Annotated in this window: 53 protein-coding genes and 5 pseudogenes; 38 read left to right on the forward strand and 20 right to left on the reverse strand. The window is 58.5% G+C overall.

Translation table 11 applies throughout. The annotated features are described in order from the left end of the window. The first annotated feature begins 28 nt into the window (after positions 1 to 28). From BM348_RS15820 to BM348_RS15835, 4 genes are all read left to right on the forward strand, one after another. The gene (locus BM348_RS15820) at positions 29 to 943 is read left to right on the forward strand and encodes an ABC transporter ATP-binding protein (protein ID WP_092906213.1); all 915 of its coding nucleotides are present in this window, start codon (positions 29 to 31) and stop codon (positions 941 to 943) included. Further along, complete coding sequence (locus BM348_RS15825; protein ID WP_092906215.1) at positions 940 to 1,749, forward strand: ABC transporter permease subunit; 810 nt, start codon at positions 940 to 942, stop codon at positions 1,747 to 1,749. The genes BM348_RS15820 and BM348_RS15825 overlap by 4 nt, the downstream gene beginning before the upstream one ends. Next, positions 1,746 to 2,558: an ABC transporter permease gene (locus BM348_RS15830; RefSeq protein WP_092906217.1), complete on the forward strand. Its 813-nt coding sequence runs from the start codon at positions 1,746 to 1,748 to the stop codon at positions 2,556 to 2,558. The genes BM348_RS15825 and BM348_RS15830 overlap by 4 nt, the downstream gene beginning before the upstream one ends. Positions 2,559 to 2,673: 115 nt before the next feature. Further along, positions 2,674 to 4,329 carry a sensor histidine kinase gene (locus tag BM348_RS15835; protein ID WP_092906219.1) on the forward strand — a complete coding sequence of 552 codons (1,656 nt, stop codon included), beginning with the start codon at positions 2,674 to 2,676 and terminating at the stop codon, positions 4,327 to 4,329. Between the two features lie 128 nt (positions 4,330 to 4,457). Here BM348_RS15835 and BM348_RS15840 read toward each other — a convergent pair. Next, a pseudogene (locus BM348_RS15840) lies at positions 4,458 to 4,808 on the reverse strand (zinc ribbon domain-containing protein); the annotation flags it as partial. A gap of 208 nt (positions 4,809 to 5,016) precedes the next feature. Beyond that, positions 5,017 to 5,259 carry a hypothetical protein gene (locus BM348_RS15845; protein ID WP_092906221.1) on the reverse strand — a complete coding sequence of 81 codons (243 nt, stop codon included), beginning with the start codon at positions 5,257 to 5,259 and terminating at the stop codon, positions 5,017 to 5,019. 306 nt (positions 5,260 to 5,565) lie between these two features. Between BM348_RS15845 and BM348_RS15850 the strand changes: the two genes are divergently transcribed. The 4 genes and pseudogenes from BM348_RS15850 (at position 5,566) to BM348_RS15865 (ending at position 9,529) form a co-directional block, all read left to right on the forward strand. Further along, positions 5,566 to 6,138 carry a hypothetical protein gene (locus BM348_RS15850; RefSeq protein WP_245779492.1) on the forward strand — a complete coding sequence of 191 codons (573 nt, stop codon included), beginning with the start codon at positions 5,566 to 5,568 and terminating at the stop codon, positions 6,136 to 6,138. 40 nt (positions 6,139 to 6,178) lie between these two features. Continuing rightward, a pseudogene (locus tag BM348_RS21935) lies at positions 6,179 to 6,495 on the forward strand (IS6 family transposase); the annotation flags it as partial. 78 nt (positions 6,496 to 6,573) lie between these two features. Continuing rightward, positions 6,574 to 7,383, forward strand: coding sequence for a hypothetical protein (locus tag BM348_RS15855; protein WP_092906225.1), 810 nt, complete (start codon positions 6,574 to 6,576; stop codon positions 7,381 to 7,383). A 1,180-nt stretch (positions 7,384 to 8,563) separates the two neighbouring features. Next, a complete protein-coding gene (locus BM348_RS15865; protein WP_092906453.1) occupies positions 8,564 to 9,529 on the forward strand; it encodes a transcription initiation factor IIB in 966 nt (321 codons plus the stop codon). 15 nt (positions 9,530 to 9,544) lie between these two features. On the opposite strand, the gene BM348_RS15870 is transcribed toward BM348_RS15865, so the two are convergent. Further along, the gene (locus BM348_RS15870; protein ID WP_092906229.1) at positions 9,545 to 10,849 is read right to left on the reverse strand and encodes a dicarboxylate/amino acid:cation symporter; all 1,305 of its coding nucleotides are present in this window, start codon (positions 10,847 to 10,849) and stop codon (positions 9,545 to 9,547) included. Positions 10,850 to 11,233: 384 nt separating this feature from the next. Continuing rightward, positions 11,234 to 11,407 (reverse strand): hypothetical protein, encoded by a 174-nt coding sequence (locus BM348_RS21940; RefSeq protein WP_245779493.1) that lies wholly within the window; start codon positions 11,405 to 11,407, stop codon positions 11,234 to 11,236. 125 nt (positions 11,408 to 11,532) lie between these two features. On the opposite strand from BM348_RS21940, the gene BM348_RS21945 reads away from it, so the two are divergent. Continuing rightward, positions 11,533 to 11,691: a hypothetical protein gene (locus BM348_RS21945; RefSeq protein WP_245779494.1), complete on the forward strand. Its 159-nt coding sequence runs from the start codon at positions 11,533 to 11,535 to the stop codon at positions 11,689 to 11,691. Between the two features lie 487 nt (positions 11,692 to 12,178). Here BM348_RS21945 and BM348_RS15880 read toward each other — a convergent pair whose 3' ends face one another. From BM348_RS15880 to BM348_RS21950, 4 genes and pseudogenes are all read right to left on the reverse strand, one after another. Next, a complete protein-coding gene (locus BM348_RS15880) occupies positions 12,179 to 12,523 on the reverse strand; it encodes a DUF7521 family protein (protein ID WP_092906231.1) in 345 nt (114 codons plus the stop codon). Further along, positions 12,523 to 12,870: a winged helix-turn-helix domain-containing protein gene (locus BM348_RS15885; RefSeq protein WP_092906233.1), complete on the reverse strand. Its 348-nt coding sequence runs from the start codon at positions 12,868 to 12,870 to the stop codon at positions 12,523 to 12,525. The genes BM348_RS15880 and BM348_RS15885 overlap by 1 nt, the downstream gene beginning before the upstream one ends. A gap of 124 nt (positions 12,871 to 12,994) precedes the next feature. Next, the gene (locus BM348_RS15890) at positions 12,995 to 13,390 is read right to left on the reverse strand and encodes a hypothetical protein (protein ID WP_092906235.1); all 396 of its coding nucleotides are present in this window, start codon (positions 13,388 to 13,390) and stop codon (positions 12,995 to 12,997) included. A gap of 204 nt (positions 13,391 to 13,594) precedes the next feature. After that, positions 13,595 to 13,887, reverse strand: a pseudogene (locus BM348_RS21950) (hypothetical protein); the annotation flags it as partial. A gap of 335 nt (positions 13,888 to 14,222) precedes the next feature. On the opposite strand from BM348_RS21950, the gene BM348_RS15900 reads away from it, so the two are divergent. From BM348_RS15900 to BM348_RS15925, 6 genes are all read left to right on the forward strand, one after another. Next, a complete protein-coding gene (locus tag BM348_RS15900) occupies positions 14,223 to 16,136 on the forward strand; it encodes a glycoside hydrolase family 15 protein (protein ID WP_092906238.1) in 1,914 nt (637 codons plus the stop codon). Continuing rightward, positions 16,133 to 17,674 (forward strand): vitamin K epoxide reductase family protein, encoded by a 1,542-nt coding sequence (locus tag BM348_RS15905; protein WP_092906240.1) that lies wholly within the window; start codon positions 16,133 to 16,135, stop codon positions 17,672 to 17,674. Before BM348_RS15900 ends, BM348_RS15905 begins: the two co-directional genes overlap by 4 nt. A gap of 2 nt (positions 17,675 to 17,676) precedes the next feature. Then, entirely contained in the window at positions 17,677 to 18,711 is a 1,035-nt protein-coding gene (locus BM348_RS15910) for an SDR family oxidoreductase (RefSeq protein ID WP_092906242.1), read from the forward strand. Positions 18,712 to 19,006: 295 nt separating this feature from the next. Further along, positions 19,007 to 21,076 (forward strand): copper-translocating P-type ATPase, encoded by a 2,070-nt coding sequence (locus BM348_RS15915; RefSeq protein WP_394328108.1) that lies wholly within the window; start codon positions 19,007 to 19,009, stop codon positions 21,074 to 21,076. After that, the gene (locus BM348_RS15920; RefSeq protein WP_092906244.1) at positions 21,073 to 22,074 is read left to right on the forward strand and encodes a potassium channel family protein; all 1,002 of its coding nucleotides are present in this window, start codon (positions 21,073 to 21,075) and stop codon (positions 22,072 to 22,074) included. The genes BM348_RS15915 and BM348_RS15920 overlap by 4 nt, the downstream gene beginning before the upstream one ends. A 112-nt stretch (positions 22,075 to 22,186) precedes the next feature. Then, entirely contained in the window at positions 22,187 to 22,543 is a 357-nt protein-coding gene (locus tag BM348_RS15925) for an SHOCT domain-containing protein (RefSeq protein WP_092906246.1), read from the forward strand. A 234-nt stretch (positions 22,544 to 22,777) separates the two neighbouring features. On the opposite strand, the gene BM348_RS15930 is transcribed toward BM348_RS15925, so the two are convergent. Continuing rightward, positions 22,778 to 23,560: an SDR family NAD(P)-dependent oxidoreductase gene (locus BM348_RS15930; protein WP_092906248.1), complete on the reverse strand. Its 783-nt coding sequence runs from the start codon at positions 23,558 to 23,560 to the stop codon at positions 22,778 to 22,780. Positions 23,561 to 23,735: 175 nt separating this feature from the next. Here BM348_RS15930 and BM348_RS15935 point away from each other — a divergent pair, with 175 nt between their 5' ends. The 7 genes from BM348_RS15935 (at position 23,736) to BM348_RS20715 (ending at position 29,625) form a co-directional block, all read left to right on the forward strand. Beyond that, the gene (locus tag BM348_RS15935) at positions 23,736 to 23,936 is read left to right on the forward strand and encodes a hypothetical protein (RefSeq protein ID WP_139231205.1); all 201 of its coding nucleotides are present in this window, start codon (positions 23,736 to 23,738) and stop codon (positions 23,934 to 23,936) included. Positions 23,937 to 24,355: 419 nt separating this feature from the next. Then, positions 24,356 to 25,126, forward strand: coding sequence for an adenylate/guanylate cyclase domain-containing protein (locus BM348_RS15940; protein ID WP_092906252.1), 771 nt, complete (start codon positions 24,356 to 24,358; stop codon positions 25,124 to 25,126). Next, positions 25,127 to 25,615, forward strand: coding sequence for a Pycsar system effector family protein (locus tag BM348_RS20700; RefSeq protein WP_139231206.1), 489 nt, complete (start codon positions 25,127 to 25,129; stop codon positions 25,613 to 25,615). Positions 25,616 to 26,162: 547 nt separating this feature from the next. Further along, the gene (locus tag BM348_RS20705; RefSeq protein ID WP_139231207.1) at positions 26,163 to 26,993 is read left to right on the forward strand and encodes a hypothetical protein; all 831 of its coding nucleotides are present in this window, start codon (positions 26,163 to 26,165) and stop codon (positions 26,991 to 26,993) included. A gap of 638 nt (positions 26,994 to 27,631) precedes the next feature. Next, on the forward strand, positions 27,632 to 28,279 hold the full coding sequence (locus tag BM348_RS20710; RefSeq protein ID WP_139231208.1) for a hypothetical protein: 648 nt from the start codon (positions 27,632 to 27,634) through the stop codon (positions 28,277 to 28,279). Then, positions 28,276 to 28,713 carry a hypothetical protein gene (locus tag BM348_RS15955; RefSeq protein ID WP_139231209.1) on the forward strand — a complete coding sequence of 146 codons (438 nt, stop codon included), beginning with the start codon at positions 28,276 to 28,278 and terminating at the stop codon, positions 28,711 to 28,713. The genes BM348_RS20710 and BM348_RS15955 overlap by 4 nt, the downstream gene beginning before the upstream one ends. A gap of 12 nt (positions 28,714 to 28,725) precedes the next feature. Then, positions 28,726 to 29,625: a DUF7509 family protein gene (locus BM348_RS20715; RefSeq protein ID WP_139231210.1), complete on the forward strand. Its 900-nt coding sequence runs from the start codon at positions 28,726 to 28,728 to the stop codon at positions 29,623 to 29,625. Positions 29,626 to 30,021: 396 nt separating this feature from the next. Here the strand turns inward: BM348_RS20715 and BM348_RS15960 are convergent, their stop codons facing one another. Beyond that, the gene (locus tag BM348_RS15960) at positions 30,022 to 30,324 is read right to left on the reverse strand and encodes a hypothetical protein (protein ID WP_217642031.1); all 303 of its coding nucleotides are present in this window, start codon (positions 30,322 to 30,324) and stop codon (positions 30,022 to 30,024) included. A 464-nt stretch (positions 30,325 to 30,788) separates the two neighbouring features. Between BM348_RS15960 and BM348_RS15965 the strand changes: the two genes are divergently transcribed. The 3 genes from BM348_RS15965 (at position 30,789) to BM348_RS20725 (ending at position 32,489) form a co-directional block, all read left to right on the forward strand. After that, complete coding sequence (locus BM348_RS15965; protein ID WP_092906260.1) at positions 30,789 to 31,223, forward strand: hypothetical protein; 435 nt, start codon at positions 30,789 to 30,791, stop codon at positions 31,221 to 31,223. A 116-nt stretch (positions 31,224 to 31,339) separates the two neighbouring features. Beyond that, positions 31,340 to 32,257 carry a hypothetical protein gene (locus BM348_RS15970; protein WP_092906262.1) on the forward strand — a complete coding sequence of 306 codons (918 nt, stop codon included), beginning with the start codon at positions 31,340 to 31,342 and terminating at the stop codon, positions 32,255 to 32,257. Further along, entirely contained in the window at positions 32,244 to 32,489 is a 246-nt protein-coding gene (locus BM348_RS20725; RefSeq protein ID WP_139231212.1) for a hypothetical protein, read from the forward strand. The genes BM348_RS15970 and BM348_RS20725 overlap by 14 nt, the downstream gene beginning before the upstream one ends. Before the next feature lie 181 nt (positions 32,490 to 32,670). Here the strand turns inward: BM348_RS20725 and BM348_RS15975 are convergent, their stop codons facing one another. The 3 genes and pseudogenes from BM348_RS15975 to BM348_RS21460 all read right to left on the reverse strand — a co-directional run bounded on the left by BM348_RS15975 (position 32,671) and on the right by BM348_RS21460 (position 35,685). Then, positions 32,671 to 34,269, reverse strand: coding sequence for an alkaline phosphatase (locus BM348_RS15975; RefSeq protein ID WP_092906264.1), 1,599 nt, complete (start codon positions 34,267 to 34,269; stop codon positions 32,671 to 32,673). Positions 34,270 to 34,502: 233 nt separating this feature from the next. Next, positions 34,503 to 35,539 (reverse strand): annotated as a pseudogene (locus BM348_RS15980) (sulfite exporter TauE/SafE family protein). After that, positions 35,539 to 35,685 carry a DUF7512 family protein gene (locus tag BM348_RS21460; protein ID WP_175507216.1) on the reverse strand — a complete coding sequence of 49 codons (147 nt, stop codon included), beginning with the start codon at positions 35,683 to 35,685 and terminating at the stop codon, positions 35,539 to 35,541. The pseudogene BM348_RS15980 and the gene BM348_RS21460 overlap by 1 nt, the downstream one beginning before the upstream one ends. Positions 35,686 to 36,063: 378 nt before the next feature. On the opposite strand from BM348_RS21460, the pseudogene BM348_RS15985 reads away from it, so the two are divergent. From BM348_RS15985 to BM348_RS16025, 8 genes and pseudogenes are all read left to right on the forward strand, one after another. Then, positions 36,064 to 36,480, forward strand: a pseudogene (locus BM348_RS15985) (universal stress protein); the annotation flags it as partial. Between the two features lie 152 nt (positions 36,481 to 36,632). Then, entirely contained in the window at positions 36,633 to 37,673 is a 1,041-nt protein-coding gene (locus BM348_RS15990; protein ID WP_092906266.1) for a zinc-dependent alcohol dehydrogenase family protein, read from the forward strand. An 853-nt stretch (positions 37,674 to 38,526) separates the two neighbouring features. Beyond that, complete coding sequence (locus BM348_RS16000) at positions 38,527 to 40,500, forward strand: OPT family oligopeptide transporter (RefSeq protein WP_092906270.1); 1,974 nt, start codon at positions 38,527 to 38,529, stop codon at positions 40,498 to 40,500. Next, positions 40,497 to 40,856 carry a PqqD family protein gene (locus BM348_RS16005; protein ID WP_092906272.1) on the forward strand — a complete coding sequence of 120 codons (360 nt, stop codon included), beginning with the start codon at positions 40,497 to 40,499 and terminating at the stop codon, positions 40,854 to 40,856. Before BM348_RS16000 ends, BM348_RS16005 begins: the two co-directional genes overlap by 4 nt. A 139-nt stretch (positions 40,857 to 40,995) precedes the next feature. After that, a complete protein-coding gene (locus BM348_RS16010; protein WP_092906274.1) occupies positions 40,996 to 41,679 on the forward strand; it encodes a haloacid dehalogenase type II in 684 nt (227 codons plus the stop codon). A gap of 152 nt (positions 41,680 to 41,831) precedes the next feature. After that, positions 41,832 to 42,188 (forward strand): ArsR/SmtB family transcription factor, encoded by a 357-nt coding sequence (locus BM348_RS16015; RefSeq protein ID WP_092906276.1) that lies wholly within the window; start codon positions 41,832 to 41,834, stop codon positions 42,186 to 42,188. Continuing rightward, positions 42,166 to 42,675 carry an SRPBCC family protein gene (locus BM348_RS16020; protein WP_092906278.1) on the forward strand — a complete coding sequence of 170 codons (510 nt, stop codon included), beginning with the start codon at positions 42,166 to 42,168 and terminating at the stop codon, positions 42,673 to 42,675. Before BM348_RS16015 ends, BM348_RS16020 begins: the two co-directional genes overlap by 23 nt. Continuing rightward, positions 42,638 to 42,931, forward strand: coding sequence for a hypothetical protein (locus tag BM348_RS16025; protein WP_092906280.1), 294 nt, complete (start codon positions 42,638 to 42,640; stop codon positions 42,929 to 42,931). The genes BM348_RS16020 and BM348_RS16025 overlap by 38 nt, the downstream gene beginning before the upstream one ends. 239 nt (positions 42,932 to 43,170) lie before the next feature. Here BM348_RS16025 and BM348_RS16030 read toward each other — a convergent pair whose 3' ends face one another. After that, entirely contained in the window at positions 43,171 to 44,178 is a 1,008-nt protein-coding gene (locus BM348_RS16030) for an alpha/beta hydrolase (protein WP_245779496.1), read from the reverse strand. Positions 44,179 to 44,662: 484 nt separating this feature from the next. Here BM348_RS16030 and BM348_RS16035 point away from each other — a divergent pair, with 484 nt between their 5' ends. Beyond that, complete coding sequence (locus tag BM348_RS16035; protein ID WP_092906284.1) at positions 44,663 to 45,784, forward strand: CobW family GTP-binding protein; 1,122 nt, start codon at positions 44,663 to 44,665, stop codon at positions 45,782 to 45,784. Positions 45,785 to 45,792: 8 nt separating this feature from the next. Here the strand turns inward: BM348_RS16035 and BM348_RS21465 are convergent, their stop codons facing one another. Together BM348_RS21465 and BM348_RS16045 are read right to left on the reverse strand one after the other, a co-directional pair. Continuing rightward, positions 45,793 to 45,948, reverse strand: coding sequence for a hypothetical protein (locus BM348_RS21465; RefSeq protein WP_175507218.1), 156 nt, complete (start codon positions 45,946 to 45,948; stop codon positions 45,793 to 45,795). Between the two features lie 464 nt (positions 45,949 to 46,412). Beyond that, on the reverse strand, positions 46,413 to 47,573 hold the full coding sequence (locus BM348_RS16045; RefSeq protein WP_092906288.1) for a glutathione-independent formaldehyde dehydrogenase: 1,161 nt from the start codon (positions 47,571 to 47,573) through the stop codon (positions 46,413 to 46,415). 362 nt (positions 47,574 to 47,935) lie between these two features. Here BM348_RS16045 and BM348_RS16050 point away from each other — a divergent pair, with 362 nt between their 5' ends. Next, positions 47,936 to 48,124, forward strand: a complete 189-nt coding sequence (locus BM348_RS16050; RefSeq protein WP_092906290.1) for a multidrug transporter — start codon at positions 47,936 to 47,938, stop codon at positions 48,122 to 48,124. 62 nt (positions 48,125 to 48,186) lie between these two features. Here BM348_RS16050 and BM348_RS16055 read toward each other — a convergent pair whose 3' ends face one another. From BM348_RS16055 to BM348_RS16070, 4 genes are all read right to left on the reverse strand, one after another. Then, positions 48,187 to 49,410, reverse strand: a complete 1,224-nt coding sequence (locus tag BM348_RS16055; protein ID WP_092906292.1) for an outer membrane protein assembly factor BamB family protein — start codon at positions 49,408 to 49,410, stop codon at positions 48,187 to 48,189. A 1,242-nt stretch (positions 49,411 to 50,652) separates the two neighbouring features. Beyond that, the gene (locus BM348_RS16060; RefSeq protein WP_092906294.1) at positions 50,653 to 51,225 is read right to left on the reverse strand and encodes a VOC family protein; all 573 of its coding nucleotides are present in this window, start codon (positions 51,223 to 51,225) and stop codon (positions 50,653 to 50,655) included. Between the two features lie 75 nt (positions 51,226 to 51,300). Further along, the gene (locus BM348_RS16065; protein ID WP_092906296.1) at positions 51,301 to 52,182 is read right to left on the reverse strand and encodes a DMT family transporter; all 882 of its coding nucleotides are present in this window, start codon (positions 52,180 to 52,182) and stop codon (positions 51,301 to 51,303) included. A gap of 9 nt (positions 52,183 to 52,191) precedes the next feature. Next, a complete protein-coding gene (locus BM348_RS16070; protein ID WP_092906298.1) occupies positions 52,192 to 53,016 on the reverse strand; it encodes an aspartate dehydrogenase in 825 nt (274 codons plus the stop codon). 123 nt (positions 53,017 to 53,139) lie between these two features. Here BM348_RS16070 and BM348_RS16075 point away from each other — a divergent pair, with 123 nt between their 5' ends. The 3 genes from BM348_RS16075 (at position 53,140) to BM348_RS16085 (ending at position 57,016) form a co-directional block, all read left to right on the forward strand. Continuing rightward, positions 53,140 to 54,192, forward strand: a complete 1,053-nt coding sequence (locus tag BM348_RS16075) for a hypothetical protein (protein WP_245779497.1) — start codon at positions 53,140 to 53,142, stop codon at positions 54,190 to 54,192. A 165-nt stretch (positions 54,193 to 54,357) separates the two neighbouring features. Beyond that, on the forward strand, positions 54,358 to 56,019 hold the full coding sequence (locus BM348_RS16080) for a thiamine pyrophosphate-binding protein (protein ID WP_092906302.1): 1,662 nt from the start codon (positions 54,358 to 54,360) through the stop codon (positions 56,017 to 56,019). Between the two features lie 124 nt (positions 56,020 to 56,143). Next, the gene (locus tag BM348_RS16085) at positions 56,144 to 57,016 is read left to right on the forward strand and encodes an alpha/beta hydrolase family protein (protein WP_245779498.1); all 873 of its coding nucleotides are present in this window, start codon (positions 56,144 to 56,146) and stop codon (positions 57,014 to 57,016) included. Positions 57,017 to 57,069: the final 53 nt, after the last annotated feature.

Raw genomic sequence — 57,069 nt, forward strand, 5'->3', positions numbered from 1 at the left:
TTTTTGAACTGTATTCGAAGTCGCGGTTATGACAGCAATCACTGCTGACGAGCTGTCGAAGCGGTATACGACAGTCACAGCTCTAGATCGAGTATCCCTTTCAGTTAACGAGGGGGAGATATTCGGGTTTCTAGGGCCCAACGGCGCCGGGAAATCGACGTTCATCAATATCCTCCTCAACTTCGCGCGGCCGACCGCCGGTTCTGTGGAACTGTTCGGCCACGACTGTCAGGCGGAGGGCGTCGCGGCTCGAGACCGAATTGGCGTGCTGCCCGAGGGATATTCGGTGTTCGACCGGCTTACTGGTCGCCAGCATATCGAATACGCTGTTCGGTCGAAAGACGCCGACGACGATCCGGTCGAAATCCTCGACCGCGTCGGCGTTCGGGACGCCGCCGACCGGCCGGCGAGCGACTACTCCAAAGGAATGAAACAGCGCCTCGTACTGGGGATGTCACTCGTCGACGAGCCCGACCTGCTAGTCCTCGATGAGCCGACATCGGGCCTGGACCCGAACGGCGCCACCGAGATCAGGTCGATCCTCCGCAAGGAGCGTGAGCGCGGTGCAGCGATCTTCTTTTCGAGCCACATCCTCGAACAGGTCGAAGCGATCTGTGACCGGGTCGGTATCCTGCAAGACGGCGAACTCGTCGCCGTCGACACGATCGAGGGGCTCAGACAGTCGATCGGCGGCGGCACCAAACTTCTAATCGACGTCACGGAGGTCGCCGACGCGACAGTCGAGGCAATTCGTGGCGTCGACGGCGTCGAGACCGCAACGGTCCGCGACGGATCGACAATCGAGGTGACCTGTACGAACGACGCGAAAATGGATGTCATAGTCGAACTGCAGCGCCTCGGCGCGGACGTGGTGAATTTCCGGACCGAAGAGGCATCTCTCGAAGACATGTTCGTCGCATACACCGGGAGCGGTCAGCGATGAGCTGGCGAGTCATCGCTCGGACGGACGCCGGACTCGCTGCCGAGCCACGATCGACTCGCCTATTGCTCGGGCTCCCAGCCGCTACGATTCTCGTGGCTGCGTATCTCTATCCAGTGCTCGGAACCGACCCGATAACGACCGCCCGCTTCACCGGGTTCGTTGACGGTTGGCTCACGACCGTCATTCCCCTCGTCGGCGTCTTGCTGGGCCACAATGCGATCGTCAGCGAGCGTCAGTCGGGCGCCCTGTTGCTTTCACTATCGCTGCCCCACAGCCGGGACGATCTCGTCCTCGGAAAGGTACTCAGCCGCGTCGGGCTGTTGAGCGGTGCGATCCTCGCAGCAATGACCATCGGCGCGGGGCTCGTCGTTTACCCGTTTGGTAGTCTTGCTATCGGTCGATTCATCGGCTTCGCCGCGGCGATAATCGTGTTCGGAGCGATCTGGACTAACCTCGGAATCGCGGCGTCGCTCTCGACTGGGACCAAACAGCGTGCGGCCGTGTTCTCGCTCGGGCTGGTCGTCCTGTTCGTGATGGCATGGAACGGCATTGCAGGCGCCCTGCGCTTTGGACTGAACAGGACCGGTATCATCGACGGCACCCTGCCTACTCCTGTTCAGTTCGTCTTCGATCACGATCCCGGAACCGTCTTCCAGCGGGTAACTGTAGGCTTTTTCGATCCGAGCACCGGTCTCGACGGCCCCTGGTATCTCGGCAAGTGGATCGCACTTGCCGTGTTCTTGCTTTGGCTGGTTGTCCCGCTGGCGCTGAGCTACTCTCGCTTCACCAGCAGTGATCTCGCATGAGTTGGCGATCCGTCGCGCGCAAGGATGTGCGCGACGCCAGCCGATCCCGAACACTCTGGGTGCTGTTCGGGCTGTTTTCGGTGCTGTTCGTCGGTTATGCTGCGGCGTACACCTACGTCGGAGACGAGACGTTCACCGGGTTCGTCGCCGGCGTCTTTAGTCTCGTCAGCGGCCTCCTGCCGATCCTCGGGATTGTGCTCGGCTACCGGTCGATAGCCGACGACCGAGCGGATGGGAGCATCCTGCTTTCGATGTCGTTCCCACAGTCTCGCAGGGACCTGCTCGCCGGAACGGTGCTTGGCCGGGTGATCGTGTTACTGGCCCCGGTGCTCCTCTGGCTATCAGTCGCCGGGCTGTACGCGGCGCTGCGGTACGGAACCGACGGGGCGCTCGCATATCCGTGGTTCCTACTTGTCACCGCCCTCTACGGAGCGTCGTTCGTAGCAGTCGCCGTCGCGCTCTCAGCGTCGACGACGGTCGACCGCCGGATTGTCTACGGTGCCGTCGGAGCGTATCTGCTACTGGTGGTGCTCTGGCGATCACTCGTTTCGTTTGCCGTGGCGTTCCTCCACCGATTCAACCCCAGTGTGGGGACACCCGACTGGGAATTGTTGCTCCAGCTAGCCGAGCCCGGTGAAGCGTACGCACGACTCCTGCGCGCCGGATTCGATATTGACCGGGCAAGTCAGTACGTCGGGGAGAAAGCACCGGCGTTCGTCGACTGGTGGGCCGCATTGATCGTGATCGTCCTCTGGATCGTGGTGCCGCTGGCGATCGGCTACCGTCAGTTCGAGGCCAGTGACCTGTGATCGGTCACAGTCATCCGGGCAGTTCGGCGACTGTAGGAGATGCCACGTCTTCGGTGTCGGATCGGAGCTAGACCACCACGTTGATTACATGGATCGAGAAATTGATGGATAGAAAATGTCGATCGTCGGAACAGTAGCGGCCGTCACCCTTGACGCGATAGCGAGCGCGCTGCTGGGCTGGACAACTTGGCTCGCTCTCCAGTCACGGGATCGTCCCAGCGCACACCCCTTTATCGCCATACTGGCCCTCCTGACGACCATGGCCGTGCTTTCGGTGCTTGCAGAACTCCCTGGTACGGCGGCGATTCCGCTTCTGTCGTCACTCGTCGAATTTGGTCAGTTCGGAATCGGGATCGTCATCCCAGGCGTGTGGGTCATGTACGCGCTCAGTTACACTGGTCGGGGGACCGGGCTAACCCGGTGGCGCGTCGCCATGTTTCTGGGGATTGCGCTGCCCCTCGTCTTGAGCGCCGCAATCCTCTTTGTCGACCTGCCAAGGACCGTCCTTGAAGGGCTGCTTGCATCGTTCCTCGGGACGGAGATCATGTTGCTGTTCGGCCTGTTTATCTATGGAACGTACTTGCTTCTCGGTCACGGCTGGAATCACGCCCGCATCTCGAAGCTTCAGATCGCGGCCGTAATCTCGGCTGTTGCAGCACCGTATTACGCCGGCGGGGCCGGAAGTAGCGATCCCATCGCGGACGGTGTGACTGTCGGCCTCCTCGTCTCCGGTGGGCTGTTTGCGGTCGCGGTGCGGCGCTATCCAGTGATGACTGGCTTCCCGAAAGCCGATCACGTCGCACGAACGCACGTTGTCGAGGCGCTGCAAGAGGCGGTCATCGTCCTCGACTGGGAGGATCACGTGCTCGACGCCAACGCGACGACTGCCGAACTGTTCGACCGGTCGACAGCGTCGATGATCAGCGACCCGATCCACTCGGTTGTCGACGGTCTCGACGGCACCGACCTTTCGGCAGGCGCGACAGGAACGGTCACACTCCAGACAACCAAGGGACGCCGACGATTCCAGTACAGCGTCTCGGCCGTCAACGACGCCGAAGTCGACGGTGGGGCCGACGCAGTTGCCAGAACCGTGCTATTACGCGACGTAACAGACCGCCAGACACGCGAACAGCGCCTCTCGGTGCTCAACCGAGTTCTCCGGCACAATGTCAGGAATGAACTAGACGTCATTCTCGCCTATGCTGACCGCATCGACGACGAGACCGTTCGGGATGGGATCCGCGACAGCGCAACCGACCTCGTCGATCTTAGCGACAAGGCGCGGGAAGCGGAGGACGTGATGACTGCCAGTGCGGACTCACCGGAATCGGTCGATCTCGCGGCCGTCGCACGGGATGTCGTCGAACAGCACCGCACCGAAGATCAGCCGTGTGAGATCTTGTTGTCCTGTCCAGACGAACTGACCGTTTCGTCGCACCGAACTATCATCTGGCAGGTGTTGACCGAACTGGTCGGCAACGCCATCGAACACACCGATAGACCGACACACGTCGAGGTTACCGTTCGAGGAGGCCCCAACGGTGCCGCCGAACTCGTTGTCGCTGACGACGGGACGGGGATTCCCCACCGAGAAAGAAAGATTCTGGACGCCGGAACGGAAACCCAACTTGAGCATGGCAGCGGGATCGGGCTCTGGTTCGTCAACTGGGCCGTCACGCAACTGGGCGGCGAGCTCGCCTTTCGGGAAAATGACCCGTCGGGAAGTGTCGTAACAGTTCGTCTTTACGACGATGAATACGACTCGTAGCCTCCGGCGGGAATAGTGACGTCGTCAACACCTGCAGAGTTAACGTCGGGTAACTGTAGCACGTCAGCTAGCACGTTTCCGCGCCTGCCGTGAAGTAGTGAACCATCGCTGCCTACTCGCCGCCTTCGGCGGCTCCTTGAGGCAGGGGTTCCTGCTTCTGTGACGCGTTTTGCAGGAACAACCGCAGTCCCTGCAGGGAACGCAGTCTCCACAGACGTGCCTTCGGAGTGACCCACTCCTAGTTCGGTGAGTCCGCGAGAAAGGATATTCCACACTGCATTTGCGTCTCTGGCCGCCTCAAAGCTACACGCCGGACAGGAGGGTTCACGCGCCCACACCGGTTTGTCGGTTTCCACGCCACAATTGGACACTCTTTGGTTGTACTCTGGCTCAACGTCTACGAAGTGCGTCCCCTCACGGTTGCACTTGTATTCGAGCATCGAAGTGAGCGTGGCTCATACCGCTGACGCTGTGTTACGGAAAGTTCAATGCGAAAGCCTCGCCGTTTACAGTAGTTGTCGAATCTGTTTTAACCAGCTTATTTCGAAGTGAACTAATCCTGGCTGGCTGATATAAACCCATATATAGATGAGATCTACAAATCTGATACAATCAGGTCTTTTGATAACAGTTAGAGAGGGGTTCGGCAACTACTGTTTAGCGCGAGGAGTGTCAACACTCCTCGGTCTAGCCGCGCGCTTCTGCCTGAGCGTCGCTGATGATCTTGTAGACGTGGATCGGAACGATCACTATGCCCAACAGCAGGTAGTTGAGCGTGAGGAGATTGAGTATCGCTAGCCTCGTCCGGCCAACGTAGTAGTACGCCACCGGCGAGAGCACGATTGACAGCAGGATCGCCACTGGAAAGGATTTATCGGCGATCGCTTGTGCGTGAGCGCCGTCGTCAGCGGGGGAGCTATTCGTCGTCATGGGTGTTAGAGGGATTGATTGAGCGCCGCCGGTAGAGCGCGTATCCGAGTGCGGCCGCGACCGCAACGATGCTCGCAAACCTCGTCTTGCTCACCTCCATATCTGAACGAGGGGATGGTAGTCAAATAGGTCCAGACGCAGAGTCTCAGTTCACGAAACGCCCGTTTGCCGCATACTGGTGTGGGTGATGGCTCGCGTCGGTAGCACGACGGTTGGCCAGCAATCGCCACCTGGTGACAATGGTGTTCCGGACCGTGAAACACCACACCGGGGGCCTTGGCGCGACCCTGTCCGTCTCAGCTCCCGGTGTTTCGTACCGAGAGAATTTTCGTTACTGTTTATTTTCATCCGGCTTCAGTTCCAGATGAGCTACCAATGACTGCTCAGACACCCCGCGACGGAACCCCCCCCAGACGGACATTTATTGCTGCAAGCGGCACGGCGCTACTGGGATCGACAGCAGGCTGTACAGCCGTAGTCAACTTCATCGGGAGTCAGATCCTCGAGCAGGTTAACGTGTTCAACGAGACCAACCAACCGGTCACTGGCGCTATCACCATCGTCGATCCGGCCGGCGACACCGTGCTTGACGAAACCTTCGATCTCGCCGCCTCGGACTCGGAAGAGAGTGACAACGAGTCAAGTTCCAGTGATGAAAATCAATCACTCGCAGTGTACGACGACGTGTGGACCGAGTCGGGATCGTACGAAGTGGCGGTCGAGTTGGACAGTGAGATTGACGGCCAATCGCAAGCGAACGGGACAGTGACGATCGACACTCCCGACGAGCAGAAACTCGCTGCCGCGCTCGGCACCGATGATGCCGACAGACCGATCGACTTCCGCGTAGGCAAAAGTCTCTCGGAATTTGGAGATTGAGCGTTCTGGTATGCGAACGAGACGCTGTGCATCTCGTCAACGCCGCGGGACTGACCCCTTCCTGCACCTACTCACCGAGAACACGATCTCGACGAGCTAGAGCTTCCTCGCCGGTTCTGGCGGCTATCTGACTGCCCTAGCTCGTCACGAATAGAGCGGTCAGCTCAACTACTGCGATTGAAACCCGCCGAAAAGTGATTTCAGACCATCTCAATGCGAATTGACCCCTTTCACACGTTCTGGCGGGCAGTCCAGCCAGCGCAAGACGCTGGTTGACACTTCAGATACCATTATGACTATGATCGACCGAATCAAGCGCTCGATGGTCGAACACCGTCCGGGGCGATACTGAACTAGACAGTGCCAGAAGAAGAAACCGATAATAATACTGACTTAGGCCCGCAGTATCTACTAACGAGGGAGATAGGCTAAGATATGTTTGTCTGTGATTCTCTCGGGTTTGTTATTCTGTTCGGAGTCTCCACACTGTTTGTCGATGGACTTCTACCTGGGTTATTCGGTGGAATTATTGCGACTGGGGTAGGGTTGGCCGCGACGATTAGCGGAGTCAAGGGTGTGAACGATTGGTGGAGACTATCGACTACGGACTCTGTACCAATGGATGAGGCTGTCGGAGCCAATGAATTGGTTCAGGTTCAAGGGCATGTCCGTCCGTCCCAACCGAGTAATACCATTAGATCACCGATCCATGACAAAGAGTGCGTAGCATACGAGTATAAGATCAATCATATAGTACAGGGTACCGGTGACCCTTCTATTGACTCTGGCAGCAAGTCTATCCCATTCATTATTTCCGATGAGACAGCGGAGATCTTGGTTGATCCGACCGCGGATAGTCTGTCACTGCAACATGAGAGAAATACAGTCACGGGAGGAGAGGAAATGCTAGACCAGGTTGATGAAGAGAAACTTGATGTGGAGCCTTCAGTCCATACAGAGAACTCAGGCGTAATCAAGGGTCCCATCGAGCTGATGGAAGGAACGATCAGCATTGGCGAGGATATAACTGTTGTTGGGAAAACCAACACACCGCCGGAGAGCGTCTCCGTAGCTGCAGACGCAGTCATGACATCTGGAGTAGAAGACTTGACAGTGATGAACGATGGCCCAAGAACCACCACGTTGAAAACAGGCGCTCGGGGTGTTTTTCTGTTGATTATTGGGCTACTACTCAGCATTACGGGTTTGACGGCTTTTGTGACCACTATTACCGGGTTAGTGTGAGAATGCTGATTTCGATACATAGACTGCTGATATGCGTTTTGTATCCCACAGTATATATTAAATAATTTATATACTGCATACCTCCACAAAGAGAGTTGATCGCCACGCCTTCGGTAGATTCAACAGAGCACTAAGTCCCTATGGGATCGGATTCAAGTTTACACATCGAAGACGGGGTGTGTCCCCGGGAGAACCTTCTGAAACCGCCCGCAAAATCACAGTCCTCGAGACGGGCTTCGCGTTCTTTGCGTTCGGCTAGCGCTTCGACGCAGCGGGCAACGTCTTGGAGCGGGTCGGACGAGTAATCGTTGAACGTATCGACGATGTCTGACGAGAGGTTCACTTGTGGCGTCAACAGTTCGTAGGACATCGGCTGTTCCGTGTTACCCAACGAACCGTGTCAAATGGAGTTATGTTGGTTAAGATTACCTGAGGATCTTAGAAAAAGAAATTAAATGAACAAGTGACTACACACCTCTCATCCAGATCGGAAACGGTCAAAAGGAAGGGAGAAATTCCACCAGAAATAGCGTTTTCAGGATGTCCTAGATAAACAGGTATCGACGTTAGAGAAACTAACTTCCGTTTTTGATGTTATCGGACCAGAGAAGATAGCGTAGCGATACACACACCATCCTGCAAGCCTTCTTTACTCTACCAGAATAATGGAATTATATGGGGTGAAGATAGTGGATAAAGATGCGTAAATATCAGGGAAAATTCAGATGAATACTTTCTCTGAATTCTGCTTTTTGTGAGTATGAGGCCTTCTTCTCCTATTCGTTTCCATCCAATAGCTACCATAACATCAGGTTAATAGAGCTAGCTAGTAGTCGAGAAAACTGTACTACTACCATCTGGATCCTTCCTCCTTCGCCATATTCGGGAGTATCCGACACCGTACTAACTCAACTCCCTCCCCCACTAATTCTGAACCTGAAAACACTTGCAAGGTGGTGTGGGCCGAACACTGGCAGGTGGTGTAGTCAGAATACTTACAAGGTGGTGTGAGCAAATCTCTCATCCAATACGACCCATTATCGAAGTGAAAAACGATTTTGCTTGGTGTTCTCTGTGATGTTTCTCGCCTATTTTCGATCTGCACTCGGGCAGCTACGTCAAAACAACCTCAGAATTCACAGAGCCTTTAACCTTCTCTGGGATGATTTACAATTCACTCATGGAACGCCCTACTCGTCAGAAAGAGCGCACAGAGCAGACGACAGACGAACCAGTTGAGCAAAAGGGCGTTCAAACGTGTCCAGAGTGCGACTCGAGTTCACTTATTCGAAGTTCAGATGAAACCGAGGTGAGTTGTGAAGATTGTGGATTGATCCTCGAAGAAGAGACAATTGACCGGGGACCAGAATGGCGGGCATTCAATCATACAGAACGGAACAACAAATCCCGCGTCGGTGCCCCAACAACCCAGACAATGCATGATAAGGGATTAACCACAACAATCGACTGGAAGGACAAAGATGCCTACGGCCGGTCTATCTCATCAGAAAAGAAGAGCCAGATGAATCGGCTTCGGAAATGGCAAGAACGCATTCGAACGAAGGACGCTGGCGAACGAAACCTTCAGTTCGCCCTCTCTGAAACCGATCGAATGGCGTCTGCATTAGGGGTTCCCCGATCTATTCGCGAGGTCGCCAGCGTCCTCTATCGACGCGCTCTCGATGAGGATCTCATCCGGGGGCGCTCCATCGAAGGTGTTGCCACGAGTACGCTCTATGCGGCCTGTCGGATGGAAGGTGTCCCCCGATCACTCGAAGAAGTCGCTGCAGTCTCACGCGTCGATCAGAAAGAGATTGGCCGTACGTATCGATATGTCGCACAAGAACTCAGCCTCGAGATGAAACCTGTCGATCCGAAAAAATACGTTCCTCGGTTCTGTTCTGAACTCGAGTTGCCTGATGAAGTTCAAGGGAAAGCGAACGAAATCATCGATACGTCAGCTGAGCAGGGGCTGTTATCGGGAAAATCGCCGACAGGATATGCGGCAGCAGCAATCTACGCAGCGAGTCTCCTTTGTAATGAGAAACGGACACAACGAGAAGTGTCGAACGTCGCGCAAGTAACTGAGGTAACCATTCGAAACCGATATCAGGAGCAAATCGAAGCCATGGGACTTCACACGTAGCGCTTTATCTCGTATCTAATCATCACCAGAGACGGTATTTCCACCGTTGGCCGACGTCTGCGTCCAGACGCCGTCGTCGAGGTCGATGGCGTCGTTCCATTTGCCGACGACAGTCGAAACCGCGAGGTCACCGGTCACGTTGTTCATCGTCGCGATGCGACCGAGGACCGGGTCGACACCGGCGACGAATCCGACCACCGCAAGCGGAAGACTGGCCTGGTTGAGTATGACGGTGAGCATGACGATCCCCGCCCCGGGGACGCCAGCGGTGCCAATGCTGATGAGTACGGCGACGACCAACACGAGTACTTGCTCGGAGAAGGCAAGCGGTTGTCCGACTACGTTCGCGGCGAAGACGACGGTAATCGCCTGTCGGATGGCGGCGCCGTCCATATTTGCTGTGGCACCAACTGGAAGCGCGAACGAGTAGATACGCTCCTTGATACGGAGATCCTCTTCGGCGTTGTTCATCGTCACCGGAAGTGTTCCGCTCGAGGAGCGGGTGGCGAAGGCGGTCACCATCGCGTCTTTCGAGCCAACGAGGAAAGCAAGCGGTGAGACATCAGCGACCACGTTCATGAGAAGCAGTAGGTAGGTGAACGAGATGTGGATGACAACTGCGATCGCGACAGCGAGCACGAGCTCACCGAGCGACGAGAATACGCCGATTCCCTCGGTGCCGATCCCAGCAGCCATGAGGGCGAATACGCCGATCACACCGTACTCGAGGACGCCACGAACAACGACGAACATCGCTTCGGCTCCAATTTCGAACGCCTCGAATACCGAGTCAACACGATCTGCGAGTTCATCTTGTCGGGCACGCACGTAGGTGAGCGCGATACCGAAAATAATCACGAAGAAGACGGTTGCGAGCAGGTTCCCCTCTGCCATTGCAGTGACAGGATTGCTCGGGACAATACCGAGCACGACCTCGGTGAGCGAGGGCGGTGCCTGGGACTCGGCTTCACCACCAGTAAATTCGACGCCACGGCCGGGTTGAAGGACGTTCGCGACGGCGAGTCCGATGATGCCTGCGATGGTAGTCGTTACTGCGTAGAGGCCGACAGTTGCTCCCCCAATCTTGCCGAGCCGAGCTGGCGATAGCTGACGGATTCCGGTCAGCAGCGTGAAGACGATGATCGGGATCACCAGCATGTTGAGCAGCCGCAAGAATAGGTCTCCGAGCGGTGCAACGACCGTCATCTGCTCACCGAATGCGATCCCCGCTGCGGATCCGAGAAGGAACGCAAGTGCGATGCGATAGATCAGTGGCACCGACCGGTACCGCTGCCACATTGGACCGATTGTTGAGTTCATAGACGGTATCAGGTAGTCTCTATTTAAACAGTCGTCCTTCTCGCTCGTATTTGAAGCCGTCTATGACAGCTGTTCGTCCGGAGAAATGGGAGCTAACTCCCTCAGAACGACTAGATTCGGTCACCTATGTATACCTTGTCGCTGGAAGAGGAAAACGTATTCTCGCAGAAAACGGTTACAATCGCCGAAAGACACACCATAGTCACACTCTCTACAGGCGGAGCAGGCCGAGTGCCTCGTGGTCGTACGGAAACCGGAGATTTCCTGATGACGAGAATCTTCGATTCTCGAACCACTTGCCCCGAGGCGGTTCACGGATGCCTTCCCTTCGACGAAGATTGGAGACGGCACACTTCAGCAACAGCCCCCGGTGTTCGAGGGGGTTTATGGGATGAGCAGGCGCAAAACCTCCCGCCTCAGCGCGGGGAGGATGTCAAGGAAGCAGGAGACGTGGCTGTCGAACAGGACGCTACGCAGGAAACCGTCGGCCAGGCTCGAGAGTCTCTCAAGCGGAGTCGGATCGTCGACGGCGTTGCTGGGCTTACCCAGCAGGGACATTTCGTGTTGTACGCCCTCCTGATGTTACACGAAGAAGGTGATACACCGATTCGGGCGCGTGACGTGCAGATCAATACGAAATTATCTGTGGTCGAGCGGCAGTTGACCCGCTCGTTCCGAGACGGATGCGTGACCATCTCGGCGAGCTCTCGATGTTGGGGATTGCGAGTCGTACAGAGCGGAACAGAGGTGAATCGGGTGGTCGGTACTACGAGTATCTCTTGACACAAATCCTGATCTCCTACTCGAAGCTCTCGACGAGACAGTGGACATGGTGGGGGTAACCGACGCCGTTCAGCAGCGTCTCGATCAGGATCTCTGACACCCAAAGACACTGGACAAACTGGGGTGGTCGTCAGTGTACCGAAATGGTCGCGAAGACACTGGACACGGTGGGGTAGCCTGCTACTCTCGAGCTATCTGAGACACTGGACACAGTGGGGTGCAGTTCGGTTCGCAGATTGTGAGAAGACACTGGACACGAGGGGGTATGGACACTGGATTAGGACTTGGGACCCAGATAGTCGGTAAGCGTTACGTTTGGTGCTGGACTCGACCACTATTTTCGTCAACCGTCGTCTCGCTGTGACTGTCCGCAGAGCTGAAAGACCGCTTGGAAACAGGGGAAGACAGCACTCTCGAAGATGTCTTCTTGGAGGTGACAACCATGGAAACGAATGGTTCGAACGAATCCCCTCCACAGAAGAGACCGAAATTGCCCTGTACCAAGCGGCGCTGAATATAGAGTATCGAGTATGTGGTTCGTCCCGTTCACCGGGATTGTCCTGGGACTACGAGCAGGGAATAGAGGAGAGTGCACAGGCCAACGATTTCGCTCATTCGACTGAGGAGTGGGAGATAGAACGTATAGATCTGCGACTGGAAGTCGATACTCTGGCCGAGGGAGTGGACCCCAATTGAGAGAGACATCGGGACGACAGTGATGAGACAGAGGCCTACTGCGAGGTACAGCATTCGAGCACTGTCGTTCCGGCGGTAGCCCGAGTAGGCGTGAAACACGATGAACAGCGCTAATCCCGCCGCGATCAGCGTCGCGGAGAGCAACAGGAGATACTCGGATTGGGACTGTACGCCACCGATCTGAAGTGCCGTCATCACAGGCCCTCCCACATCTCGGTGAAGCGGTCGGCGAGGTGTCCGGTTGCTCGCTCGGCGACCGTGATCTCGAACCCGTCGTCGGTGAGCCGAACCGTGAGTTCGTCCAATCGCGCTTCGTACATGCTGTAGTGGTTCCCGTCGGGTTGCGGTACCCGTCGTTCCGCGAGGAGCCCGCAGTCGACGAGACGATCCGCACGACGATACACCGTTGAGATCGAGATGTCACACGCTTCACTGAGTTCCTTTGCAGACATCGCGTCGCCTCGCGTCTGCCGGAGGATCTCTTGGGCGTAGCTGTCGTCAAGGAGGGCGAGGATCTCATCGGCATTCTGGTCATCGCCCATGGGTATCCTCTCCGATTCCCTGAATGACCCCCACCCTCGACAACGAGACACTCCGAAAGAGGTCACGGACACGCTCATTTCGGACACTCCATGTACAGATCATTCATTCGTCGCCAGGGTTTGGTCACGACGTTTGATAGACGCGCATAAATAGAGCGGCGATGCCATACTGAACGACGCCGGTTACGAAGTACGCGATGATACCGGCGTATGGACTCTCCACGAAGGACAGGGCGAGCTGGTAGGCGCCAATCAAGACCCCTGACGTGATGAGTGCCGCCGAGATCGTCCACACGACGGCAGCACCCCCCGAGTACGAGATCGGCCAGTACTGCTCGTAAGCGTGTGGGATGTTTGCCGCGATCGCGAGTAAGAGCAGAAAGGATGCTGCAAACGAAACTCCAATCCGGTACAACGGGTAGATGGTGAGTAGCGCCATGAGGACGGCAACCACGCTAACCGTGAAGTCCTTTGTCAGCTCTGCTTTGAGACGCGTCCCTAGCGACGTGTCGTTTGTCATACGTCGGTCTATGGATCCACGTATGAAGGTACTTATGCGGATTCGCTGGGCCAGCGAATCTCCGATCGGTCGAGGTTGCAGAGACTATGAGGCCTGTCGAGCGTAATAACCTCAGTCCGTTTCACTGACTCTATCTAGGTGCGACACATCCGATGGTTAGTCCTCGTCGATTGCGGCGCCGACGAGCGGGGCTTCGACATCTGGGTCGTCGACGTCCCCAGTTTCCGGATCTCGGCAGTCATCCAAGTCCACACCGACAAGTGGATCGTCGTCGGTAAACACGAACCCGACGCCATCCGCTTCTCTCGAGTTAGCATACTCGAGCGCCGTCTCGACTGATGCTCATGTGGTCGGATCCGTCGAGGACGCAAACTCACCACTCCCCGGTGTCACCGGGATCTTCGTTGGCTTCCCGTCTCGACATTCTTCTCGTCAGAGACCCACTGGTCACGTTTTCGTAACTGCTCGGGAAGCACCGAAACCGTACTTTCAGACACCGCCAATCCACCTCGTGTTGTGCGTCCATCTGGTCGATTACTAACTATAGGAATTCTTATAAATATACCGTAAGCCGGTAGGCTGTCCGCACTGTCTATTTCAGCACCTCCTCAGCTGGCGTTCGGCCATCAAGCGCTTGATTCGGTCGATCGACGTCATCTCGGGAACCCTCGTGGCGAGCTTTGGAGGCTACAATACCTACGTCGCAACTATCGCTGACCATAGTCCTCGCTTTCGTATGACTGCCGAATAACGAACTGGATGCGGGTACTCGAGCGATTACGCAGAGTCGACTGAACGGCTACGCGCAAAACGACCGGTGATCAACGCGTCCATGCAGTACAAACAACTCACGGAGTACGGTGCGATCGGTGACGGGAATACGGTCGCGCTGGTTGGCCGTGACGGCTCGATCGACTGGTGTCCGCTCCCGCACGTCGAGTCGCCGAGCGTGTTCGCCGCGATACTCGATGCCGACCGCGGCGGGCACTTCGCCGTCCGACCGACCCAGTCGTTCGAGTCCGTTCAACGGTACCGCGACCGGACCACCGTCCTCGAGACGACGTTTCAGACGGCCGACGGCAGCGCGACCGTAACGGACTTCATGCCCGTCGCCGAGACGGCCGAGTCACCCGTCCGACCGCCAGCCGTCTACCGAAAGCTCGAGTGTGACACCGGGCCGCTCGAACTCGAAGTCGCGTTCGAGCCGCGGTTCGACTACGCGCGGGACGTACCCGCCGTCGAACGAACCTCCGACGGCGTCGTCGCGATCGGTACCGACGAACGAGCCGTCCTCTCGAGCGATCTCCCGCTCCGACCGTCGACCGATGGGCACGGGGCGAGCGCGACGGTAACGCTCGAACCCGGCGAGACGCGCTGGCTGGTCCTCGGCTACGGCGAGGCGATCCCCCTCGAGTCGTCTCACCACCAGAAGACGCTCGACGAGGCCGTCGGCTACTGGCGGGAGTGGAGCCACGATTGTGCGGGGGCGGACTGTCCCATCGATAGTCCGTGGCACGACCTGGCGGTTCGGTCGTCGCTCGTTCTCAAACTCCTCCTTCACCGAGAGACCGGCGCGGTGTGTGCAGCGCCGACGACTTCGATCCCCGAGGACCTCGGCGGCGTGCGCAACTGGGACTACCGGTTCAACTGGATCCGCGACGCGGCCTTCACCGTTCAGGCGCTGGCCGAACTGGGCCACCTCGACGAAGCGCGCTCGTACTTCGAGCTGTGTCTCGACCACTGCGGGGGTCACGAGCCCGCCGACGTTCCGCCGGTCTACGGCCTCCACGGCGGCGACGACCTCGAGGAACACGTTCTCGATCACCTCGAAGGGTATCGCGGGTCGGCTCCCGTTCGCGTCGGGAACGCGGCCCGAGAGCAACGTCAACTGGACGTCTACGGCGAGTTGATTCTCGCGATCTACGAGAGCGTCCGCTACGGCGAGGCGGTGACGACCGACGACTGGGCGGTCATGTGCGATCTCATCGACTACGTCTGCGAGGGATGGGAGCGACCCGGTTCGAGCATCTGGGAGTCCCGCGACGGCCCGAAACACTACGTCTACTCGAAGGTGATGTGCTGGGTCGCGTTGGACCGCGGGATCAAACTCGCCGAAGCCGCCGGGGACGACGTGTCGGCCCCACTCGAGCGGTGGCGGACGTGCCGCGAGGGCGTTCGCGAGGCGATCCTCGAGCGCGGGTACAGCGACCGGGCGAACAGTTTCGTCCAGACGTTCGGCGGAGAGAGTCTCGACGCGGCGAATCTGCTCATCCCGATCGTGGGATTCCTCCCGCCCGAGGACGCTCGCGTCCAGGGCACGATAGACGCGACGATTGACCGCCTGGCGACTGACGGTGGCCTCGTCCGACGGTACGAAGGCGACGACGGACTCCCCGGCGAGGCGAGTCCGTTCGTCGTCTGCTCGTTCTGGCTCGTCACCGCACTCGCACTGGCGGGGCGGACCGACGAGGCGACCGACCGTTTCGAGTCCGTGATCGAGTACACCAGCCCGCTCGGACTGCTGGCCGAGGCGATCGACCCCGAAAGCGGCGAACAGCGCGGCAATTTCCCGCAGGCGTACAGCCACATCGGACTCATCAACAGCGTCCTCTACCTCGCCGACGCGGACGGCTCGAGCGGCGGATCGCGGGAGCCGCTCGGGCGCGACGAGTGGACGGAGGACAGCGATCTGGGCGGTGAGATCATCCGACAGCCGAGCGACACCGAGAGAGGAGATACCGCATGACCAACGACGAGAGACACGACGACTCATCCGAAGAATCGGAACCGGACGCCGCACCGACCGCACCGAGTAAACCCGACGGCGGGACGCGACGCACCGATGCCGACAGCGGTCATGACGAAGGGAACGGAGGGCGGGACCCAGGTAACGGCGACGATAACAGTGACAGCGGCGATAACGGTGACGGCGGCTCGATGCGTCCGGGCGATATGATGCTCTCCCATCCGACGAAGGAGATCTGGCCCCAGTACGCCGTGATATCGCTCGGGCTCTGGCTCCTCGCGAGCCCGCCGACGCTGGGCTACGGGAGCGCCTTGATGACCTGGAGTACGATACTCACCGGACTCGTTCTCATCACGCTCGCCGGGATCACGATCTATCGGGAGAGCGGCTACGCCAACTACGCGAACGGGTTCGTCGGCCTGTGGTTGGTGTTCTCGCCGATCGCGCTCTGGGCGCCGACGGCCGCGGCCTACGCCAACAACACTCTCGTCGGCATCATGGTGATCACGTTCTCGATACTCGTCGTAATGCGCTCGGAGATGGACGGGCCAACCGTTCCGCCCGGATGGTCGTACAACCCCTCGACGCGCGCTCAGCGCGCACCGTTGATCGCGCTCGGAATTTTCGGCTTCTTCGCCTCGTGGTACATGGCCGCGTATCAACTCGAGTATATCTCGGGCGTCTGGGATCCGCTGTACGGGTCGGGGACCGAGCAGATCCTCACCTCGAGGGTATCGGCCGCCTTCCCGGTCTCCGACGCCGGTCTCGGGGCGGTCGCCTACTCGGTCGAGGCGCTCATGGGATTCATGGGCGATCGCCGGCGGTGGCGCACCATGCCGTGGATGGTCGCGTTCTTCGGCGTCGTCGTGATCCCGCTGGGCTTCATGCAGGTGCTGCTGGTCATCATGCAACCCATCATGGTCGGGACGTGGTGTACCCTCTGTCTGCTGTCGGCGTTCGGCATGCTCTGGATGATCGCGCTGACGGTCGACGAGGTCGTCGCGATGGGGCAGTACGTCGTCCGTCTAATGGGCCAGGGGGACAGTCTCTGGACCGCTTTCTGGATGGGAGGGACGATACCCGAGACGGAGGCGGGCGTCGACGAGACCGAGACGCGACCGATCGGCGACTCGCCGGTCGGCGAGCCGTTCTGGGGCGTTTCGATCCCGTGGTCGCTACTCGCGGCGATGGCGCTCGGCGTCTGGCTCATGCTCTCGCTGACCGTCTTCGGAACGTCGGGAATCATGGCCGACAGCAGTCACCTCGTCGGCTCGTTGATCGTCTCGTTCACCGTGATCGCAACCGCTGAACCCGCTCGTGCGATTCGGTTCCTCAATGTCCCGCTCGCCGTGTGGATCATCGTCGCTCCGTGGTTCGTCGTCGGCGTCCCGGCTATCGCAGCCGTCAACGCCACTGTCGCTGGAGCACTCGTCCTGGCCCTCAGCATCCCGCGCGGTCCGATCGCAGACCACTACGGCGGCTGGGAGCGCTACGCCACCTTCGAATCGGTCGACCGACTGAACCCCCTGAGTAGCTAACTATGTCCGAACAGACTGACTCGGAAGTCGTCGTCGTCACAGGTGCATCGGCCGGCGTCGGGCGAGCGACCGCTCGCGCGTTCGCCGAACGCGGCGCGAAGGTCGGCCTGCTCGCGCGGGGCGAAGACGGACTCGAGGGCGCTCGAGACGACGTCGAACGAGCCGGCGGCGAGGCGATTTCCGTTCCGACGGACGTCGCCGATCCCCAGCAAGTCGAGGCGGCAGCCGACGCCGTCGAGGACGCGTTCGGTCCGATCGACGTCTGGGTGAACAACGCGATGGTGTCGGTGTTTTCCCCCGCGTCGGAGATGACCGCCGACGACTACCGCCGCGTCACCGAGGTCACGTATCTGGGGTACGTCCACGGAACTCAGACCGCACTCGAGCGAATGCGACCCCGCGACGACGGGACGATCGTCCAGGTCGGATCGGCGCTGGCGTACCGGGGGATCCCGCTCCAATCGGCGTACTGCGGCGCGAAACACGCGATTCAGGGATACACCGAATCCGTCCGGACGGAGCTCTTTCACGACGACTGTGACGTCCAACTCTCGATGGTCCAGATGCCCGCGATGAACACGCCGCAGTTCGAGTGGACGAAGAGTCGGTTGCCGCGCAAATCACAGCCGGTCCCGCCGATCTACCAACCCGAGGTCGCTGCTCGAGCGATTACCTGGACCGTCGATACCGAACGCGACGAACTCTGGGTCGGCTGGCCGACGATGAAGGCGATCCTCGGCAATCGGCTCGTCCCCCGACGACTCGATCAGTACCTCGCAAGCGGCGGTTACGACTCACAGCAGACCGACGAGCCGGCCGATTCTGAGAGAGGGCACAATCTCTACGAGCCGCTCGCGGGAGATTTCGGTGCGCGCGGTCGCTTCGACGAGCGCGCACACGATCGGAGCTATCAGCTCTGGGTTTCGATACATCGCCGGCCACTCGCCGCAGTCGCCGGTTGTCTAGCGGCGGTCGTGAGCCTCGTCCTCGGCAAACTGATTCTCTCTTCCGAGACGGATGAGCCCGATGATCGTTGACGATCGACCACCTTGGAACGGTCGCTGCAGCGCCTAGACACTTATGGACGATCACAATCACGACCGTTCGCCGGACGACGACGATCTGGCTGGAGCAGGGTCAGATCACACATCCAAGCCGATCGACGGTGACGAAACGAGTGGTGCAGAAAACGAATCGGAACCGCACGTCGAACAGTCGATGCTCGAGGAGGAAGCTACCGACGCCGGCGAGACAGCGCAGGCGATCGAATCGCGATACGGACGCGGGACGGATCGAGAGGGAAGCAGGCACGACGACACCGATCACGGGGGAATGCACGAGGGCCACGAGGAGATGTTCCGCCGTCGGTTTTTCGTTTCGACGCTGCTCTCGATTCCGGTGCTTCTCTATAGCGAGATGCTTCAAGAGTGGCTCGGCTTTTCGGTCCCGGCCTTTCCCGGAAGCGAGTGGATTAATCCGATTTTCGCGGTGATCGTCTTCGCCTACGGTGGCGTCCCGTTCCTCCGAATGGCCACCCCCGAACTGGGCGAGCGGTCGCCGGGGATGATGACGCTCATCTCGATGGCGATATCGGTCGCGTTCGTCTACAGCCTGGCGAGCGTCGTCCTGCCGACCGAGTCGGCGTTCTTCTGGGAACTCGTGACCCTGATCGATATTATGCTGCTGGGTCACTGGATCGAAATGCGATCGGTTCGACAGGCACAGAGCGCACTCGACGAACTGGCACAGCTCATGCCCGATACCGCCGAACGGATCACGGACGATGGTGACACCGAAGCGGTTCCGGTGAGCGACCTCTCCGAGGGGGATCTCGTTCTCGTTCGTCCCGGTGCCAGCGTCCCCGCGGACGGCGTCGTGGCGGAAGGAGACTCGGACGTGAACGAGTCGATGATAACCGGCGAGTCGATGCCGGTTTCGAAAGATCCGGGCGACGAGGTGATCGGCGGGACTATCAACGGCGATGGGAGCCTCCGCATCCGCATCGAAGCGACGGGCGAGGAGACGACGCTTGCGGGGATCATGCGCCTCGTCGAGGAAGCACGAGGGAGCAAGTCGCGGACGCAAGTGCTTGCCGATCGAGCCGCCGGGTGGCTGTTTTACGTCGCTGTATCGTCGGCGGCCGTGACCGGCGTCGCATGGACCGTCGCCGCGTCGTTCGACGCTGCAGTCATCGAGCGAGTTGTCACCGTGCTCGTGATCGCGTGCCCTCACGCGCTCGGCCTCGCCATTCCGCTCGTAGTCGCGATCAACACGTCGATGGCGGCCCGAAACGGGATGTTGGTACGTGATCGTATCGCCATGGAAGAAGCGCGAAACCTGGACGCGATTGTCTTCGACAAGACCGGGACGCTCACCGAGGGCGAACACGGCGTCGTCGGTACAAAGACCGCAGACGGTATCGACGAGGAAGAAGCGCTGACCCTCGCAGCGGCGGTCGAAGGGGACTCGGAACACATGATCGCTCGCGCTATTCGCGAGGCGGCTGCCGAACGTGGTGTCGGCGTTTCGGAGGTGGAAGACTTCGAGGCGTTGAAGGGACGAGGGGTTCGCGCTCGGGTTGCGGGTGACGAAGTCCACGTCGGCGGTCCAAACCTGCTGACCCACCTCGAGACCGACGTCCCGTCCGATCTACAACGATTCGCAGATGAGGCCGGCGAAAACGGACAGACCGTCGTGTACGTCGTTCGCGAGGGGGACCCGATCGCCGCGTTCGCAATGGCGGACGTGATCCGCGACGAAAGCTATCGGGTCGTCGATGCGCTCCACGAACTCGATGTCGAAGTGGCGATGCTGACCGGTGACTCGCGGGACGTGGCCGATGCGGTGGCCGACGAACTCGGCATCGACACGGTGTTCGCGGAAGTCCTGCCCGAAGACAAAGACGAGAAAGTCCGAGAGCTACAGAACCAGGGCAAGCTCGTGGGGATGGTCGGCGACGGGGTCAACGACGCACCCGCGTTGACTCGAGCGGACGTTGGCATCGCCATCGGGAGCGGGACGGACGTCGCTGTTCAGTCCGCAGACGTCGTTTTGGTACAGAACAACCCGATGGACGTTGCCCGCCTCGTGAAACTAAGCAAGTCGAGTTACCGGAAGATGCAAGAGAACATCGTCTGGGCCGCCGGCTACAACGTCTTCGCCATCCCGCTGGCGGCGGGCGTCCTCGCGCCTGTCGGGCTCTTACTGTCCCCAGCAGTCGGTGCGATCTTGATGTCGCTCAGTACCGTTATCGTCGCAATCAATGCGCAGCTACTCCGGCGCGTCGATCTTTCCATCCCGGGATTATCGGACACGTCACCCGCTCGAGGTACACAACCGACCGATCAGGTGGGCACCCACGGAGCGCAAGGAAACCGGAACGTCACTCGGAAAATGAAATGAACCGAATCTACCTCGCAGTTGGCGTGCTCCTTCTGGGAGGGACCGTAATCGACCTCCTCTGGACGACGCTCTGGGTCGCGGGCGGTGCCGGCCCGCTCACGTCTCGGTTGATGGTGTGGACGTGGCGATCACTACGACGGATCGGCGCCCATAACTCACGACTCCTTAGCCTTTCGGGGCCGCTAGTCTTCGCGTTGAGCCTCACGGGATGGATCATCCTGCTCTGGGGCGGATGGACGCTTATTTTCGCCGGGGCCGAGGGCGCCCTCATCGATACGCTCAACCGCGGTCCCGTGTCGTGGACCGACCGGATCTACTTCGTCGGCTACACGGTTTTCACGTTAGGTATCGGTGATTTTGCGCCTCGAGACGGAATCTGGCAGCTTCTCACCGTTTTCGCGACGGGAAGCGGGTTGCTATTCGTGACGCTGAGCGTCACCTACGTGCTGTCGGTTCTCGACGCGGTCACCCAAAAACGCGCATTCGCTAACAACGTGAGCGGAGCCGGAACGCACGGCGAGGAGATCGTCCGAGCAGCCTGGGACGGCGAAGCGTTGCACGAACTCGATCTACCGTTAAACACCTACGTCAGGCAACTGACGGAGCTGACGGCGAATCACAAGGCCTACCCCGTTCTTCACTACTTTCACAGCGCCCGGTCCGACCGATCCCCGGCCGTCGAAATTGCGGCCCTCGACGACGCATTGACGCTCATCCGATTTGGTATCCCGGACGAACATCGCCCGAGCGGTATCCTCGTCCGGAGCGCCCGAAAAAGCATCCAGAACTACCTCGGAACGCTACACGAGAATTTCGTCCAGCCGTCGGACGATGTTCCGCCGCCGCCGAATCTAAACGCCCTCAACGAAGCCGACATCCCGACCGTCTCCGACGACGCGTTCGAAGCGTCACTCGCCGACCTGGATAAACGCCGGCGGACGCTACTCGGGTACACCGAGTCCGATCTCCGTCAGTGGCCGACTCGAAGAAACGAGTGATCTCCGCGGATCGTTCTCCCAGTGAGACGGCGAAGAAACTAGTTGCGAGCACTCTCCCGCGAGATCGGTTTCACACAGTGGTTTCAATACTCGTGTGTGCGTATTTCGAGATATGGCCATCGACGAGTCCCTGATTCGGACGGTGTTGGTCGTCATCGCCGTAATCCTTCTCTTGCCGTTCCTGATGATGGTCGTAATGATGCCGATGATGGGCCTGTGGGGTGGGGGACACATGTGGGGTGGCGGAATGGGCAACAGCGCTGGAACTGTATTGGTATTGTTTCTCACGCTACTCGTCCCTTTGCTCGTGATTCTCGGTATCGGATATCTCCTGTACAGAGTGGTCGGTCAGCCCGACGCTCTCCAGCGAGACGCCGCACTCGAGGAGTTGCGAACCGCCTACGCTCGCGGCGAGATCACGGACGAAGAGTTCGAGGAACGCCGCGAGCGGTTACAAGAGAAGCGATGAAACGCTTTTTCGACCGGGCAACGAATCCGACGAGAGGCACGCGAATGCCAGCCGTTCACCGATCCCTCGAGTTCGAAGGAGTCCCCGATAATTGGATGGAGCCGTTAGGGTGCCAGTTCTGAGTGCCGCAGTATGGTCTAAAATCCGAACGAAAGGCGTCACAGGCGAATAAAGAACCCAGCGAAAGAGAGGGTTCCAAACTCTGTTTCCGTGTTCTGACGAGTTGTCGAGCGATTACTCGTCGAGGTCGAGATACGTCGCGAACTTCGGCTGTCCGGCCGAGGCGGTCATCCCACCGTCGACGACGAGGTCGTGACCAGAGACGTACGAGGCGGCATCGGAGGCAAGAAAGACCATCACGCTGGCGATCTCCTCCGGGTCCGCGCCCCGCTCGAGCGGGATCCGTTCTTCGTACTCGTCCATGATCTCCTCGCTGTCCTGAAAGTCCTGCGTCGCGTCGGTCAGAACGAGTCCGGGGCTGACGCTATTGACGCGGACGTCGGGGCCGTGGTTGATCGCGAGGGCCTTCGTGAGATTTCGCACGCCGCCTTTCACCGCGTTGTACGCCTCGAGTCCGTGATCGCCGCCCCGGCCCGAGATGGAGGCCGTGTTGATGATACACCCGTTCGACTCCTCGAGGTGCGGAAGCGCGGCGCGGCTGCCGTAGAATACCGAGTCGAGGTCGATACCGATCGTTCGGTCCCAGTCCTCGTTACTGAGGCCCGTCACGTGTCCGAACGTTCCGACGCCGGCGTTGTTGACGAGGACCTCGAGCGAACCGAACTCGTCGACCGTTTCCGCGACCATGTCGTCGACGTCCTCGGAGTCGCTGACGTCGGTTTCGATCGTCAGCGTCTCGCCGTCGATGGACTCGGCGGCCTCGGACATACCCTCCGTGTCGATGTCCGCGAGCACGACCGACGCGCCCGCCGCGCCGAACTGGGTCGCGACGGCCTTCCCGATTCCCGACGCAGCGCCCGTTACGATCGCGGTCTTCTCGGACAGTTGTGACGACATAGGACAGTTGTCGGCTCCGAATCAGAAGGAGGGCGTCCTTTCCTGCGAAAGGGGATCGACTGACTCGGTGCTGGTGGACTCACAGAACGCGGCTTCGCAAGCAAAGGCGCGGAACTCGAGCGAGAATCGGCCTCGAGACGAGACGAACGAAAGCACTGGAGACGCTGCCCCGGAGATGGATACCGAGAGCGGAGCCACCACGAATAGATCCGAAAACGGCTCCAACGAGACGGGAACCGACGAGCGGCACGCCAACGAGCGCACGGACGACTCCGATAGCATTCCCGGCTTCACTACCGGCACCGGCCTTCTCGGGGGCGCACTCTCGCTCGAGTGGCTCCGTCGGCGTGCTGTCACGGACGAGCCAGACGAGTAGCAGACTGTTCGTTTTTTACCGGAATAAGCGGGAGGTGCGAGTCGGAGCCAAATTCAGTTCTTTACGAAGCCGGTCGTTAGACGATCGCTGTAGTAGTCTCGAGGAAAATCGTTGCTGTAGGGCTCTGTTGTGAGTATGCGCTTTCGGATGGAATAGGGGTTGGGGTGTCCCAAGGGACAGCGCCAAAAAATTACAGCGCCCCCACCCACACCTCAGCCACGGATTTCCAGTTGAAGCACCTGAAACGGTAGTCGTTTATTCTATCTGTCCTCCGCATATGAAGGAAGCAAACATGATGGATTCATCATATAATCAGTAAATGGCGAGACGGAACCATCCCATTTCCAGAGTTATATACATGTTCGCAAAGTAAAAGGCAGTAGTATCCCTCATTGTTAGCAACCAGACATCAGCCAGTTATGAAATTCGATCCAAGTCCTATCGAAGATCGGGTTGAGGAGAGAGTCGAAGAAGTCGAAGAGCGTTTAGATGAGATCCCGTCTGGGCGAACGATGCCTGATAAGGAGGATATGCTAATTGGATCTGCAAAAAAGCTTTCTCTGGGATTTGTATTTATTGATATAAATGGGTTTACCGAATATTGCGAGGAAAATGACGAAGAAGACATTCTAATGATGCTGAATATATTTATACCGGAGATTATGGAAATTGCCCGTCATTATGACGGGACATTTGAGAAAAACACTGGGGATGGAATTCTGGTATATTTTGGATCTGAAGATGGTGATGTTGAAGCTTGTCAAACGGTACTACTTTATCTACAGACAGTCAAATATGCCCTCAAATACCACATAAACCCAAAATTAGAGGAAAGAAATATAGTGCCCATTTCAATTAGCGCAGGTGCAAGTTATGGTGTCGCTCATATCTCCCGAGTTGGTGTTCACAGTTTGAACCGTCGGACTGCAATTGGGAACTCTGCCAATATAGCTTCCAAACTTGAGGACATCGCTGAAGAGGACCAATTCCTGATAAGTGATTCTATCTATTATTTTGCCCATGAGAAAGGAGGATATCATGAGGATGTTTGTTTCGAAGACCAAGGTGTGTATGGGTTGAATTCTCCTGGGGAACTCTATATTTGGCAACTTGATGAGAAAGAGAATGATTTATACCGGTATCATGATTTTATATGCTCTCCTCCTTCCCCCAGTCAGGTGAGTGACTAGATGGCAGATAGGGAATACCTTGTTGACAAATCGTATGAGCATTTAGACTCATATGTTAAGTATGCTGATAAAAAAGCATCTGTCCTATTAAGTGGGTTATTAGCGTTCTTAGCACTTTATGTGAATTTTATTTTCTCAGTATCTGAGCAGTGGAATACCTCCTTCAACATAGTTTCTGGTTTGACTATCCTATTAGGTTTAATAGCGATCACAATTTCTGGGTTTGTAGTTTATCCAAGAACCCCTGATAAGGAGAGGGGATTCTTCCTCTGGGAGAGTATTCTAGATCGTAACACTCCAGAAGATTACTATGATGACTTGAAATCTCTAGATGATTATGAGGTAGTAGAAGAAGTTGTGTGGCAAAATTATCAGTTAGCAAAGGTAGCTGATTCTAAATATTCACTGATTAGGTTATCAATCATTATCGGATCATCTTCGTTCGTAAGCGCAGCGCTGTCAATAGCGATCATACTTTGTAATATGTGATTGGACTACGTCCCTTCCCAGCTAGAATCAAACATTGAGAAGATCGTTTACCGAATAAGAATACGGGGACGATTCTGTTATGCTCCTATGGGGGGAGGGTGATTGCGCGGCGTGCGCTCTGCGCGCCGCGCTCGCGAAAAATTGAGCCAGCAGATATTGGATGTCATAGCGGGGCTACCCTATTGATAGAGAGTGACAGAATCTTGATAACTGTGGTTGTCGGATACACCCACGAAGGTTTATCAGTGGAGCTGCAGCCAAACGCGAGCATTATGCGACATCCACAGGACGACCTACTGATCGTGTATGCACTCGCATTACTTGCTTGGGAATGCGAAGATACGCCGAAAGAAGATTGAGCTTTGAACCTCGCAGCCGAGATCACGGATAAGCATGGGCTCAGAGGAAGTGAGGCGATTCGTCAGTTTGAATAGCCACAGCTAAGATTGAAGCGTCAGATCAACTGGCCCGTCGCTACTCCTGTTAAAGCGCATGATGTTGGACGTACTTTCATATAGTCTGATTTTTCACTATATACACAGTCAATATGCCTGGCAAAATCTTTGATAGGGCTAACACAGGAGAATCTGATCCAAATATACTGCAGACAGAATACGAAGGAGCGAAGGAACGACTAAGTCAGCAGCAAGACACCTTCAAAGAATTCTCCAGAGAAGGACTGCAAATGTTCCGTCTCCTTCTATTATTTGTCGCTGCACCGACAGCGTTATTTGGTGCGTTAGACCCACAAACCCTTGTTCAGGTGAATGACTTAGTCACGTCAAATTATTGTACAATTTCTGGTATTGAAGGATGTCTTATGTCAATGAAGTGGGTTTCTGCTCTAACTGGAAGTTTCTTAGTATTGAGTGCTGGAATGAATCTATTTGCAGCTGGTTATGAAGCACGTGGTGTTCATAACGCTTCTAATCCAGAGGATCTTCATCGAATCATCTCTAACGACGATTTTGAAGAAGATTATTGGCGAGAACGGCTCAAAACCTATCGAGAGCGTATCGATCATAACGACCGTGTCATCTGGATTAAAGAATCCTTGTTAGCGCTAGGTAAGGTAACACTCCTAATATCGATCTTCGGTATTACCTCTGTTATTGTGGTAACTATGATTGGTTCACCCCTGAAAATTCGCCAATGGCTTACTGTGCTTCTGGTATTTCTGTTCCCAATGTTGCTTTCACTACAGAAAGCGCCAAAAAGATATGCAGACGCAGACGCTTTTCGCCGTTATACTCCACTCTATGAGGTCAATTACAAGTCACAACCTACTGATAGCGAAAAGCAGGGAGATGAGCATGAGGAGAAGGATTTAGAAGAACGCGCAGAAGTGGATGAAACAGAAATCGAAAACGACGTGTGAGTGTTGCAAGCTATCACTCTTCTCTTCTCCCCTGGGGTTGCACGTCGACAAATCCGGTTTCCCGAATATGCACACGAAACCGGTAATACCGTGTGCATAATTGAAATCCACTGTAGAGGCCCCGGGTAGTGTTGGTCTAGTCTCAGACCATCATGCGCACGATACATGAAATTCTGGGGTCGTGGACGGAAGCAAAGGAGGTAGCCGATGTTTCTGACTACGGCGAACAACTCCAGAGAAGGAAGCACGTGAGTTTTTCAATAAATTAGAGGATGCCGAGTTGGCCGATGAAAAGCATCCAAGTAAGTCCGGACATTTGCGGCTAAGACCAAAGCACCCTCACTGTTACGCATCTGCTCTTTACCGACGTGATTACACTCTGATCTACTATGATTTTCGCGAATGTCTTTTTAGAGTACCAATGATATTCATGAACGGGAGTTTCAGCTGTTGCAAAATTAATGGTTTGGAAAATTCAGCACCTCGCCTATATTGAACGGTAAAATAGGAAATAATCAGACCAAGGAATGTAACCCTCACATTCAAGGAAAAGCAGGATGTGATTTTAATTAGAGAGTAGACCCCATTCGAAGAGTATATGGTCGCAAGCAAACATCTCACCAAAACATACCACATATATGCCACCTGAATTCCAGATTGACCACGTTTCTGTTTGTTTGACTCAGACAGTAAGCAGCGAAGAGAACTTTTTACAATATTTCGAAAGCTTAGAGGATATCTCTCAACATGAATTGTCAAAGAAGCGTGTTGAAAAGAATTTGGAAGATCCTCTTGAAAGCTACATACAAATAACAGACTCCTCAAGTGGTCTTGATGAACCAAGTCCGGATTCTTCATCCACGCAACTGCTTATCGACTCGATAAGCGATGGTGAAAAATTCCATGCTCACGCTAATATAGACAACCAAGACTATATAGACTCATTTAATGAATTTTTCAGTAGCATTTCCTCTACAGTAGGCACTTTAACTGCAGGGACAACAATTGTTAACGCAACTGTTGATGAAGGGTTTGATGCCTTTTCAGAGCGCCTATCGCTGCCTATTAGTTCTGATAGTGAGTATACAGTGCGAGGTATACGTATAAACAATGGAGATGGTACATATACCTTTCAAGATCTGAGCGAATTTGAATCTGAGGATGATTCTATAGCGGTGCGCTATAGTAAAGATGAGCTTGTAAAGGTTGATTCAGAACACACATCAGACTTCATCGGAGAAGAAATAAGTAAGGTTGAGTCCTTTGTTGGAAGTGAGAGTCAATGAGTACTGCTTTCAAAGAGTGGAGAGAGCGTGACACTCAACAGCGTAGAGACAGGGCGAACAACCCTGTTGAGCGCAGAGGCGCACACAGTACTCACCACACTTTTGAGCCCACATCACGAAGTGTGGAATACATTGAGGAAAAAAGTCACAAAGGTAACTATGAGCGAATGCTCCGCGATACCTTAGCAAATGAAAAGCTACGGAACATCTATAAACATATCCGAACGTCTGAGGGAGAATGGATACAATTTAGAGATGTTCATGAGGAGTTTAGCGACCTAGATGAGTTGGAGCTCACAAGGGAACTTCGTCATTTACAGAGAACGTGTCTAATTGAGAGAGGAATGACGAAAATAAACGGAGAAGTCAAGTCTCTATATCGTATAGATTCAATTATAGAAGGTTCTGAGCAGATTGTTGAAGAATACCTTTAACTACTCTACTTAATGCCCTTATCAGCTACTCCGATTAATATCTCGAACGAAAAGATCAAATCTACGAGAGATGCAATTATTGAAAGGAATGATCATCTTGAATATTCAAATATTCCTGTTGCAGTATTTGGCCCATTTTCAAGCAAATTCAACCCGTATGATGGAACTGCAATAGAAAAATCTCTTGACGATTCTATTAGCAACTCGGGAGACGTAGCATATGAGTTTTTAGAAGAAAACGTTGGAAGTGCTGGAGAAGATAACAATCCTAAAACTGGATCACAAGCACAGGTAGAAAACGAATTTTTGAATGAAGTTAAGAACGGCCTGCGAGATAAAGGTGTAAATGCTTTTGTAGCAAGTGACGTTCCTCCCTTTAGCGATCAAGAGAACACCATTGAGGATTGGGAAGACTATTTTGATGATGCTCAGCTTGGTGAGTGGGACTATGTCACGCAGAGCTACATATATTCAAAGATAGCGAATATAAATATATTCGTCTTCCGGTACCTTGGTAACCCTGTAGGTGTTACTTATGAAATAGCAGATATCTTTCGTGGTGCAAGGTCTGATGATCAACCAGAGATATTAGAACAGTCGTTACTCTGGTTTGAAAGTAGAATCGATGAGGAAATAAGAGCAAATAAAAAATATACCTCTCGATCAGAAGAAGAGATACGCCAACATCTTTCAGATAGTAGTGGGCCTCATTATCTTTCAGCTATGCTTGAACATGTGACTACGGATCAGAATTCAGATTTTGAACCGGCTTCTGATGTAAACCCAACAATATGGGAGCCGTTCCAACGTAGTCAAGATATAATTGATAAGACCGTAGCAAAAGTGAAGATGGCATCTAATTCTGATGAAAGGTATGTTTCTCCAATTCAACGAATGTGCGATGTTAACTAATCCACTAGATCACAACTATCCTTTCTCTCCCCTAGGATTGCACATCAACAAATCTATCACCCGAATATACGCGCGAAACCAATAACATCATGTGAATAAATTGAAATCCTATATAGATGTCCTTGAGCCGTTGGTGTGATTATTCCCATATAATATTATATCATATAATCATAAGATGGTATTAGATTTAGGGTCCGTGTTCACCAACCAAGGAACTTTCTCCTGAGTACGTACCTCAAACAGAGATCCTATTCGGCTGTCCTCAAGCAACTCGAGTTTGCTGTGACAAATTCTATACTGAGATCTATCGCACCCTCTTCAGTAATCTCGGAGGTCACTCACGATTTACTCCAGCAAACACCATTAGTAAGTACGAAGAGGTGAAATTGATCGGCTCTACTCAGTCGATTCGAATTCAGCGTCAATGATTGCTTCAAGCTGATCGGATTCCCGATCATATTGATCGATATGATCTAGTGCAATCTCACCTCGAGAAGTAATCTCGTAGACACCTCGGCCGATATTGCGAACGAGGTCGTAGTCTTCTAGCTGATTGAGCCGTTTTGTGACCGTCTTCTTGTGGCGGTCGATTTCATCAGCGATGTTTGCACCGAGATTACGGCCGCCCTGCAACTCCTCGAGGATTAGCCGGTCCGTCGGGAGCTGCAACAACATCATCGAATCGGAAACAGGGGACATATATGATACTGTTGGTAGCATTGTATTTGGAACCATTAGTAGGTTACCTATCGGATGCTACTACCAGTAGTATTATTAGGAATCCGTAGAGACTGTCGTGTGGAGATCGTCCCGCAGGACTCGCGAAAGGTCCGACGTGGTGCAACACGTCGGGACGGCCTCCGTCCGGCCTTCGATCAAGACCCCACAGAGACCATGCGACAAGATAGCCTCCGAGCCCATAACTGTAGGGCTCACGAGCCAGGCGTATCGGCTGCCCACTACAATCAGGGCGATACCTCGGACGGATCGCAGAAACCGCATTCGCATCCCACCGCGACTACCCGGACGAGAAATCGGACACCCCCTACTCGCCCGTTCACACTGTTTTCCGCAGCGAGACCGAACGGCCCCGCTCCCGACCACGACGAGTTCATCGTCGCCGGCGAGGACGCGATCATCCTCGAGCCGAGGGGTGACCGCTGATGGACCGCGACCAACCCAACGAACGGCCCTCGAAGTACGTCGTCCCCACGGGATCTGGCTACCTCGGGACCTACACCGTCAGCACCGACCGAACGGTGACGATTTCGACCGCCGCGCTGGGCGACCGCGACTGGCCGACCGACACCGCCCACGCTATCGACCACGACGACGGGATCGCGCTCGTTCCGCGCCTCGAGTCCGCCGAGTCGCTCGCCGAGTACACCCTCTGTAGACGCTTCACCGGGGCTCGAATCGCGGTCGGCCAGGTCGTGATCGACGCCCTCGAGCTATCGCGCGGCGACGACGTTCGGGTCTACGACCTCGAGCGTGTCGACGCTCGAGCGGGCCTCCTGCTCGTTGAGGCCGACGACGACCCGCGGCTCGCCACCGACGGCGGGCTCGAGGACGAGAGCCGTCCCGCCGCCGAACAGTGACACCGCGGGCTAGCCGCCCGTTCGGGCCGGCTGCGTTCCCCCAGCGGTGTCGCCGTCTCGAGTCCCGCTGTCCGTACTGCTCGCCAACCAGTTCATCCCCGATCCCCCATACAGCGATGTCTCCAGCCACCAGCGATTCGACGACCGAACAGCTCCCAGACCAACACAGCGAGCGTTTCGAAGCCCTCGAGAACCGACTCGAGGCGCTCGAGGCCGAACTCGAGCACAAAGACGACCGGCTCGAGGAGCTCGAACGAGAGTGCGATCGCCTCGAAGACCGCACGGCGACTCTCGAAGAGCGTGTCGCCGATTTCGAGGAGCGAGTCGCCGATTGCGGCTCCGAACCTACCCGTCTCGAGAACATGGCCGAAGCCGCGCTCAAGAAAGCCAGTGCGAACAAATCGCGCGTTGCGGAACTTCAGTCCCGCGAACTCGAGAAGGGCGCGCACCTGCTCACAGAAACCGTCGACGTCCACGCCGTCGACATTGCAGATGGGCGGCTCGAGCGCCTGACGAAAGACGACGGGAACGCGTACTACCGCGTGCCCGAGAGTGCAGACCCGCTCGAGCGCGGCGGGACCGTCTCGCTCGCCTACGGCGACCTCCTGCCGATCCAGCAACTCGCGCGGATGGACGAGGAGATGCGCCGCTCGGCCGCGAACGCGCTCCCCACGCGGTTGGCCGCGAAGCTCTGGACCGCTCGAGTCGACGACGGCGTCGGTGACGACCCCTGGAAGTCCGGCTGTAAAGACATCGCCGAGTACGTCAAAGCGAGCGACCTGAAACACTGGATACGACGGCAGGAAAGCGGTATCAGCGAGACCTACGCGAAGAAGCTGGTCTCGCGGGTGATCGATGCAATGCTCGACCTGTCGAAGAACCGGCTGGCCGTTCGCAAACGAACGGAACGAAAGAACGGCCTCGAGTACACCGAACGCCGCCTCCTGTTACCCGCCGATGCTGCGATTCCCGGCGACGGCGGGCCGCCCGCAGACGCGGATCGGGAATCGAAGACAGGTGGTGTCCACGGGTAGGCCAGTCCACCGCGGTAGCTCCACCCTCGAGAGCGCGACCGCGCTCGAGGACTGCTCGAGCCACGGCCCGACCGCGGTCGATCGCACGGGTCGGGTAGCCGCGGGTCTCTTCGCTCGAGCGGTCGACGGCGTATACAGCGAGACGGGGGCGGCAGGCGGTTCCGGAGACGACGGTTGTCGCCGGAGCCCGGCGGTGTTCACAGTGCAGGCTCGTACTCTGCCCGCTCTGTGACGAGTTCGCTCACCGATCGTTCGAGGGCCGTCCCAATCGGAAGGTGGCCCAAGCGAATGCCTCGAGCGGGCTCGTATCGAAAACGTGGCCGGTGAGGATGGAGGAAAGATGCGAGGAAAAGCTCACTCGCTCGAGTCGCCCTCGAGCGGGTCGACCGCTTCCGGTGCGCTCGACGCGCCGCTCAGATCCCGTGCATCGGGTCGGGCGTCCGGCGGCGCTTGCGGTACTTCTTTCTCGACGGCGGTTCGGGAGCCTCACCCTCGAGGATGGCGACGACGTCGCGGTAGTCGACGACGCCGTCGTCGTCGATATCGAGCGCGGCGGTCACGTCGTCGGTGACCGGCCCGACGTACTGGAGGGCCATGTAGGCGTCGCGGGTGCCCCGCGGGTCCCGCTTAGTCACGGTTTGCTCCCAGGCCTCGCGTTGTCCCTCGGATACCTCGCCGAGTCGGCCGAACAGCAACAGGGCGGTGACCGTCGCCGAGAGGTCGACGTGGTGGAACCAGCCGTCGAACGGCTCGACGTCCGGCCCGGCGGCCATGACGGTCTGGGCCGGGCCGGAGTGGACGTTCGATGCCCACGCGACCCCGAGATGTTGCGAAATGACGGCACCGAGTTCGTTCGAGAGCGCGTACGCGCCCGACTCCTCGGCAGCCGCCTCGATCCGCTCGACGTCGTCGTCTGTCAGGGCCACGTCGATGCGGGTTTCGACCGCCTCGCGAACGTCCGCACCGTCTTCGATCGCGGCGGCGATCGCGGCGTTGCTCGCCTCCGCGTTCGCGATCGCGTCGGTCTCGATCGGCGAGCCGTAGCCGTCGCCGGTGGCCATCCCACCCGTCTCGTGGTCGGAGGCGACGACCACGAGCGTATCGTCGCGGCCCTCGACGTACTCGAGGGCCCAGTCGACGACCTCGTCGAACTCCTTCGTCTCGGCGACGGCGGATTGGGCGTCGTTGCCGTGCTCGGCGTGGTCGATACGGCCGCCCTCGACCATCAGGAAGAACCCGTCGTCGCTCCGTTCCAGGCGGTCGACCGCCGCGGCGGTCATCTCGGGCAGGCACGGGATGGAGTCGTCCCGATCGAGCGCGTAGGTGACGTGACTGTCGTCGAACAGCCCGAGGAGCTTCTCCCCGCTCGCCGAGTCGAGGTCGTCCGCGTCCGAGAGGAGTTCGTACCCCTCTCTTTCGGCGCGAGTGAGCGTCTCGTCGTCGAACTCCTGGCGACCGCCGCCCAACAGCACGTCGACATCGGACTCGACGAGCTGCGAGGCGATCTCCGCTTCCATGTCGCGGTCGGAGACGTGCGAGGCGTACACCGCCGGCGTCGCGTGCGTGATCCGCGTCGTCGAGACGAGGCCCGTCGACTTCCCCATCGACTGGGCGATCTCGAGCTGTGTCGAGAGCGGCGTCACGTCGTCTTCACCCGCGTCCGCGTCGCCGCGGACCGATATCTGCCCGTTGTACGCCTTCTGTCCGGTGGCGAGGGCCGTCCCCGCCGCCGCCGAGTCCGTCACCTCTCCGCTCAGGGAGTTGGTCCGAGTGTACCCGACGCCGGTCATTGACTGCAACGCGAGGTCGCCGTGGACCACCGAGGTCGTCTCGATCGGATCGAAGCCCATGCCGTCGCCGATCAGTACGATGACGTTCTCGATCTCACCGCCGCCGTTCGGACCGCGGCCCCGTCCCCTCGATTTCCCGTTGCCGTTCGTCCGTGCGCTGGCGGTTCCGGTCGCGAGCAGTCCCGTTGCGCCGAGCGCCGTGATGAAGTTTCGTCGTTGCATGTCGCAGATAACACTGCCTAACTCAATAATTAAAACCCCTTATAATAGATATATATTGCTTGTAGTAATTCACCGTAGCGGTACGTATTGCGTCTGACGCGTGATCGTTAACACAGGTATCTGCAAATGTGTGTGATGAGACTGACGAGACGGTGGAGTCGACTCGGAATACGACCGAAAACGCTGCTCTTCTCGGCCGAGGACGAACGATCAGCGAGCGGTTCGAGACGGCTTCAGTCGGCGGACGGCGTAGCTGTGTGCGCCTGTGCGCGCATCGTCGTGATCGTGCTGTAGATCACGGCTCCGCTGACCACGAACGCCGAGAGCAAGATCAGGGCGAAGCCCACGGTGTTGAACGCCTCGATGGCGAGGTAGTCGCCGGCCTGCTGGAACGCGACGGCGATCGACCCGCCCAGGAGCATCAGCCCGAAGTAGACCTCGATGTCGCCCTCGTCGACGATGTTCGTCGACGCCGATCCGATCCGCGCGCCCAGCGCGCTGCCGGCGAGCAGCGGCGCGACGATCGAGAGGTCGAGGCCGCCGTTGAGCCCGTAGGTGAACGAGCCGAACCCGCCCGAGAAGACGATCTCGAACAGGTCGGTTCCCACCGCGACGGGCACCGGGACGCCGATGAGATAGAACATCGCGGGCATCCGGATGAACCCGCCGCCGACGCCGAGAAAGCCCGACAGGAGCCCCGTCGCGAACGCGACGCTCAGGACCATCCACAGCGAGACCCGAATGTCGCCCGCGATCGTCATCATCGGTGGAACGCGATACGACTGAATCTTCTTTGCAACCGCCGGGATGTCGTCCGGGTCTCTCTCTCCGTCCGCGGCGTCGTGGTGACCGCCGCCGGAACTATCCCCGTCGCTTTTGAGCGCGTTCCGGGTGACGAACAGGCCGATCACTCCCAACAGACCGACGTACGTGACGCCGATGACGCCGCTCGCGAGGCCGAGTTCCTCGAGCCGGTAGACGAAGATACTGCCGACCTCGATGCCGGCGGTGGTCCCGACGATCATCGATCCGCCGAGCTTGTAATCGACCTGGCCGAGGTCGTGGTGTTTCAGCGTCGCGATGACGGCCGTCCCGAAGACGAAGGCCATCCCGCTGCCGACCGCGACTCTGGCGGGATAACCCATCCGAGTAACGCGGGCGTGACGAGAAACGAGCCGCCCATCCCGAAGAAACCGAACAGCACGCCGACCATGAAGCCGAAGGTCACGAACAGCGCGAGCGTCGTCAGTGCTATTCCGAACGGCTCCATCATGCGCGTTTGAGTTTCTCGACGACCGGCATCGCGACTCGCTCGAGCGCGCCGTACCCGACGTAGAGGACGATCGCCTCGAGGAGGACGGCGCCGACGAGGGCGCCTGCCTGTACTGCTGGCGAAGAGCCGGCGAAGTCGATCATCGATATCGACCGCCGCCGGTTCGGTGGGTGTGGATCATGCGTTCAGTATCGACTACCCGGAGAGCGGATATAACGCTTTTGGGGTTTCTACACAATATTACTGCAGCCTATGTAACGACTATCCTACGAAAATATCGGGATAACCTATGCAGATATACGGACTCCACGATAACCGGGCCACAGAGCACGTGCGCAAACACCCTCGATACCGTCGCGGAGCAGACCGTTCGTCACTCGAACGCGTACGGGAGTCAGTCGGCGGGCGTCTGAGCACCGTCCAATCGGTGTCGGATTTTCCCGTTCGTTACCGGATTGACGTCTAATCGCCATCCAATCGCCACCGGACCACTGTTCGAGCGTCCGCTATCGAACGATTGTATTGATCCAAAAAAGCAATATTATCGCGTCGCTCCGACGAGGAGTACGAAAGCGATCTGTGCGACCGATCTCTCCACCGCGAGCGAGGCGACGATCGAGAGCGAGACCTGCCTCGAGTGTCTGGGGCGAATCGGCGTCGACGAGATCCACCTCGTGACCGTGATCCCGTCGAACGTCATCGCTGGCATGCCCGGGATGGACTTCGAGGACCGACGCAAGCGAGCGCTTTCGCGCTACCGACGCGTTATCGAAGCCGTCGGCTTCGACGTCGACGCGCACGTCGTCCGGGGCACGCCGCACCGACGCATCAACGGCGTCGCGGAGGCGATCGGCGCCGGTCTGATGGTCGTCGGCTCGCGCGGTCACGGAGACTCCGCCGCCTGTTGCTCGGGAGCGTCTCCGAGGACATCGTCGCGCGGGCCGAGGGGAACGTCATGCTCGTCCGGCCGGACCGGACGGCCTGATACGAGTTGTCTGGTCGGACGGGTTTCGGTTCTGCATCGAGGGGTCGAGGGCCGGAAGCGAGCCGACCACGTCGTTTTTTGGTACTGCTGTACCCACGAGAACCTATGCGAGCAGCGATCTACAAAGGCCCCGGAGAAATCGCCGTCGAGGACGTACCGAAACCCGAACTCGAGTCGCCGACCGACGCGGTGATCCGCGTGACACACACCGCGATCTGCGGCTCGGACCTCTGGTTTTACCGAGGGGACAGCGATCGGGACCAGGGTTCGCGGGTGGGTCACGAACCGATGGGGATCGTGGAGGCCGTCGGCGACGACGTGACGTCGGTCGAGCCGGGCGATCGGGTGTTAGCCCCGTTCTCGATCAGCTGTGGCGAGTGTGAGTTCTGCCGGAAAGGCCTGTACACCTCCTGTGTCGAGGACGAATCGTGGAGCGGCGAGAACGGCGGCGCGCAGGGCGAGTACGTGAAGTGCCCGTACGCGGACGGCACGCTCGTTCGCGTGCCCGACCGGTACGCCGACGACGAGGACACCCTCGAGTCACTGCTGCCGCTGACCGACGTGATGGGGACCGGACACCACGCCGCCGTCAGCGCCGGCGTGTCCGCGGGCGACACCGCGGTCGTCATCGGCGACGGCGCGGTCGGATTGTGCGGCGTGCTCGCCGCCCAGCGTCTGGGCGCGGAGCGTATCATCGCGGTCGGACACCACGAGGACCGCCTCGAAATCGCTACCGAATTCGGCGCGACGGAAACGGTCACCGAGCGCGGCGAGGCTGCTATCGAACGCGTTCGGGAGTTGACCCACGGTGGCGCGACTCACGTCATGGAGTGCGTCGGTGCCGCGTCCGCGATGAACACGGCCATCGCGGTCGCCCGCCCCGGCGGGACGGTCGGCTACGTCGGCGTACCATACGGCGTCGAAGACGGCGGTCTGGACGTGTTCTCGATGTTCTCGGACAACATCTCACTGCGGGGCGGCGTCGCGCCGGTTCGAGACTACGCGGAAGAACTCATGGCCGACGTGTGTCAGGGGACGCTCGATCCGTCGCCGATCTTCACGAAGACGGTCGACCTCGACGGTGTTCCGGAAGGGTATCGCGCGATGGACGACCGCGAGGCGATCAAGGTACTCGTAAAGCCGTAGCGGTCTTGCGGTGAAATTGGCGATGAATTGTAGTGTGGTTTCGACGGTTTTCCAGCGCTTCGCTCCTCGGGTTCGATAAACGCGCCAACAGGGCTGAAACGGCAGGTAGCTACCGTACTGAATCGTAGATTTGGCACGCCAGCGTTGGCGATGGGCGCCGTGACGACAGCGAACCCGCTAGCACCGTGCTGTGAGACGTGGTCGTATTCCCACGTGTCGGCTTCCGCCTCGAGGTCAAGCCTCGGGGTGTCCACCTCAACCCCTGATGAACTCCCACCCGAATATCCGACAAGCTGAATAGATAGTCACTGTCATAAAAACGATCATGAGAATCACGCCGAAAAAATCGTATCTGTTGGGGAGTCCGAATGATGTATAGACCGCGTATCCAGTCAAGATCCCGGCGACTGCGGCCAAAAAGATGGTTACCCGTTTCTTGATCTCTGCCCATATTCCGGTAGTGTTCTTGGCTGACATTATGTTGCTGGATACATGGATGTTATCAAAGAAAAATTTGTCCACTGACGATCGTTGCACGTGTGAGCGCGACTGCTGTCTCGAGTCTACGTCAAAGCCGGTAGGCATTCCACGAATCCTCGGGTGACGAAGCGATGTACTGTCATTTCTCTCGTGCAGTGCTTGGTAGGTATTTTCTCACACTGATCACCGTTCGATGATTTCGCAATACGATCGAATCTTTCCATTTTTATGGCTTCAACGGACTACACTCATCGAGAATGCGGACGCTCTCCAATGGACCCGGTGTGCGACACCGACCCGATGGGACCCCCTCGGGTGGGCTACTCGAGTGATTTCCGGGTCTGCGTGAACGGGACGCCCGCCTCCACCGATCATGTCACACGGACCATCACAAGAAACAGCCGTATCGGACGAGAGTCAGACGACGACCGAACGGGCGCAGCGGGACGGTCCAGCGCCGACCGTCCCGGCCGGAAAGAGCATTGCGGAACTGACGATCAAAGCGGTGCTGATCGGCCTCGCGCTGAACGTGGTGCTGTTGACCGCGAACATGTACCTCGGGATGCGCTCTGGGATGACGATCAGCGCCTCGATTCCGGCCGCGGTCATCAGCATGGGCGTGTTCTACGCGCTTCGAAACGTCGGCATCGGCGGGACGATCCTCGAGAACAACATCGTGCAGACGATGACCTCCGCGGGCGAGGCGCTGGCGGCCGGCGTGATCTTTACGATCGCCGGCGTCACGTATCTCGACCAGTCCATCGACATCGCGGAAACCGCATCGGTCGCGGTTCTGGGCGGGCTCCTCGGGGTTCTGTTCATGATCCCGATGCGCCGATACCTCATCGTCGAGAAACACGAGGAACTCCCCTATCCGGAGGGGACCGCGTGCGCGGACGTTCTCGAGGCCGGCTCGGAAGGGAAAGGCGGCATCAAGCTCATCTCGCTGGGCTTTCTCTCGAGTTTCGTTTACATGTGGCTGGCCAACGGGATGGCCGCGTTCAGGACGACCATTCAGACGGCCTTCTCGGTGGGTCAGACTCGCGGGTTCGCCATCGGCGGCGATTTCACGCCCGCGCTGATCGGCGTGGGCTACATCATCGGCCCGAAAATCGCCGGCTACGTGTTCGGCGGCGGCCTGCTCGCCTGGATGATGCTGATTCCGCTGCTCATTACTGGCGGGTTCGTTCCGGAGGCGAACGCGAACGCGGCCCTCATGGCACAGGCCAACGCGGTCTGGGAAAATTACATTCGGTACGTCGGTGCGGGTGCGATGCTCGTCGGCGGATTTTACGCGATCCTTTCGATGACCGGAACCATCCGCGATGCGGTGGGGACTGCCGTGGCCGAGCTCCGCGGTTCTGCGGCGACCGCGACGGGCCAGCGGCGGCGAACGCAGCGTGACCTCCCGATGAAACTCGTCGTTGTGGGAGCGGCCGTGATCGCGCTCGCGCTGGTCGCGCTCCCGCAGGTCCAGGTCGGACTACTGGGCGGGGTCATCGCCGTCATCGCCGCGTTCCTTTTCGTCGCCGTCTCCGCGTACCTGGTCGGCGTCGTCGGGAGTTCGTCGAACCCCGTCTCCGGGATGGCCATCGCGACGATTCTGATCGCCGCGCTCGCACTGAAATCGACCGGCGTGACCGATCCCGTCGTGGTGCTCGTGACGGCCTCGGTCGTCGCGATCGCCGCAGCGGTGGCAGGCGATACCTCGCAGGACTTGAAGACCGGTTACCTCCTCGGTGCGACGCCGCGCAAGCAACAGATCGCACAGATTATCGGGATCGGCATCTCCGCGCTCTTTGCGGGCTGGGTGCTCTCGTTCTTCCATCAGGCGTACGGAATCGGTAGCAATACCATTCCCGCACCGCAGGCCGGGACGATGGCGCTGCTCTCCGAGGGCGTGCTCACCGGAACCGCCCAGTGGGGGATGATCCTCATCGGAGCCGTCTTCGCGATCGTCCTCATCCTCATGAACGTCCCCGTCCTGCCCTTCGCCGTCGGGATCTACCTCCCGATCACGCTCGCGACGCCGATCTTCCTGGGCGGCTTGCTCCGCGCCGGAATCGACAAGTACGTCGCGTGGAAGGGCGACCCAGACGGCTCCGCCGCCGAACAGACGACCTATCGGGGTCGGATCATCGCCGCGGGGCTGATTACCGGCGAGGCGATCATGGGGATCGTCATCGGCGCGCTCTACATCCGCGGCATTGGAACGGAGACCGGTGTCCCCTACCCGCTCGGACTCGACGCCGGAACGCAGACGATCCTCGGCGTCGTCGCGCTCGTGGCCCTCCTCGGGATCTTCATGGGCGGCGTCCTCCGCGGGTCGCAAACGGCGGACGCATGAGCGCCCACGCGCCGAGTTCGATTCCGACGCGAACGACGGACGACTGGGACGTAACGACCAGCGACGGCGATCGACGAGTCACGATCAGGTGGACGAAACGTCCCCGGAACCGTCTCGACGGGTTCCTATTCGACCTCTTCGGGACGAGTCGAGAACGCGACCTCACGCTCGATTCCGTCGGGACGACCGTCTGGACCCACTGTGACGGCGAACACACCGTCTCGGAGATCGCAGCGGTCGTCGCCGACGAACACGACGCCGATCGGGTCGAGCCCGTCGACGAGACGCTCGCGCACTTCCTCATGCAACTCGAGGAGCGAGATCTAATCCGGTTCGAGAACCGGACAGACGAGTAACCGGTCTCGAGTGGCGTTCTCTCGAGACGCCCCTCGCGGAATCGCCTGCTGGTTCGATCGACCGAGCCGAGCGACGCGCGTGGACGATTTTCGATAACATACACCAGAGACTATCAATCGGGCGCTCGTTCGTCGTCCTATGTCGTTCGATCCGGAACTCGTCACGACGATCACGTTCGATTCCTACAGCACGTTAGTCGACGTCGACGCGGCCGAAACGGCGCTCGCCGAACGCGTGGACGACCCCGAGCCGATCTCGAAGCTGTGGCGTGCGCGCTCGCTCGAGTACACCTTCGTCGCGAACCACGTCGACGCGTATCAGCCGTTCTACGAGATGAACCGCGACGCACTCCAGTACGCCCTCGAGGCCCACGGCGTGGATATCTCGGCGGACGAACGCGACCAGATTCTCGCCGTCTACCACGAACTCGACGTCTTCGACGACGTGCGCGACGGACTCGAGCGTCTCCGGGACGCCGGCTACGACTGTTACGTCGTTTCGAACGGGAATCCCGAGATGCTCGAGTCGATGGTGGCACACGCCGATATCGAAGCGTACATCGAGGCGACGATCAGCGCCGACGAGGTTCGAACGTTCAAGCCCGACGCCGAACTCTATCGACACGCCGCCGCGCGAACCGGAACGCCCATCGACGAGATCGCACACGTAACCGCCGGCTGGTTCGACGTTATGGGCGCACAAAACGCCGGAATGCAGGGGGTCTGGGTCGACCGAAAGGGAACGCCGTGGGAGCCGTTCGACGGCGAACCGGCGCTGACCGTCGAGTCGTTTCACGAACTGGTCGAGGCGGTCGGTCAGTAACGGCTCAGTCGCCGACTCGAGGATGGCTATCGTATTCGGACCGGTTTTATACCCACCTCAAAACCCAAATTCACGCGTTATCCCCTCTCATTCGGCACCTTCTGCATATTAAACTGAATGGTTAAATATTCTCGCGGCGTTCGCTCAACTAGATGGTTGAACGACCGCGAAACGATCCGGATCTCGACGCGATATTCGGGGCACTGGCCCACCCGACACGGCGGGAACTCATCGAGCAGCTAGCCGGCGGCCCAGAAAGCGTCGGTGAGCTAGCGGAACCCCACGACATGTCCCTGGCGGCAGTGTCGAAGCACTTGCAGGTGCTCGAGGACGCGGGCCTCATCGAGGTCGAGAAGGACGGCCGTGTCCGACGGTGTCACCTTGAGGCCGCCCCGCTGAGCGACGCCTTCGGCTGGCTGACCCAGTACCGCGTGTTCTGGGAGGATCGATTCGACGCGTTGGCTGACCATCTCGAGGATGATCAAAATGACCGATCACGAGACGACTGACGAAACCGAGTTCGAACCGAGCGAGTACGATCTGACCATCGAGCGGACGTTCGACGCGCCGCGCGAACGCGTCTGGGAAGCGTGGACCGACCCAGAACAGGTGGCCGAGTGGTGGGGGCCAAAGGAGTTCACGGTCCCGAACTGTGAGATGGACGTGCGACCGGGTGGCTCCTTCAGTATCGACATGCAAGCGCCAGACGGGACCATCTATCCGGACGACGGAACCTTTCACGAGGTCGACCAACCGGAGCGTCTCGTCGTGACCAGTCGCGCCTTCGAGGACGACGACGGCGAGTTCCACCTCGAGGTTCGCCAGACCGTGACGTTCGCCGACCGCGACGGAAAGACGAAGCTCACGCTACAAGCGAGGGTTATCACGGCGACGCCAGAAGTGGCTGAAGCGCTCGAGGGGATGGAGCAGGGATGGAGCGAGAGCCTGGACAAACTCGATGGGTACGTCGGCCAATCGGTGGATACTGCCGCATGACGGCCGTGACCGCGAGAGCATCTCGACGTCGGTTGACGGCTACGTCGCAGGACCGAACGATGGCCGCGAGAATGCGCTGGGAGACGGCAGAGAGCGGCTCCACGAGTGGATATACGACCTGAAGAGGTGGCGAGCGGCCCACGGACTCGACGGCGGCGAGTCTAACCGGAACGACGAGGTCATCGCGGAATCGACCGAAAACGTCGGCGCGGTCGTGATGGGTCGGCGAATGTTCAGCAACGACGACGGTCCGTGAGGCGACGAGCCGTTCGAGGGACACTGGGCGAGAACCCCGTCTTTCGGCGCGCCTGCCAAGCGATCGGTGAGGGCGCCTCCGACGAGGATCATCGGTGATCCCTCACCCGATCGATCGGACGCAATTGTCGTCCGGTCTTTCGAACGTACGGTTCCCGTTGGATCCCTGTTCGTAGCGTTCCACCGTTCGGTTTCGTGTTTCCGACGCTGCTCGTGAGCTTTCGAACGCCCCACGGAGGATCACTCGAGCGCCTCTCGAAGCGCATTGCCAGCACGCTCTTGGATATCATTCGCCGCTTCGATCGAGGGAAACGGTTCCGCGAGCTGGCTCATGTTGGCGAAGTCGTGAATCATATCTTTGTAGTGGATATGTTCGACTGCGACCCCTGCGTCAGCGAGCGCCCGGCCGTATTCGAACTGTTCGGTTCGAAGTGGATCGTAGCCGACGGAATACAGCGTCGCGGGAGGGAGTTCGGCGAGAACCCGTTCGGGTGCCCGTAGCGGGGACGCTCGAAGGTTCGCTCCATCGATATCGTCGCGGAGGTAGTGGTTCCAGAACCAGACCATCCCTCGGGTCGTCAGAAAGTATCCATCTGCGTTCACATCGTACGATTCCGTCTCGAACGAATGGTTGGTAACCGGATACAGTAGCAGTTGGTGGTCGATCTCGGGCGCACCGAGATCTTTGTCGGCGGCCATCTGTGCAACCACCGTCGCGAGGGTGGCACCCGCGCTCTCCCCGGCGACTGCGAGTCCCACACCTGCGCCTAGCTCCGCGGCGTTATCCGCGGTCCATTTCGTCGCGAGATACGCGTCTTCAACGGCGCCGGGGAAGGGATGCTCTGGTCCCTTCCGATAGTCGACGGAGACCACGACACACGCTCCTCCCTTTGCCAGCGCTCGGGCGACTTTGTCGTGGGTGTCACAGTTGCCGACGACCCAACCGCCGCCGTGGAAGTAGACGACTGCAGGGAGTTTCCGGTCCGGATCCGGGTCGTAAATTCGCACGCGGATATCACGCGCGTACGCCGGAATTTTCTGCTCCTCTACCGTCGAAACCGGTTCGGGTTCGACGTCCGGCGTGAATAGATCGCCGAGGAGGGTTCGAGCCTGTTCGGGCGACAACTGCGTGAGATCGGGAGCGTCCGCTTCGTTCAGTGCGTCTAATAGAGCTTGTGCGTCTGTGTCGAGGGTATCAGCACGGAGTTCGTCGGAGTCGATATCTGGCTGTGTGTGATCAATTTCCATCATGATTTCTCACCGTTTCCGACCGAAAATCGTACAATGAACCGTCCACCGCGTCGTACGGTGGTACAGTTGCGAGAGCCGACTTGGTCAGCCCAGCCGTCTTCGCCGACGTAAATACCGCTTGTTATCGATACATGCATAATTACCCCGTTAACTCTGACAGATATGTTGGAATATCCGAACCCGACCGGTGCATTTCCTATAATTCTCGGTATAACTGTAACGTATGCGAATCAGGCTCAGGACACCGGCCCGGTGGTTATGGACGTTTATCTCACGTTAATGTGTATTCTCTGTCCACTGATTGCGGACATTCGTTCAAAAAATAAGATTCAACGAACTACTGAGGATCACCGCGGTGGAGGTATAGTACTCTCTCCCCCAAATTACCCGACTCGGGAGCAGTGATACTCTCGTCCTCGAGAGAATCTCTGAGAGTCGACCGATCACTTAGGAACCGCCACGTCGTGGTACGAAGTACCGTATGACAGATTCCGATGCGATTCCTGTGACCGTCGTCAGCGGGTACCTCGGCGCGGGGAAGACGACGCTGCTCAATCACGTGCTCTCGAACCCGGGCGATCGGCGGGTGGCGGTGATCGTCAACGACATGGGTGAGGTAAACGTCGACGCGGAACAGATCGCTCGAGCGAACGAGGAGGAGGGTATCGTCGACCTCTCGAACGGCTGTATCTGCTGTCAGTTGCAGGGGGACCTCCTCGAGGAGGCGAGGCGGTTGGCCGAAACCCGGGCGTTTGACTACCTGCTGGTCGAATCGTCGGGGATCAGCGAACCGATCCCGGTCGCGCAGGTGTTCACCGAGGGAACCGACGAGAGCGATGCGGATCCGGCGGACCTGTTCCGACTGGACACGATGGTGACCGTCCTCGACACGTACGGGTTCTGGAAGGAGTTCGACGCCGGCGAGCAGTTGCCCGCGAATGGGGAACCCGACGAGGACCGGCCGCTGAGCGAGGTTCTCGTGGAAGGGATCGAGTTCTGCGATGTCCTCTTGTGTAACAAGGTAGACATGGTTCCCGACGACGTTGTCGCGGAGATCGAGTCGGTCGTCGAGACCCTCCAGCCGCGAGCGAAGCGGCTTCGGACGACCCACAGCGAGGTGGACCCCGAGATCGTACTCGACACCGGGAGGTTCGACTTCGAGGCGGCGAGGCGCTCGCAAGGGTGGAAACGACACCTCCGAGGGGAAGGACACGACCACGGAGACGATGGACACGAGAAAGCCGGAGCCGGTGCTGCCGAGCGACACGGCGTCTCGTCGTTCGTCTTCCGGTCCGACCGCCCCTTCCACCCCGAACGACTCGCGGACTGGCTCGCGGACTGGGACGGCGCGATCGTGCGGGCGAAGGGCGTCTGTCACGTCGCCGACCGCGAAGAGGTGATCGGCGTCAGCCAGGCCGGACCGTCCGTCAGAGCGGGGCCGATCGGCGAGTGGAGCGAGACCGACGAGCGTCGCACGCGGCTGGTGTTCATCGGTCGAGAGATGAACGAAGAGCGGATTCGTGAAGAGCTCGAGGGAATCACGGTCGACGGCGACGAACCGATCCACGAACCGGTGACGGATCCGTTCCCGCTACGGTCGTGACTCGAGGACTAGAGTTCGAGTTCGTCGCGAAGATCGTCCCAGGATTCGTGAAAGCCGTGCGTGGACTGGTCCGTTCGGTCGGCGAACGCGTTCTGGTAGACGTCGTCGTACTCGAGCAGCCGGGTCCAGCCGTCGTGGCGGGCGTAGCTGCAGTACTGGCACATGCCCTCTGGTACGTCGGATGGGCCTATACCCGTTTTGCCGTCCGGCCCTTCGCGTCGGTCCGGTCGACCTATCGGGCGCCAGACGATATCGAGGCGGTGCGGACTGGCGGCTCGGATGCGAAAGAGTGACAACGACTCGGCGGCGCCTCCGTACATGGATCGAACGGGCGGATACGTCCGGAGCGCGACGGCGACGATAGAACGAAGCTGCGAGCACTGCGAGTGGTATGCGGTTGGAGATACGCACCCGGAGCTGGCAAAACGGTATCAGGACCATCTCCGCGAGGATCACCCGCGGGCGTGGCTTCGAAGGTGAATCGCCTCGCGGTCAAGTGGTTCGAGAATTGGAGATTCTCGTCATCACGAGAGAGCTTTGCTCTCTCGAATGACCCCGAGGCCTTCTCCTATACCGCTTGTAAAACCGAGGTCGTCCACGAATCATCGGAACCGATCCGTAACGGCGACTACGGCTCGAGCAAGACCTTGATGACGCCCTCCTCGCGTTCGTCGAACTTCTCGTACATCTCCGGTCCGCGATCCAGGTCGACGCGGTGGGAGACGACCCAGCTCGGATCGGCGCGGCCCTCGATGATCATGTCCCGAAGTTCGCGGTTGTACTGTTTGACGTTACACTGTCCAGTGCCCAGCTTCAGCCCCTTTTCGAAGAGCTTGCCGAAGTCGATGCCGAGTCGGCCCTGGGCCGCCATCTCGTCTGGCGCGCCAGGGTCCGAGGGGACGTACAGTCCCGGAATGCCGAGTTGCCCGGTCGGCCGGACGGTCTGGATTAGCTGGTTGAGCACGACCGCCGGGTTCTCCCGTGCCGGGTCATAGGCTTCGTCGCCCGGATCCGTTTCGGGGTCGATCGCCTGATACCCCACCGCGTCGACGCCCTTGTCGACGCCGCCGCCGTGGATGTCTTTGATCTGTTCGACCGGATCTGACTCCTCGAAGTTGATCGGGCGGGCGTCGCAGTGGTCCTCGGCCATCTCGAGTCGGCTCTCGACGCGGTCGACGATGTAGATCTCCGACGCACCCTGGATCTTGGCGCTGTAGGCGGCCATCAGACCGACCGGACCGGCTCCGAAGACCGCGATGGACTCGCCGGGCTCCAGATTCGCGAGCCGCGTCCCGTGCCATCCCGTCGGGAAGATGTCGGCCAAGAGGGCGAAGGCGTCTTCGTGTTCGTCTCCCTCGGGCAGTTTGAGCGCGTTGAAGTCCGCGTACGGGACGCGGAGTTTTTCGGCCTGTCCGCCCTTGTACGGCCCCATCGCGACGTACCCGTACGCGCCGCCGGCGAAGCCCGGATTGACGTTGGTACAGAAGCCGGTGTAGCCGTTCTCGCAGTTTCGGCAGAACCCACAGGCGACGTTAAACGGCATCACGACCCGGTCGCCTTCCTCGAGCGACGTGACGGCGTCGCCGACCTCGCTTACGGTCCCCATGTTCTCGTGTCCGAAGACGATCCCCGGGTCGGCCGCGGTTCGGCCCTCGTACATGTGCAGATCCGAACCGCAGATCGCAGTGGTGGTTATGTCGACGAGAACGTCGTTCTCGTGCTCGATTTCCGGTTCGTCGACTTCCTCGACTGCGACGTCGTGTGACCCCTGATAGACGATGGCATCCATTGACATTTGGTATCGAACCTCACCGAACGAACCACGAACGGCATTGTAAAACTTCGCGTGGCTGTTGCTTCTATACGACCCTACCGGCCTCCCGATCATCCCATAGCCGTCGAGTCCGACCATCCGCAGTCGACGAGTCTCGGTCGTAGCTGTGCTCGATCCAGACCGCGAGCGACGTGTCCGTGCTCGAGCGATCCGGTAACACCGGCTGGCCGCAACGGTACAGACTGTCCCGACGAGACGAGCGATGCAGTACCTCGATTAGCAGATCGATATCTGTCAGCCGATCGGGGTACGAACGCAGTTTCTCGGTTGGACACGCGGAACGTACTCTTTTGTGGTTACTGTTCCAATACCCAGACATGGCGCTCGGTCGTAACACTAGCTCGTCGATCGGGACCGCACTCGGCATCGCCTTCGTGATTATCGCCATCGTGGGAACGCAGTTTCTCGGCTGGGAATGGGGGAGCGGACAGCCCCTTCCGATGGCCATCGGGATCGTCGCCGCCGGTATCGCACTCGCTGTCGTCATCGTGCGCTTGCTCAGGTGACTGGAGCGATGTGATCGGAAAGAGATGTGACAACAGGCGTTCGATTTCGAGATGACGATCGATCAGGCGTCGACTCGCCACTCGAGCGAGTAGATTCCCTCGGTCGTCCCGACGTACACGGATTCGTCCACGAGATAGTTCCGAAGAGTTCCCGCGACGGACCTGTCCCACGTTCGTTCGCCGCTCGAGTCGACGCTGATGAGCCGGTTTTTGCCGACCCGGACGAACACGGTGTGATCGTCCGCACCGTTCTCTTCGGGGACAGCCAGTGACCAGATTGGCCCACCATCGACCGTCACGCTGAAGCGCTCGTTGCCAGTCGCCGCATCGATGGCGCGGAGTCGATCCGTGCCGACGTAAACCACCCCATCGCGAACGGCGGTAACCGGGCCCGACTCATCGTCCGGATGCTCAAGCGATTCCGACAGTACGCTTCGTTCGCCGCTCGTGCGGTCGAACGCGTACAGACGACTTTCGTTTCGATCGGCGTTCGCGAGCACGAAGAGGCGATCAGTTGTGATTCCAGCGATCTCCGTCTGCACATCCACTGCATCGACAGATCGACGCCATACCTCGTCGCCGTCGGCGACTCCGGCGACCCACCCTCCCGTTGTGACGTACGCGACACCATCCGAGACCGCCGCATCGATAATCTGCGTGTCACCGTCGTCGGGGTCGTATCGCCAGCGCGTACTACCGCCGTCTCGATCGAGCGCGACGAGTGCAGCGCTTTTCTCCACGTAGACGGCGTCGGCGATGTCGACGATTCCGGACCCGCTGGCGATGGTGTCCGATTCGTCGACCCCGTCGGTCCACAGTTCCGAACCGCTCTCCGCGTCGAACGCTCGCACGATGCCAACGGAATCCGAAACGAAGACGACGCCGTCGACGACGAACGGGCTAGTGTGTCCGGTACCCACCGATTCGTCGCGCCACCGCTCTTCGCCATCCCGCTTGAGCGCGTACAGGCCGATACAGTCGTCGTCGGTGCAGTAGCCGAAGTAAATTCCCGTGTCCGTGACTGTGAGATCCGAGTACGTATCCATTCCCGCTGTGGCTCCGTAGGCCCACTGCCGTTCGCCGGTCGTGCCCTCGAGCGCAACGATCTGTCCGTCAGACCATTCCCGACCGAACACTACGCCCTGTGAGACGGCGTCGATCTCACCACCTGCGTCGTAGCGCCACTGGTACTCGCTCCCTGTGCCATCATCGGCGAATCCGAGACAGCCGACCAGTGTTGCGCTCCCGACCGCACCCGCCCCCTCGAGCAGCCGCCTTCGTTTCATATCAACGAATTTGAAACGAGCGTCTAAATGTTTTCTGGACAATATATAGCGGGGCGAAACTGAGGGAGACACGGTAGTGCGAACGAAACAGTGGTGAACCACTGTGTCAGGGGACCCGATACCCCTCTGTGGTAGACGCCTACTGGGCCTGACTGACTGAATATCCCTCCAAACAATATTTTAAAAATAACCACTCACTATCTTTTCCTCGTATTCTGAGCGCAGTAGCAATCACAACAGTCATATCGATAAGTAAATTTATAATATGCACGCATATATTCTCAAACTCATTAATGACATTTTATAACCGATTTATCGGCGATGAACTTGTTGAAGGAGTAGTTACAATTCGAAATAGGAGACATATTTTAAAAACTGCGTCAATTCAGAGTCTTCTCACACGGTAGAAGTAGAATATTTCGGGTTGCTACAGATATTTTCCTCTAGAATTCGTAATTTATACTGTGTTTGGCCCGATCATAGTGATATGCGATTTATTTTCCTGTATAATTGCCATACTACGCAGATACTCATATAGATATTAGTATTCTATGACAGATTTATGGGATGAATTTTCAACAATATCAGCGCCCCAGGGAATCCGTTTCTATTCCTACGAATTGGGAAGTTAATTCTAGATTTTCCTCTCGTGGGTAACAGATGGCGTGACAAATTCTCGTCGCCCTCCGCTGTAGATTACACTCGTATTTGTGTAATCCATTGGCGTCAGCATAACGTTTGTTAATAAAGAACGTTTGATCGCAGATGACAGGGTCAATGTCTCCAGATAGTTCCCGTTTTCCGTCACTGACCCTGATAGGCAGTATCCGCCCCTACCAAAGTGAGATAGGTGAGAAGTAGCGGTCTTCCTCGGGAGGTTGCCCGCATTTGACAGTTACACCGTTGCGAATCCGTTTGCAGATGACGAACGAATTGCGGCTCCAAAGGTTGTCGTCTCGTTCGGCAACTCCTCTGGGGGTTGCATTCGACGACCACTTCATCGTATCCGTCCAGACACAATCGCTTGAGCGGAACTGTGTATAAAATATGTAATATATGGGAGCGCCACTCTTCCAAAACCGTTTGTTATATCGGAACGCGAATCGAAAGATCGAGAAGCTACTGAACCCGTCGGAAACCGTGAAAGGCCACGTCCAATATATTTGCGACCGCTCGAGCACCACGGATCAGAGCGACAGCTTCCGAGGAGAACCACCGAACCGAGAATGAAGGAGAGCGAATCTACAGTTGTTCAGCGTTGTGCCACACGTTCCACGTCTCAGGCGTCTGTGGCCACTGTTGGGCAGGCCGTCCACCGTCTTCCGGCGCCTCTTCCATTTTCGCCGTCAACTCGATCGGGTATCCATCCGGATCCGGGAAGTACAGGAAAATGTTGTTCCCAGGTCCGTGCCGGCCCGGGCCGCGATAAATCGGATGCCCGCGCTCTTCGAGTCCGTCCGCCGCGCGTTTGATGCCGTCGTAGTCGGGAACTTCGAACGCGATGTGGTAAATCGGACCGGTCGTCGGCAGCATTGGCGGGCCGTTTTCTGGGAGCTCCTCGTTGAACTCGTGGAGATCGAGTTCGAGTTCCCCGCGTTGTTCGAGCGCCTCGAGTTCCTCGTCGGAGTACTGTGTGATGTTCATCTCGTGGTGGTCTGCGTCCTCGGAGACCGCGGGCGTGCGTAAGAACGCGACCGAATCTCCGATTCGATCCGATACCTCCATGTTCATGACGTCGGTGTAGAACTCGATCGTTTGCTCGATATCTCGTACTTTGATCGCAACGTGGTCTAATCCCATATTTTCTACGACCATATACTAATGCCCAGAGCCAACCGTATTGAGTGTATCGGTTGGGGACGCATTGTCACGGCGACATCTCCGTCGAGGTCAGGTCGAAATCGCGAGTAACCCAACGCCGGCGACGACGAGTATCGTACCCAGCGCGAGTTGTGGCGTGAACGGTTCCCGTTCGCGCAAGAAGCTGTAGGTCAGGGCGAGGCCGAACAACGGCGTCGCGTTCAAGATTGGCGTCACGATCACGACCGTTCCCGAACCCAACGCAGCATAGAGCGAGACGAGTCCGAGACTTGAGGCGAGTCCGGCAAGTGCGAAGTACCGAAGGTCGTCCCGGGGGATCGACAACGCTTTTCTGTGGTTCCCGGAGACGGCGAAGAACGCGCACGCGATGAGCCACGACGTTGTGAGAGTAACCGCGGCTCCCACGGCTGGCGCTGAGACGAGTTCCATTCCGACGTCTCGAAGCAACTGGACGCTTCCGTAGATGACCGCGCCGCCTATTGGAAACAACAGATTCCGGTACCGAACCGGTCCGACGGAGTCGTCGTTTCTTCCCGAAGTTGCGAGGAGGATACCGCCAGCGATCGTCGCGAGCGCGCCGATACCGCTCGCTCGAGTCATCGTTTCGCCGAGCAAGAAGACGGCCAGGACGATCGAGACGAGCGGGTTCGAGTTGCTGATCGGCAGCGTCAGGTTCACGCCGACTCGCTGGATGCCGATGTAATTACACAGCCGTCCGAGAACCGGCGCAAACACGCCCGCGAGAACGAAGTATCGCCACGCCCACAGATCGACGGTCACGTCGTAGAACGCGAGGCTAATCGTCCACAGGACGACGACGTTGACGCTGACCGTCGCGAACATCGCCGCTATCGGCTTCGAGCGATCGACACCGAATCGGACGAGCACTGACGAGGTGGCGAACGCCGCGGCTGTGGCGAGCGCGAAGAGTATCTGGACTGGGAATTCCATCGGATCTCGTTACGTTCCGATGTCGATCGACGTCTCGAGGCTTCGCAGCTTTTCGATCGCGGACACCGCTGCCAGATAGCTCGTCTTCGGGTTCGTGGGTGACGGGACGTTTCGTACCGTCGTCTCGATGTCGCCGCTGCCGCCGTCGGCGGAGATCCGGTGAACGTTGTTTTCCTCGTCCGGATCGGCGATGATCTTGACTGCCGTTTCGTCCGGACCGATACTCACGAGGCTGAGTGCGACGGCGACGTTGATGTTCGACGGAAACGCGGCGGCGGCGTCCGTGGCCGATCCCTCGAAGATCATCGTCGGCTCATCGATTTCCGAGAGGTCAATGTCGTTGTCGACGACGTAAGGGGCCCCCTCGAGGCCTGCGGGCGGTTTCGTCGTCGTCAATGACACCGATTCCAGCTCTCCCGTCAGGGCAGCCGCCTTGATACTATCGAGCCCGGCGATCGCACCCGAGGGAGCATACAGTCGACCCTCGCTGGTCCGTGCTGCATCGAAGACGCCTTCCCGAAGCGTTTCGTCGGCTAACGCGCCAATACTCAACAGGAGGCAGTCGCAGCCAGCCTCGAGTGCATCGGTCGCGATCTCCTCGACGGCCGTCTGTCCCGCGGCCTCGACGATCAAGTCGGCCTCGAGCAGATCGTCGGGATCGGTGGCCGCGACCGGTTGGGACCGGTCGTCGAACTGGTCTTGAATCTCTGCGATTTGTTCCGGGTGGCGATCGTACACGACGTCGAGGCCCGCTGATATCGTTCCATCGGCGATCGCACGCGCAATTTCGGTTGCAATCGTCCCGCAGCCAAAGATAGCGATCGAACGCGTCATAGCATCACTTCTCGATGGCAGGGTAATAATTGTAGCGGGATCGTCGCTTCTCGACTACTCGTCGCATACCTCACGAAAGGTACACAAAGTATAAATAGTCTCAGCGGAACGTTGAAATGTACCATGGAAGCTGCTGGACTATTAGTGCCGATGTTTCGTCGGCAGATGGAACACTGTCAGGTAACCGCGGACGAATCAGTCGCGCTCGTTACCGACGTCAAGAGCAATCGCGAACACGTCGCCGCGAGTTTCTCGGCGGCACAAGACATCGGCGCTGAAGCGTTCGAAGTACAGATTCCCGAATACGGTCGCAACTCCGTCGGCGCCGAAATCTCGCCCGGACAGGGTGGCAGCCTCCGACTGCCCCGCGGCCCGGTCGAAGCGTGCAAAACCGCGGACATGGTCTTCGATTTCACCCTCGAAGGGTTCATTCACGTGCCCGAACGAGACGAAATTCGCGACGCCGGAACTCGAATCCTCCGCGTCGGTGCACGAGAACCGTTCGTTCTCCGCCGCCTGATGCCCTGGGAGCCGGAAGAAGCTCAGGCCGTCAAAGAAAAGGTTCAGGCGCATCGAGACCTGCTCGAGTCGACCGACGAGATGCGGATCACTTCGGAGTACGGGACAGATGTCACGATGGAGGTCGAACCGAGCACCGCGTTCGACTCCTACGGATTCGTCGACGAGCCCGGAAAGTGGGACGTTTGGGGCCAGAACATGGTCTCGAACTATCCGACGAACGTGAACGGCACGATCGTCATCGCCGCAGGCGACTACAACGTCGTGCCGTTTAACGACTATATCGACTCCTCGATCGAATGCGTCGTCGAGGACGGATTCATCGAGGAGATCAAGGGCGACGGCGGTGATGCCGAACTCATGCGGGGACACATGGAGAGCTACGACGACAGGGACGTCTTCGCGACGAGTCACTTCGGTTGGGGACTCAACGAAAACGGGACGTTCTACAACATGGCGATCAAGGGTCGAAAGCCGGACGAAGCCGGCGTGAGCGCGAGCGAAGGTCGCGTCTGGGAGGGGAACATGCTCTGGAGTACCGGTCCGAACACCCATCAGGACCGGTACACGAACTGCCACTACGATATCGCACAGAAGAACTGCAGCGTCTACCTCGACGGTGAACCGGTCGTGGTCGAGGGCGACCTCGTCGAGTAATTCAACGGTTGCAGTACCGGACAGACCCGCTCGTTCACGGGCGCGTTTTTGCAAACCGACGGGGCTGACGATCACACGCCGTCTTTGAGAGATTCATTTTCCCCGAAATAGACCCGTTCAGACGGTGACGACAAATTTAATAGGCCGGGTTTGCCAACGAGTAGTATGACAACTGGAGGCGAAGTCGTTGGAACCGTGCTTGCCGAACACGGCGTTTCGCAGGCGTACGTTCTCCTCGGGAATCAGACGGTGACCATCGCGGATGGACTCCACGAACGTGGCGGTGACGTGATCAGCGCTCGACACGAGTACAACGCCGCGGTGATGGCCGACACCTACGGTCGGCTCACCGGCGACCCCGGCGTCGCAGTTACCGTTGCCGGTCCCGGCGGCACGAATGCGCTGACAGGCGTCGCACAGGCGTATACCGCCGCATCGCCGATGATCCTCATCAGCGCGGTGTTGCCGGAGGACGAACACACCGAGGCGCTTCACGGTGTCGACGATCAGCACTTCCTTCGGAAGGCGTTCGAACCTGCCACGAAGTGGAGTACGCAGGTTCACGACTCGAGCCAACTGAAGACGACCCTCGCTCGAGCGTTCGACATCGCGACGCGCGGTCGACCTGGACCCGTTTTTATCGGCGTCGACGAGGATATCCTCCAGAACGAGATCGAGGTTCCAGACGCCGCGTCCGTCCGCGAATCGCACGACGACCCGAGCGTGTCCGCGGATACCGTCGCCGATGCGCTCGAGCCGGTACAGGCGGCCGAGAAACGATGTCTCTACGTGGGCAAAGGCGTCTCACGGGCGTTCGCTGCGGAGACGGTAGTCGACATCGCCGAGTCGCTCGACGCACCCGTCGTCTGTCCCCGGCACTATCCCGACTCGTTCCCGAACGACCATGCGCTCTTCGCGGGAACGGTCGGAATGTCGGACCATCCGGCTGCCAGCACCGCGCTGGCGAACGCGGAAGCCGTCCTCTCACTCGGCGTGCGGACCAACTCACACGAGGCGGCCGTCCTCGGCGACCGAACTGGCGATGACGTTCGAATCGTTTACCTCGACGATCCGCCCTACGAATTCCCGGCGTCGACGGCGGCCGAAGTCGTTACAGGGGACCTCGGGCCCGCTCTCGAGGACGCTCGAACGATACTCGAATCCGGTGCGGGCGAGACGGACGCAGCCTATCGACAGGCGGTTCGAGAGGAAGTCGAACGCGTCGAGACCGGCGTGGCCGCCTATCTCGAGGAAGTGCGTTCGCAGACGCCGATCCATCCGCTCGTGATCATGGACGAACTTCGGGAGGTGGCCGACGACGACGTTCTGCTGACCGGAGATGCGGGCGCCGCAGGCGGTGCGTGGCCGAACGACGTCTTCGAGTACCGCGAGACGAACAGCTTCCAGCACTCCCGACTCTACGATTCGATGGGGTTCCCCGTTCCAGCAGGAAACGCCGCAAAACTGGTCGACGACGACCGACAGGTCGTCAACCTCATCGGCGACGGCGGCTTCCTGATGTGCAACATGGAACTCGCGACCGCCGTCGAGACGGAGACCGACGCGGTAACGATCGTCTTCAACGACGGCAAATACGGGATGATCTGGAACTATCAACGGCGGGACAACCACGCCGAAATCGCAACTGACATTCCGACGGTCGACATCGCGACGATGGCCGAATCGTTCGGCGTTCGTGGCGTCCGCGTCACCGACCCGGACGAAGTTCGACCCGCGCTGGCCGACGCGCTCGAGGCCGAGGAACACGTCGTCCTCGACGTCCGAATCGATCCGGAGGCGGAATACGTCTCCCGGCGGATCTGGTAGCTTCCCCGCATTTCTCAACCTCTGTCGCGTATCGAACCTCGGCTCACGGCATCCGTCTGATGGACGGTCGTTGGCTCGAGTCGATAGAATAATTGTCCTCCCGCCACAGATATCGAACGTTACGATGCCAGTCATGCAACCGACGCCCGACGACATCACCCTCCGTGGAATCAACTACGAAAGCGACGACGGAACGGCGTTCGACGGGTTCGAACTGACGAGCGACGTCTCGACGTTCGACGGCCGAAACGTCGGCGTCCTCTTTTTGCACGGGCTCCGCGGATTCGCCCTCGGCGCTGGCATTTCGCCCGTCGCGCATCCGCTCGCTCGAGCGGGAGCGCGGTGTCTCACGATCAACAAGCGAAACAGCGGGAAAGGCTACGTCACGTCCGAGTTCGACGAAATCGACAACGACATTCGTGGGGGCGTTGAGTGGCTCGCCGAACGCGGGTGCGACGACGTCGTGCTCTGGGGGCGGAGTCTCGGCGCCACCGAGGCCGCCTACTATCAGGGGTTGCGAAACGACGACGACGTCGACGGACTCGTCCTCGCCGCACCGTTTGCGGACATTCGCGAGCGGTCGACTCGAGGGTACTTCGAAGCCGTCTCGGATGACCCCGACGAGGCGTACGAATCGTTCGTCGACGAGGCGCGCGAACTCGTCGACGCCGGTCGCGAGAACGAAATCGTCGCGTTACCGCGGCCGGTCGGCGACGAGATCGAGTACATTCCGATGACTGCGGCGGCGTTTCTCTCCTATCGGTCACCCGAGAGCGCGTGTGCAACGATCGACTGGGTACCGGAGATCGATGTCCCCAGTCTGCTACTACCGCACGCGTCGGATCGAAACGTCACCCCGGCAGAAGCGACTGAGATCGCAGATGCGTACCCCGACTCGACATCGGTCACGGTCCATCCTGTCGAGGCGGATCACTTCTTCACCGGCGCGGAGTCACAGGTTGCGGGTGTCACGGCCGATTTCCTTCGGTCCCTTTGATGAAACGGCCCACCGTCGTCTGAAGCCGCGGATTCCCCACCCCTGCGCGTTGT

Source organism: Halostagnicola kamekurae, from assembly GCF_900116205.1.
In the GTDB taxonomy this organism is placed as follows: Archaea; Halobacteriota; Halobacteria; order Halobacteriales; family Natrialbaceae; genus Halostagnicola; species Halostagnicola kamekurae.

Coding starts and splice junctions, on each gene's coding strand:
- BM348_RS15820 (WP_092906213.1), top strand. CDS start 29: ATGACAGCAATCACTGCTGACGAGCTGTCGAAGCGGTATACGACAGTC.
- BM348_RS15825 (WP_092906215.1), top strand. CDS start 940: ATGAGCTGGCGAGTCATCGCTCGGACGGACGCCGGACTCGCTGCCGAG.
- BM348_RS15830 (WP_092906217.1), top strand. CDS start 1,746: ATGAGTTGGCGATCCGTCGCGCGCAAGGATGTGCGCGACGCCAGCCGA.
- BM348_RS15835 (WP_092906219.1), top strand. CDS start 2,674: ATGTCGATCGTCGGAACAGTAGCGGCCGTCACCCTTGACGCGATAGCG.
- BM348_RS15845 (WP_092906221.1), bottom strand. CDS start 5,259: ATGACGACGAATAGCTCCCCCGCTGACGACGGCGCTCACGCACAAGCG.
- BM348_RS15855 (WP_092906225.1), top strand. CDS start 6,574: ATGTTTGTCTGTGATTCTCTCGGGTTTGTTATTCTGTTCGGAGTCTCC.
- BM348_RS15865 (WP_092906453.1), top strand. CDS start 8,564: ATGGAACGCCCTACTCGTCAGAAAGAGCGCACAGAGCAGACGACAGAC.
- BM348_RS15870 (WP_092906229.1), bottom strand. CDS start 10,849: ATGAACTCAACAATCGGTCCAATGTGGCAGCGGTACCGGTCGGTGCCA.
- BM348_RS21940 (WP_245779493.1), bottom strand. CDS start 11,407: ATGTCCCTGCTGGGTAAGCCCAGCAACGCCGTCGACGATCCGACTCCG.
- BM348_RS21945 (WP_245779494.1), top strand. CDS start 11,533: ATGCGTGACCATCTCGGCGAGCTCTCGATGTTGGGGATTGCGAGTCGT.
- BM348_RS15880 (WP_092906231.1), bottom strand. CDS start 12,523: ATGACGGCACTTCAGATCGGTGGCGTACAGTCCCAATCCGAGTATCTC.
- BM348_RS15885 (WP_092906233.1), bottom strand. CDS start 12,870: ATGGGCGATGACCAGAATGCCGATGAGATCCTCGCCCTCCTTGACGAC.
- BM348_RS15890 (WP_092906235.1), bottom strand. CDS start 13,390: ATGACAAACGACACGTCGCTAGGGACGCGTCTCAAAGCAGAGCTGACA.
- BM348_RS15900 (WP_092906238.1), top strand. CDS start 14,223: ATGCAGTACAAACAACTCACGGAGTACGGTGCGATCGGTGACGGGAAT.
- BM348_RS15905 (WP_092906240.1), top strand. CDS start 16,133: ATGACCAACGACGAGAGACACGACGACTCATCCGAAGAATCGGAACCG.
- BM348_RS15910 (WP_092906242.1), top strand. CDS start 17,677: ATGTCCGAACAGACTGACTCGGAAGTCGTCGTCGTCACAGGTGCATCG.
- BM348_RS15915 (WP_394328108.1), top strand. CDS start 19,007: ATGCACGAGGGCCACGAGGAGATGTTCCGCCGTCGGTTTTTCGTTTCG.
- BM348_RS15920 (WP_092906244.1), top strand. CDS start 21,073: ATGAACCGAATCTACCTCGCAGTTGGCGTGCTCCTTCTGGGAGGGACC.
- BM348_RS15925 (WP_092906246.1), top strand. CDS start 22,187: ATGGCCATCGACGAGTCCCTGATTCGGACGGTGTTGGTCGTCATCGCC.
- BM348_RS15930 (WP_092906248.1), bottom strand. CDS start 23,560: ATGTCGTCACAACTGTCCGAGAAGACCGCGATCGTAACGGGCGCTGCG.
- BM348_RS15935 (WP_139231205.1), top strand. CDS start 23,736: ATGGATACCGAGAGCGGAGCCACCACGAATAGATCCGAAAACGGCTCC.
- BM348_RS15940 (WP_092906252.1), top strand. CDS start 24,356: ATGAAATTCGATCCAAGTCCTATCGAAGATCGGGTTGAGGAGAGAGTC.
- BM348_RS20700 (WP_139231206.1), top strand. CDS start 25,127: ATGGCAGATAGGGAATACCTTGTTGACAAATCGTATGAGCATTTAGAC.
- BM348_RS20705 (WP_139231207.1), top strand. CDS start 26,163: ATGCCTGGCAAAATCTTTGATAGGGCTAACACAGGAGAATCTGATCCA.
- BM348_RS20710 (WP_139231208.1), top strand. CDS start 27,632: ATGCCACCTGAATTCCAGATTGACCACGTTTCTGTTTGTTTGACTCAG.
- BM348_RS15955 (WP_139231209.1), top strand. CDS start 28,276: ATGAGTACTGCTTTCAAAGAGTGGAGAGAGCGTGACACTCAACAGCGT.
- BM348_RS20715 (WP_139231210.1), top strand. CDS start 28,726: ATGCCCTTATCAGCTACTCCGATTAATATCTCGAACGAAAAGATCAAA.
- BM348_RS15960 (WP_217642031.1), bottom strand. CDS start 30,324: ATGTCCCCTGTTTCCGATTCGATGATGTTGTTGCAGCTCCCGACGGAC.
- BM348_RS15965 (WP_092906260.1), top strand. CDS start 30,789: ATGGACCGCGACCAACCCAACGAACGGCCCTCGAAGTACGTCGTCCCC.
- BM348_RS15970 (WP_092906262.1), top strand. CDS start 31,340: ATGTCTCCAGCCACCAGCGATTCGACGACCGAACAGCTCCCAGACCAA.
- BM348_RS15975 (WP_092906264.1), bottom strand. CDS start 34,269: ATGCAACGACGAAACTTCATCACGGCGCTCGGCGCAACGGGACTGCTC.
- BM348_RS21460 (WP_175507216.1), bottom strand. CDS start 35,685: ATGATCGACTTCGCCGGCTCTTCGCCAGCAGTACAGGCAGGCGCCCTC.
- BM348_RS15990 (WP_092906266.1), top strand. CDS start 36,633: ATGCGAGCAGCGATCTACAAAGGCCCCGGAGAAATCGCCGTCGAGGAC.
- BM348_RS16000 (WP_092906270.1), top strand. CDS start 38,527: ATGTCACACGGACCATCACAAGAAACAGCCGTATCGGACGAGAGTCAG.
- BM348_RS16005 (WP_092906272.1), top strand. CDS start 40,497: ATGAGCGCCCACGCGCCGAGTTCGATTCCGACGCGAACGACGGACGAC.
- BM348_RS16010 (WP_092906274.1), top strand. CDS start 40,996: ATGTCGTTCGATCCGGAACTCGTCACGACGATCACGTTCGATTCCTAC.
- BM348_RS16015 (WP_092906276.1), top strand. CDS start 41,832: ATGGTTGAACGACCGCGAAACGATCCGGATCTCGACGCGATATTCGGG.
- BM348_RS16020 (WP_092906278.1), top strand. CDS start 42,166: ATGACCGATCACGAGACGACTGACGAAACCGAGTTCGAACCGAGCGAG.
- BM348_RS16025 (WP_092906280.1), top strand. CDS start 42,638: ATGGGTACGTCGGCCAATCGGTGGATACTGCCGCATGACGGCCGTGAC.
- BM348_RS16030 (WP_245779496.1), bottom strand. CDS start 44,178: ATGGAAATTGATCACACACAGCCAGATATCGACTCCGACGAACTCCGT.
- BM348_RS16035 (WP_092906284.1), top strand. CDS start 44,663: ATGACAGATTCCGATGCGATTCCTGTGACCGTCGTCAGCGGGTACCTC.
- BM348_RS21465 (WP_175507218.1), bottom strand. CDS start 45,948: ATGTGCCAGTACTGCAGCTACGCCCGCCACGACGGCTGGACCCGGCTG.
- BM348_RS16045 (WP_092906288.1), bottom strand. CDS start 47,573: ATGGATGCCATCGTCTATCAGGGGTCACACGACGTCGCAGTCGAGGAA.
- BM348_RS16050 (WP_092906290.1), top strand. CDS start 47,936: ATGGCGCTCGGTCGTAACACTAGCTCGTCGATCGGGACCGCACTCGGC.
- BM348_RS16055 (WP_092906292.1), bottom strand. CDS start 49,410: ATGAAACGAAGGCGGCTGCTCGAGGGGGCGGGTGCGGTCGGGAGCGCA.
- BM348_RS16060 (WP_092906294.1), bottom strand. CDS start 51,225: ATGGTCGTAGAAAATATGGGATTAGACCACGTTGCGATCAAAGTACGA.
- BM348_RS16065 (WP_092906296.1), bottom strand. CDS start 52,182: ATGGAATTCCCAGTCCAGATACTCTTCGCGCTCGCCACAGCCGCGGCG.
- BM348_RS16070 (WP_092906298.1), bottom strand. CDS start 53,016: ATGACGCGTTCGATCGCTATCTTTGGCTGCGGGACGATTGCAACCGAA.
- BM348_RS16075 (WP_245779497.1), top strand. CDS start 53,140: ATGGAAGCTGCTGGACTATTAGTGCCGATGTTTCGTCGGCAGATGGAA.
- BM348_RS16080 (WP_092906302.1), top strand. CDS start 54,358: ATGACAACTGGAGGCGAAGTCGTTGGAACCGTGCTTGCCGAACACGGC.
- BM348_RS16085 (WP_245779498.1), top strand. CDS start 56,144: ATGCCAGTCATGCAACCGACGCCCGACGACATCACCCTCCGTGGAATC.